The 55487-nt window shown below is 71.2% G+C and carries 53 protein-coding genes, 8 pseudogenes and 1 other annotated feature (1 of these 62 running past the window's edge); of the genes and pseudogenes, 30 read left to right on the forward strand and 31 right to left on the reverse strand.

The genetic code is table 11. The features are described 5' to 3' along the window. From AB0B41_RS01720 to AB0B41_RS01770, 11 genes are all read left to right on the forward strand, one after another. The coding region (locus AB0B41_RS01720; RefSeq protein WP_358197789.1) for a transporter at positions 1-924 on the forward strand (924 nt) is incomplete at its 5' end. After that, positions 921-1370: an OB-fold domain-containing protein gene (locus tag AB0B41_RS01725; protein ID WP_358197792.1), complete on the forward strand. Its 450-nt coding sequence runs from the start codon at positions 921-923 to the stop codon at positions 1368-1370. The genes AB0B41_RS01720 and AB0B41_RS01725, both read left to right, overlap by 4 nt. A gap of 59 nt (positions 1371-1429) precedes the next feature. Next, positions 1430-2635, forward strand: coding sequence for a CoA transferase (locus AB0B41_RS01730; RefSeq protein WP_358197794.1), 1206 nt, complete (start codon positions 1430-1432; stop codon positions 2633-2635). Positions 2636-2780: 145 nt separating this feature from the next. Further along, positions 2781-3611 (forward strand): ABC transporter ATP-binding protein, encoded by an 831-nt coding sequence (locus tag AB0B41_RS01735; RefSeq protein WP_358197796.1) that lies wholly within the window; start codon positions 2781-2783, stop codon positions 3609-3611. Next, complete coding sequence (locus AB0B41_RS01740; protein ID WP_358197798.1) at positions 3604-4488, forward strand: ABC transporter permease; 885 nt, start codon at positions 3604-3606, stop codon at positions 4486-4488. Before AB0B41_RS01735 ends, AB0B41_RS01740 begins: the two co-directional genes overlap by 8 nt. A gap of 27 nt (positions 4489-4515) precedes the next feature. Further along, a complete protein-coding gene (locus tag AB0B41_RS01745) occupies positions 4516-5577 on the forward strand; it encodes an ABC transporter substrate-binding protein (protein ID WP_358197801.1) in 1062 nt (353 codons plus the stop codon). Then, positions 5574-6722: a lipid-transfer protein gene (locus tag AB0B41_RS01750; RefSeq protein WP_358197805.1), complete on the forward strand. Its 1149-nt coding sequence runs from the start codon at positions 5574-5576 to the stop codon at positions 6720-6722. Before AB0B41_RS01745 ends, AB0B41_RS01750 begins: the two co-directional genes overlap by 4 nt. 2 nt (positions 6723-6724) lie before the next feature. Next, positions 6725-7120 (forward strand): OB-fold domain-containing protein, encoded by a 396-nt coding sequence (locus AB0B41_RS01755; RefSeq protein WP_358198185.1) that lies wholly within the window; start codon positions 6725-6727, stop codon positions 7118-7120. A gap of 70 nt (positions 7121-7190) precedes the next feature. Beyond that, positions 7191-9992 carry a BTAD domain-containing putative transcriptional regulator gene (locus tag AB0B41_RS01760; RefSeq protein ID WP_358197807.1) on the forward strand — a complete coding sequence of 934 codons (2802 nt, stop codon included), beginning with the start codon at positions 7191-7193 and terminating at the stop codon, positions 9990-9992. A 60-nt stretch (positions 9993-10052) separates the two neighbouring features. Further along, complete coding sequence (locus tag AB0B41_RS01765; RefSeq protein ID WP_358197809.1) at positions 10053-11258, forward strand: CoA transferase; 1206 nt, start codon at positions 10053-10055, stop codon at positions 11256-11258. Then, the gene (locus AB0B41_RS01770) at positions 11258-12061 is read left to right on the forward strand and encodes an SDR family oxidoreductase (RefSeq protein ID WP_358197811.1); all 804 of its coding nucleotides are present in this window, start codon (positions 11258-11260) and stop codon (positions 12059-12061) included. The genes AB0B41_RS01765 and AB0B41_RS01770 overlap by 1 nt, the downstream gene beginning before the upstream one ends. A 27-nt stretch (positions 12062-12088) precedes the next feature. Here AB0B41_RS01770 and AB0B41_RS01775 read toward each other — a convergent pair. The 3 genes and pseudogenes from AB0B41_RS01775 to AB0B41_RS01785 form a co-directional block, all read right to left on the reverse strand. Next, a pseudogene (locus AB0B41_RS01775) lies at positions 12089-12408 on the reverse strand (transposase). A 283-nt stretch (positions 12409-12691) separates the two neighbouring features. Further along, positions 12692-13183 (reverse strand): annotated as a pseudogene (locus AB0B41_RS01780) (transposase); the annotation flags it as partial. Between the two features lie 260 nt (positions 13184-13443). Beyond that, the gene (locus AB0B41_RS01785) at positions 13444-14262 is read right to left on the reverse strand and encodes a phytanoyl-CoA dioxygenase family protein (protein ID WP_358197813.1); all 819 of its coding nucleotides are present in this window, start codon (positions 14260-14262) and stop codon (positions 13444-13446) included. A 102-nt stretch (positions 14263-14364) separates the two neighbouring features. Here AB0B41_RS01785 and AB0B41_RS01790 point away from each other — a divergent pair, with 102 nt between their 5' ends. The 6 genes from AB0B41_RS01790 to AB0B41_RS01815 are packed head-to-tail and all read left to right on the forward strand — an operon-like array spanning position 14365 to position 21290. Next, positions 14365-15837: an AMP-binding protein gene (locus AB0B41_RS01790; protein WP_358198187.1), complete on the forward strand. Its 1473-nt coding sequence runs from the start codon at positions 14365-14367 to the stop codon at positions 15835-15837. Continuing rightward, positions 15834-17063: a CoA transferase gene (locus AB0B41_RS01795; protein ID WP_358197815.1), complete on the forward strand. Its 1230-nt coding sequence runs from the start codon at positions 15834-15836 to the stop codon at positions 17061-17063. Before AB0B41_RS01790 ends, AB0B41_RS01795 begins: the two co-directional genes overlap by 4 nt. 13 nt (positions 17064-17076) lie before the next feature. After that, on the forward strand, positions 17077-18003 hold the full coding sequence (locus AB0B41_RS01800) for an enoyl-CoA hydratase (protein WP_358197818.1): 927 nt from the start codon (positions 17077-17079) through the stop codon (positions 18001-18003). Further along, a complete protein-coding gene (locus AB0B41_RS01805) occupies positions 18003-19085 on the forward strand; it encodes an acyl-CoA dehydrogenase family protein (RefSeq protein ID WP_358197820.1) in 1083 nt (360 codons plus the stop codon). Before AB0B41_RS01800 ends, AB0B41_RS01805 begins: the two co-directional genes overlap by 1 nt. Further along, entirely contained in the window at positions 19082-20296 is a 1215-nt protein-coding gene (locus AB0B41_RS01810; RefSeq protein WP_358197822.1) for an acyl-CoA dehydrogenase family protein, read from the forward strand. Before AB0B41_RS01805 ends, AB0B41_RS01810 begins: the two co-directional genes overlap by 4 nt. Positions 20297-20339: 43 nt before the next feature. Then, positions 20340-21290: a phytanoyl-CoA dioxygenase family protein gene (locus AB0B41_RS01815; RefSeq protein ID WP_358197824.1), complete on the forward strand. Its 951-nt coding sequence runs from the start codon at positions 20340-20342 to the stop codon at positions 21288-21290. Positions 21291-21303: 13 nt separating this feature from the next. Here the strand turns inward: AB0B41_RS01815 and AB0B41_RS01820 are convergent, their stop codons facing one another. Continuing rightward, positions 21304-21879: a TetR family transcriptional regulator gene (locus AB0B41_RS01820; protein WP_358197826.1), complete on the reverse strand. Its 576-nt coding sequence runs from the start codon at positions 21877-21879 to the stop codon at positions 21304-21306. A gap of 96 nt (positions 21880-21975) precedes the next feature. On the opposite strand from AB0B41_RS01820, the gene AB0B41_RS01825 reads away from it, so the two are divergent. The 3 genes from AB0B41_RS01825 (at position 21976) to AB0B41_RS01835 (ending at position 25205) form a co-directional block, all read left to right on the forward strand. Continuing rightward, the gene (locus AB0B41_RS01825; RefSeq protein WP_358197828.1) at positions 21976-22806 is read left to right on the forward strand and encodes a mycofactocin-coupled SDR family oxidoreductase; all 831 of its coding nucleotides are present in this window, start codon (positions 21976-21978) and stop codon (positions 22804-22806) included. Further along, a complete protein-coding gene (locus AB0B41_RS01830; RefSeq protein WP_358197830.1) occupies positions 22806-23663 on the forward strand; it encodes a mycofactocin-coupled SDR family oxidoreductase in 858 nt (285 codons plus the stop codon). Before AB0B41_RS01825 ends, AB0B41_RS01830 begins: the two co-directional genes overlap by 1 nt. Positions 23664-23726: 63 nt before the next feature. Next, positions 23727-25205 carry an AMP-binding protein gene (locus tag AB0B41_RS01835; RefSeq protein WP_358197832.1) on the forward strand — a complete coding sequence of 493 codons (1479 nt, stop codon included), beginning with the start codon at positions 23727-23729 and terminating at the stop codon, positions 25203-25205. Positions 25206-25383: 178 nt separating this feature from the next. Here the strand turns inward: AB0B41_RS01835 and AB0B41_RS01840 are convergent, their stop codons facing one another. The 8 genes from AB0B41_RS01840 to AB0B41_RS01875 form a co-directional block, all read right to left on the reverse strand. Next, positions 25384-26226 carry an MBL fold metallo-hydrolase gene (locus tag AB0B41_RS01840; RefSeq protein ID WP_358197835.1) on the reverse strand — a complete coding sequence of 281 codons (843 nt, stop codon included), beginning with the start codon at positions 26224-26226 and terminating at the stop codon, positions 25384-25386. Positions 26227-26238: 12 nt separating this feature from the next. Continuing rightward, a complete protein-coding gene (locus AB0B41_RS01845; RefSeq protein WP_358197837.1) occupies positions 26239-27027 on the reverse strand; it encodes an enoyl-CoA hydratase/isomerase family protein in 789 nt (262 codons plus the stop codon). A gap of 399 nt (positions 27028-27426) precedes the next feature. Next, positions 27427-28146 carry a flavin reductase family protein gene (locus AB0B41_RS01850; protein WP_358197839.1) on the reverse strand — a complete coding sequence of 240 codons (720 nt, stop codon included), beginning with the start codon at positions 28144-28146 and terminating at the stop codon, positions 27427-27429. Next, the gene (locus tag AB0B41_RS01855; protein ID WP_358197841.1) at positions 28143-28784 is read right to left on the reverse strand and encodes a CGNR zinc finger domain-containing protein; all 642 of its coding nucleotides are present in this window, start codon (positions 28782-28784) and stop codon (positions 28143-28145) included. The genes AB0B41_RS01850 and AB0B41_RS01855 overlap by 4 nt, the downstream gene beginning before the upstream one ends. A gap of 17 nt (positions 28785-28801) precedes the next feature. Then, entirely contained in the window at positions 28802-29242 is a 441-nt protein-coding gene (locus tag AB0B41_RS01860) for a hypothetical protein (protein WP_358197843.1), read from the reverse strand. Continuing rightward, positions 29239-30618, reverse strand: a complete 1380-nt coding sequence (locus AB0B41_RS01865) for an aromatic acid/H+ symport family MFS transporter (RefSeq protein ID WP_358197845.1) — start codon at positions 30616-30618, stop codon at positions 29239-29241. Before AB0B41_RS01865 ends, AB0B41_RS01860 begins: the two co-directional genes overlap by 4 nt. A 1-nt stretch (position 30619) precedes the next feature. Next, entirely contained in the window at positions 30620-31369 is a 750-nt protein-coding gene (locus tag AB0B41_RS01870; RefSeq protein ID WP_358197847.1) for an alpha/beta hydrolase, read from the reverse strand. Positions 31370-31453: 84 nt separating this feature from the next. Further along, entirely contained in the window at positions 31454-32305 is an 852-nt protein-coding gene (locus AB0B41_RS01875) for an MBL fold metallo-hydrolase (RefSeq protein WP_358197849.1), read from the reverse strand. Positions 32306-32499: 194 nt separating this feature from the next. Here AB0B41_RS01875 and AB0B41_RS01880 point away from each other — a divergent pair, with 194 nt between their 5' ends. Further along, a complete protein-coding gene (locus AB0B41_RS01880) occupies positions 32500-34251 on the forward strand; it encodes a CocE/NonD family hydrolase (protein ID WP_358197851.1) in 1752 nt (583 codons plus the stop codon). A 404-nt stretch (positions 34252-34655) separates the two neighbouring features. On the opposite strand, the gene AB0B41_RS01885 is transcribed toward AB0B41_RS01880, so the two are convergent. From AB0B41_RS01885 to AB0B41_RS01895, 3 genes are all read right to left on the reverse strand, one after another. Next, entirely contained in the window at positions 34656-35654 is a 999-nt protein-coding gene (locus AB0B41_RS01885; protein WP_358197853.1) for an NADP-dependent oxidoreductase, read from the reverse strand. 91 nt (positions 35655-35745) lie between these two features. After that, positions 35746-36357 (reverse strand): TetR/AcrR family transcriptional regulator, encoded by a 612-nt coding sequence (locus AB0B41_RS01890; RefSeq protein WP_358197855.1) that lies wholly within the window; start codon positions 36355-36357, stop codon positions 35746-35748. A 25-nt stretch (positions 36358-36382) separates the two neighbouring features. Beyond that, on the reverse strand, positions 36383-37195 hold the full coding sequence (locus AB0B41_RS01895; RefSeq protein WP_358197857.1) for an oxidoreductase: 813 nt from the start codon (positions 37193-37195) through the stop codon (positions 36383-36385). Positions 37196-37501: 306 nt separating this feature from the next. On the opposite strand from AB0B41_RS01895, the pseudogene AB0B41_RS01900 reads away from it, so the two are divergent. Next, positions 37502-37678: pseudogene (locus AB0B41_RS01900) on the forward strand (helix-turn-helix domain-containing protein); the annotation flags it as partial. A 253-nt stretch (positions 37679-37931) separates the two neighbouring features. Here AB0B41_RS01900 and AB0B41_RS01905 read toward each other — a convergent pair. Both AB0B41_RS01905 and AB0B41_RS01910 read right to left on the reverse strand, forming a co-directional pair. Beyond that, a complete protein-coding gene (locus AB0B41_RS01905) occupies positions 37932-38219 on the reverse strand; it encodes a hypothetical protein (RefSeq protein WP_358198193.1) in 288 nt (95 codons plus the stop codon). Positions 38220-39078: 859 nt separating this feature from the next. Continuing rightward, positions 39079-40260: a 5,10-methylene-tetrahydrofolate dehydrogenase gene (locus tag AB0B41_RS01910; RefSeq protein ID WP_358197859.1), complete on the reverse strand. Its 1182-nt coding sequence runs from the start codon at positions 40258-40260 to the stop codon at positions 39079-39081. A 734-nt stretch (positions 40261-40994) separates the two neighbouring features. Here AB0B41_RS01910 and AB0B41_RS01915 point away from each other — a divergent pair. The 5 genes from AB0B41_RS01915 to AB0B41_RS01935 all read left to right on the forward strand — a co-directional run bounded on the left by AB0B41_RS01915 (position 40995) and on the right by AB0B41_RS01935 (position 44595). Beyond that, positions 40995-41318, forward strand: a complete 324-nt coding sequence (locus tag AB0B41_RS01915) for a DJ-1/PfpI family protein (protein WP_358197861.1) — start codon at positions 40995-40997, stop codon at positions 41316-41318. Beyond that, a complete protein-coding gene (locus tag AB0B41_RS01920) occupies positions 41306-41995 on the forward strand; it encodes a PIG-L family deacetylase (protein WP_358197863.1) in 690 nt (229 codons plus the stop codon). Before AB0B41_RS01915 ends, AB0B41_RS01920 begins: the two co-directional genes overlap by 13 nt. A gap of 353 nt (positions 41996-42348) precedes the next feature. After that, entirely contained in the window at positions 42349-43116 is a 768-nt protein-coding gene (locus AB0B41_RS01925; RefSeq protein WP_358197865.1) for a DUF2267 domain-containing protein, read from the forward strand. A gap of 774 nt (positions 43117-43890) precedes the next feature. Next, positions 43891-44202, forward strand: a complete 312-nt coding sequence (locus AB0B41_RS01930) for a hypothetical protein (protein WP_358197867.1) — start codon at positions 43891-43893, stop codon at positions 44200-44202. An 18-nt stretch (positions 44203-44220) separates the two neighbouring features. Next, positions 44221-44595 (forward strand): DUF2267 domain-containing protein, encoded by a 375-nt coding sequence (locus tag AB0B41_RS01935; protein WP_358197869.1) that lies wholly within the window; start codon positions 44221-44223, stop codon positions 44593-44595. Here AB0B41_RS01935 and AB0B41_RS01940 read toward each other — a convergent pair. The 12 genes and pseudogenes from AB0B41_RS01940 to AB0B41_RS01995 form a co-directional block, all read right to left on the reverse strand. Then, a pseudogene (locus AB0B41_RS01940) lies at positions 44592-45539 on the reverse strand (IS5 family transposase). The gene AB0B41_RS01935 and the pseudogene AB0B41_RS01940 overlap by 4 nt on opposite strands. Further along, positions 45514-46772 (reverse strand): annotated as a pseudogene (locus tag AB0B41_RS01945) (IS3 family transposase). The pseudogenes AB0B41_RS01940 and AB0B41_RS01945 overlap by 26 nt, the downstream one beginning before the upstream one ends. Continuing rightward, positions 46358-46490: a sequence feature (AL1L pseudoknot), on the reverse strand. It overlaps the preceding pseudogene by 133 nt. 201 nt (positions 46773-46973) lie before the next feature. Next, positions 46974-47933, reverse strand: coding sequence for an AraC family transcriptional regulator (locus tag AB0B41_RS01950; RefSeq protein ID WP_358197871.1), 960 nt, complete (start codon positions 47931-47933; stop codon positions 46974-46976). Then, complete coding sequence (locus AB0B41_RS01955) at positions 47933-48385, reverse strand: DUF1931 family protein (RefSeq protein ID WP_358197873.1); 453 nt, start codon at positions 48383-48385, stop codon at positions 47933-47935. Before AB0B41_RS01955 ends, AB0B41_RS01950 begins: the two co-directional genes overlap by 1 nt. Positions 48386-48400: 15 nt before the next feature. Continuing rightward, positions 48401-48551: pseudogene (locus AB0B41_RS01960) on the reverse strand (pyridine nucleotide-disulfide oxidoreductase); the annotation flags it as partial. Between the two features lie 328 nt (positions 48552-48879). After that, entirely contained in the window at positions 48880-49152 is a 273-nt protein-coding gene (locus tag AB0B41_RS01965; protein WP_358197875.1) for a UBP-type zinc finger domain-containing protein, read from the reverse strand. Next, the gene (locus tag AB0B41_RS01970) at positions 49149-49562 is read right to left on the reverse strand and encodes a hypothetical protein (RefSeq protein WP_358197877.1); all 414 of its coding nucleotides are present in this window, start codon (positions 49560-49562) and stop codon (positions 49149-49151) included. The genes AB0B41_RS01965 and AB0B41_RS01970 overlap by 4 nt, the downstream gene beginning before the upstream one ends. Beyond that, the gene (locus tag AB0B41_RS01975; protein WP_358197879.1) at positions 49559-50119 is read right to left on the reverse strand and encodes a thioredoxin domain-containing protein; all 561 of its coding nucleotides are present in this window, start codon (positions 50117-50119) and stop codon (positions 49559-49561) included. The genes AB0B41_RS01970 and AB0B41_RS01975 overlap by 4 nt, the downstream gene beginning before the upstream one ends. 3 nt (positions 50120-50122) lie before the next feature. Further along, the gene (locus AB0B41_RS01980; RefSeq protein ID WP_358197881.1) at positions 50123-50713 is read right to left on the reverse strand and encodes a DNA starvation/stationary phase protection protein; all 591 of its coding nucleotides are present in this window, start codon (positions 50711-50713) and stop codon (positions 50123-50125) included. A gap of 176 nt (positions 50714-50889) precedes the next feature. Continuing rightward, positions 50890-51016, reverse strand: a pseudogene (locus tag AB0B41_RS01985) (DJ-1/PfpI family protein); the annotation flags it as partial. 171 nt (positions 51017-51187) lie between these two features. After that, positions 51188-51427, reverse strand: a complete 240-nt coding sequence (locus tag AB0B41_RS01990) for a hypothetical protein (protein WP_358198195.1) — start codon at positions 51425-51427, stop codon at positions 51188-51190. 98 nt (positions 51428-51525) lie between these two features. Beyond that, positions 51526-51921 (reverse strand): annotated as a pseudogene (locus AB0B41_RS01995) (DUF2905 family protein); the annotation flags it as partial. On the opposite strand from AB0B41_RS01995, the gene AB0B41_RS02000 reads away from it, so the two are divergent. Continuing rightward, the gene (locus AB0B41_RS02000) at positions 51816-52265 is read left to right on the forward strand and encodes a GreA/GreB family elongation factor (RefSeq protein ID WP_358197883.1); all 450 of its coding nucleotides are present in this window, start codon (positions 51816-51818) and stop codon (positions 52263-52265) included. The pseudogene AB0B41_RS01995 and the gene AB0B41_RS02000 sit on opposite strands and share 106 nt — an antisense overlap. A 114-nt stretch (positions 52266-52379) precedes the next feature. After that, positions 52380-53552 carry a low temperature requirement protein A gene (locus AB0B41_RS02005; protein WP_358197885.1) on the forward strand — a complete coding sequence of 391 codons (1173 nt, stop codon included), beginning with the start codon at positions 52380-52382 and terminating at the stop codon, positions 53550-53552. A 101-nt stretch (positions 53553-53653) separates the two neighbouring features. Here the strand turns inward: AB0B41_RS02005 and AB0B41_RS02010 are convergent, their stop codons facing one another. Together AB0B41_RS02010 and AB0B41_RS02015 are read right to left on the reverse strand one after the other, a co-directional pair. After that, on the reverse strand, positions 53654-53857 hold the full coding sequence (locus tag AB0B41_RS02010) for a hypothetical protein (protein ID WP_358197887.1): 204 nt from the start codon (positions 53855-53857) through the stop codon (positions 53654-53656). Between the two features lie 404 nt (positions 53858-54261). Continuing rightward, positions 54262-54591, reverse strand: a complete 330-nt coding sequence (locus AB0B41_RS02015) for a hypothetical protein (RefSeq protein WP_358197889.1) — start codon at positions 54589-54591, stop codon at positions 54262-54264. Between the two features lie 239 nt (positions 54592-54830). On the opposite strand from AB0B41_RS02015, the gene AB0B41_RS02020 reads away from it, so the two are divergent. Continuing rightward, on the forward strand, positions 54831-55487 hold the 5' portion of the coding sequence (locus AB0B41_RS02020) for an aldo/keto reductase (protein WP_358197891.1). It continues 195 nt past the right edge of the window; the window shows 657 of its 852 coding nt (coding positions 1-657); it begins with the start codon at positions 54831-54833; the stop codon falls past the right edge of the window.

A 55487-nucleotide genomic window follows, 5' to 3' on the forward strand; every position in this document is an offset into this window, starting at 1 on the left:
GTCGCCATCGCCGCCGCGGCGATCGCGGCGGGTCTGGCGGACTGCGTCGTCGCCTACCGCGGCTGCCGGCAGGGCGAGGTCGGCCGGTTCGGTCGGGGCGTCGGCTACGGCGGCGCGGGCGGGCCGGAGATCTCCGGCTACGAGCTCGGCGGGGCGGCGATGGGGCCCTACGGGGCCTTCGCCGCGCCGCACAAGTACGCGCTGCGGGCCCAGCGGATGCTCGACGAGCACGGGATCGGCCAGGCCACCATGCGGGCGGTCGCGATGGCGGCCTACCACCATGCCCAAGCCAACCCCGCGGCCGTCATGCGCGGGCGCACGCTCTCGGCCGAGCAGTACGACGAGTCGCGCTGGATCGCCGAGCCCTACCACCTCTACGACTGCTGCCAGGAGTCCGACGCCGCTGCGGCGATCCTGCTGGTCTCGGCGGAACGGGCGCGCTCGCTGCGGCAGGACCCGGTCTATGTGCTGGCCGCAGGCCAGTCCGGCGAGTACCGGTCCGGCGCCGGCGGTGAGAACACCCCGAGCCTGGCGACCGCGGGCTACTCGTCCCTGGCGAAGCGGCTCTACGCCGACGCCGGAGTCACCGTCGCGGACGTCGACGCCTTCCAGGTCTACGACAACTTCACGGCCGGTGTGGTCATGGGACTGGTGGAGATGGGCGTCTGTAGCTACGCCGACGCGGACGACGTGCTGACCGTCGAGAACCTGGTGGCGCCGGACGGGGTCGCCCCGCTCAACACCAGCGGCGGCAACTTCGCCGAGGCCTACATCCTCGGGATGGGCCACCACCTGGAGGCGGTGCGCCAGCTGCGCGGGACCTCGGCCAACCAGGTTCCCGGGGCCGCCGTGAGCGCGGCGATGGGCGGCCCGATGACGTCGCTGACCAGCGGCGTCCTCTACGGCACGGAGGCGGTCCTGTGACGATCCCCGACCTGGGGGCCGACGCCCTGCCGCAGGTCCTCGGCAAGCCGGTCCCGCTGCCGTCGGGCCTGGACCGGCCGTTCCACGAGGGGCTGGTCGCCCACCGCCTCGTGGTGCAGCGCTGCGCGTGCGGGACGTGGCAGTGGCCGCCCGAGGTCATCTGCCATCGCTGCCACGGCTTCGACCCGGCCTGGGTCGAGACCGAGCCCGAGGGCGTCCTCTACACGTGGACGCGGGTGTGGCACCCCGCCCGCGAGGAGCTCCGCGACGCGGTCCCCTACGTGGTCGCGGTGGTGGAGCTGCCCGCCGCGGGCGGCATCCGGCTCGTCGGCAACCTCCTGCTCGACGACGTCGGCGCGGCCGAGATCCGCACGGGCACGCCGGTGCGCGGCGTCTTCGCCGACCAGGCGGGCTACACCCTGCTCCAGTGGTGCCCCCGCGACTAACGAGCGACGTAACGCGCACCACCGACCATCTGTGGCGTGCCGAGGAGAGGCGAGAAGCGGTGAGCGACACACGCACCGGCCCGCTGGCCGGGATCAGGGTGGTCGAGCTGGCGCAGTGGGTCTTCGTGCCCAGCGCCGCGGCGATCCTGGCCGATCTGGGTGCCGACGTGGTGCGCATCGAGCACCCCGTGCACGGCGACCCGTACAACGCGCTGACCACCGCGGGCGCGAAGAACGGGGCGAGCGCACAGTCCGCCCGCTCGGCCCAGGCCAACCGGGGCAAGCGCAGCATCGGGATCGACCTGCGCAAGCCTGGCGGTCGCGAGCTGGCCTACACGCTCGTCCGCGAGGCGGACGCCTTCCTCACCAGCTTCCGCGCCGACGCGCTGGGCCGGCTGGGCATGTCGGAGGCCCACCTGAAGGCTCTGAACCCGCGCCTGGTCTACGCCCGCGGGGACGCGTTCGGACCGGAAGGCCCCGACAGCGCCCTGCCCGGCTACGACATCACGGCCTTCTGGGCGCGTGGCGGCGTCGGTGCACTCGTCACCGACCCCGACGCGAGCCAGGTCGCCCGCCAGCCCCCGTCCTTCGGCGACCGGATCGCCTCCGTCGGCCTGGCCTGCGGGGTCATGGCCTCGCTGCTCGGCCGTGAGCGCGGTCTGGCGCCGGAACCGGTCAGCTCCTCGCTGATGGCCGCGGCCGCCTGGGTCACGGCCAGCGAGATCATCAGCCACGACCCCTCCGCGGGGCCGGGGGCGCGGGTCGCGGTGCCGCCGCTGACGGGGTCCTACCGATGCGCGGGCGGCGGTTGGATCATGCTGAACCTGATGCAGTCGGACCGCTACTGGGATGACTTCTGCAAGCACCTCGGCGCGCCCGAGCTCCGGCTCGACGAGCGGTTCGGCGACGGCCCCAGCCGGGACGCCCACGCCGCGGAGCTGCGGACCGCACTCGAGGCGGTGTTCGCCCGCCGTACCCGCGACGAGTGGTCCGCCGCGTTCGCGACCTTCGACGGGCCGTGGGCGCCGGTCCAGGACGTCACGGAGCTGGCGGACGACCCGCAGATCGTGGCCAACGGCTTCGTCCGCCCCGTCCCGGAGATCGACGGCATGCGGCTCGTCCGCGCCCCCTTCACCGTGGGGGAGGTGGCCGACACCCTGCCCCGCGGCCCCGAGCTGGGCGAGCACACCGAGACGGTGCTGCTCGACGCGGGCGTGGAGTGGGACGAGATCGAGAAGCTGAAGGACGCGGGCGTCATCACCTGACCGCCCGCCTTGTCGAAGAGCCCCGCCTGCCGGCGGGGCTCTTCGTCGTTCATGCCGCCTGAGCAGCCATAACGCCCCCGTAACGACGATCCGGTCGGATGAGGGAGCACCACGATGGAGCGGTGCGGAGCTGGAGGTGGCATCGGTGATCCGGAATCCTCTTCCCGTCGCGGACCGGGCCCCGGCTGCGGCGCGGCCGGTGAAGATCGCGGTGGCCGGGGTCGAGAAGCGGTTCGACGCCAGGAAGCGCGTCGTGCACGCCCTGGGCCCGCTCGACCTGGAGATCGGGTCGGGTGAGTTCGTGTGCCTGGTCGGCCCCTCGGGCTGTGGCAAGTCGACGCTGCTGCGACTGCTGGCGGGCCTGGCCCGGCCCAGCGCGGGCGACGTCCGGATCGGGGTCCGGGACCCCGAGCGCCCGCTCACCGCCATGGTCTTCCAGGACTACAGCATCTACCCCTGGAAGACGGTGCGGCAGAACGTCGAGTACCCGCTCCTGGTGAACGGTCTGTCCAAGGCCGAACGCCGGGCCCGGGCCGACCAGTGGCTCGACCGGACGGGCCTGGCCGCGTTCGCGGACAGCCACCCGGCGCAGCTCTCCGGCGGGATGAAGCAGCGGGTGTCGATCGCGCGGGCCTTCGCCATGGAGCCGGAGATCCTGCTGATGGACGAGCCGTTCGCGGCCCTCGACGCGCAGATGCGCTTCGTCCTGCAGGACGAGCTGCTGCAGCTCTGGCAGGAGCACCGGCGGACCGTCCTGTTCATCACCCACAACCTCGACGAGGCGCTGCTGCTCGGTGACCGGGTGGCCGTGATGAGCGCCCGGCCCGGCCGGGTGATCGCGGACCTGGAGGTCCCGTTCGCCCGGCCGCGCACCGGGGAGATCCGCGGGTCCGCGGAGTTCGCAGCGCTGGAGCAGCAGCTGTGGCACCTGCTGCGTGACGAGGTCGAGGCGACCCGGGGAGCGAGCGATGTCTGAGCTGATGGACCGGCCCGCGAACGGGCTGGCCGAGGGCGACTGGAGCTCGGTGGTGGCCCGGACCCCCGGTCCGGCCGACCTGGACCCGGCCCGCCACGCCGCCCGTCGTCGCCGCCGGGACCACGCCCTGCGGATCGGGGCGCCGCTGCTCCTGCTGCTGGTCTGGCAGCTCGTCTCGATGACCGGGGTCCTGTCCCCGAACCTGTGGCCCTCGCCGGCGAAGGTCTTTGGGGCGTTCCTGGAGATGCTGCGGATCGGCCTGCTGCAGGAGGCGACGCTGGAGAGCATGCACCGGCTGCTCGTCGGGTACGCGGTGGGTGCGGTGGCGGGGTTCGTCGTCGGGCTCGCGCTGGGGGAGATCCGCCCGCTTCGGGTCGCCCTCGTCCCGATCGTCAGCGCCCTCTACACGGTGCCCAAGCTCGCGATCCTGCCCCTGCTCCTGCTGATCTTCGGGCTCGGCGACGCGCCCAAGATCATCCTGATCGCGATGGGCGTGTTCTTCATCCTCGCCATCTCCACGGTCGCGAACGTGATCGGGGTGGCCGAGTCCGACCGCGAGCCCGCGGCCTCCTTCCGCTCCTCATGGCTGCAGACGCAGGTGCACGTGGTGATCCCGGCGATCGTCCCGGGCACGTTCACGGCCCTGCGGATCGCCTGCGGAAACGCCCTGCTCATCCTCGTCGGCATGGAGTTCATCCAGGGCGAGAGCGGGCTGGGCTACCTGATCTGGAACTCCTGGCAGCTGTACCGCGCCGACCGGATGTACGTCGGCATCGTCGTGGTCGCCGTGCTCGGCGCGCTGTTCCAGTCCCTCGTCGGCTGGGTCGGGCAGCGCCTCGCCCCCTGGGCACAGCTCACCGACCGCACCCCCGTCTGACCTCCGAGAGAGGGCACCACCATGACCGTGATCGCCCGTAGGATCCTGACCGGCGCGGGCGCCGTGCTGCTCGCCGCCGTCCTCGCCGCGTGCGGTGGCACCGCGAGCCCCGGAGCCGGCACCGCCGCCGACGGCGGGAGCGGGCTCGACCCGCAGCCGCTGCCGCAGAAGGAGAAGGTCGTCGTCGGCACGTCGGCGCGGCTGGAGACCTTCCTCGCGATGATGTTCGCCCAGGAGAACGGCGAGTTCGCCAAGGAGAACCTCGAGGTCGACATTCAGATCGTGCCGCCCAACGACAGCACGATCCTGCTGACCCAGGGCCAGCTCGACGTCGTCGCCACCGGGACCAGCGCGGTCAACTTCAACGCGATGGCCGCCGGCGCCCCGCTGCGCGGCGTCTTCCCGGGCTCGGTGCCGCTCCCGGAGTCGAAGGAGGGCCTCTGGCTGCGCAAGGAGGTGCTCGGCGCGGACGGGCAGTTCCAGCCGGCGGACCTGAAGGGCAAGAGGATCGCGACCCTCGGCGGGAACGTCGGGGTAAACCAGGCCTACATGTGGAAGATGCTCAAGGAGCAGGACCCGACCTTCCAGCTCTCCGACCTGAAGTTCGAGCGGATCGCGGCCGCCGACATGTCCAGCGCGGTGACCGGCGGGGCCGTCGACGGCGGCGTGATGATCTCCCCGTCCTGGGAGCCCCTGGTCGACGACGGCTGCTGCGTCAACGTCGGCTACAGCCCGCCCTACGGCAGCTCGTTCTACGCGTTCGGCCCCGCGCTGCTCGACGAGCGCCCCGCCGTCGGCCAGGCATTCGTCCGTGCGCTCGCGCGCACACAGAAGGAGTACCTGCAAGGCAACTTCCACGCCGACCCGGCGAAGGCCGCCGAGACGGCGAAGGTGCTGCAGTCCACGGTGGAGCGGGTGCAGCGCGAGCCCGCGCCCACCTTCTCGACGAGCTGGCCGATGCCGACCGAGATGGCCGACATCTCGCAGGACTACCTGTTCCAGGTCGGTGGCATCCTGTCCTATGAGCAGCCGCTGACCAGCGAGCAGATCTACGACATGCGGTTCATCGACAACCTGAACGCCGGATGAGCGGCCTGCGCGACGCCGCCGCGGTCGCCGGCATCGGGTGGACGCCGCTCACGAAGCACTCCGGCGTCACCCCACTCGCCCTCGCGGTGAAGGCGGTGCTCGCCGCCCTCGACGACGCGGGGCTCGACCCCGCCGAGGTCGACGGCATCGGCACCCACCACCTCGGCGACACCGCGCAGGTCCACGAGGTCGCCAAGGCGCTGGGGCTGGGCGGGATCGGCTGGTTCTCCGAGGAGTACGGCGGGGGGAACCGCTTCCCCGCCCTCCTCGGGGCGGCGTCGTTGGCCGTCGCGACCGGTGCGGCGCGGAACGTGGTGCTCTACCGCGCGCTGAACGGACGGTCCGGCGTACGGATGGGCGGCACGAGCCGCCCGATGCCCGGACCCGACCTCCAGTGGCAGCAGCCCTACGGGATCCTCACCCCGGCCCACAACTACGCCTTCGCCGCCCGGATGCACATGGAGCGCTACGGCACCACGCACGCTCAGCTCGGCGCGGTCGCGGTGCAGCAGCGGGCGGCGGCGGCGCTCAACGAGCGGGCCATGATGCGGACCCCGCTGACCCTCGACGACTACCTGGCCGCCCCCGAGATCGTCGACCCGTTCCGGCTCTACGACTACTGCCTGGAGACCGACGCGGCGTGCGCCGTGCTGGTCACCACGACCGAGCGGGCCCGGGACCTGCGCCGGCCACCGGTCGCCGTCCGCGGATGGGCGGCCCGGCTGGGCCCGGACGACCTCACCAAGACCGACCTCACGACGAGCGCGGCGGCCGAGCTCGCGCCGCGGCTGTACTCGAGGGCGGGCGTCGGGCCCGACGAGGTAGACCTCGCCCAGTTCTACGACGCCTTCAGCTTCACCGTGCTGGTCCAGGCCGAGGACTACGGGCTCTGTGCGAAGGGCGAGGGCGGCCCGTTCGTCGAGTCCGGGGCCACCGCCCTCGGCGGTCGGGTCCCGGTGAACACCCACGGCGGCTTCCTGTCGGAGGGGTACGTGCACGGGATCAACCACGTCTGCGAGGCGGTGTCGCAGCTGCGGGGCGAGGCGGGCGCCCGCCAGGTGCCGGGGGCGGAGATCGCGCTGGTCACCGCCCAACCGGGCTTCCTGACGGGCGGGACCTCCGCGGCGATCCTGGCGGCGGCGTGAGCATGTACCCGCCCCAGCAGATCGACGCGGACTCCCAGCCCTTCTGGGGCCACACCCGTCGCCACGAACTCCGCTGCCAACGCTGCACGGCGTGCGGACGGCTGCGGTTCCCCGCGGCCCCGCTCTGTCCGACCTGCCGCGGCGCCGATGCGGAGTGGGAGGCGCTGTCGGGCCGCGGGGTGCTGCGGAGCTGGACGGTGACCCACCGGATCGCCCATCCCGCGTTCGCTGCGCAGGTCCCCTACACCTCGGTGCTGGTGGAGCTCGCCGAGCAGGAGGGCCTGCTCCTCTACGGGATGCTCTCCGAGCCCGGCCCGCTCGTGGCGGGTGCGCCGGTCGAGGCGGTGTTCGTGGACGGCGAGACGGAGTCCATCGTGCGGTGGCGACTCGCTCCGTAACGAGGTCCTTAACGCGGGAGGACCTAGTGTCGTCCGGGTCACACCGTAACGACGCGTGGAGGACGAGCACATGGGAGTGCACGCTCCGGGACGGGACGAGCGGCCGGTCGCCGCGCGACGGATCGGTGACCGGCTCGCGACCGCGCTCGACCGGGCCAGGATCGTCGAGGTGGTCGCCGGGCCGGGGTGGGGCAAGTCCACCCAGCTGCGCGAGTTCGCCCGCGGCCGGGACGCCGAGGTCGTCGAGCTGACCGGCCCGGTGCGGACGACCGACGTCGCCGCGCTCGGACCGGACGGGCCCGGCGGACTCCTGGTCCTCGACGGCGCCGAGCACCTGCTCTGCGTGCCCGGGGTGGTCGAGGCCTTCGCCCGCAGGCTCGCCGCGACGGACCGCCGCGTCCTGGTGGGTACCCGGCGGCACCTGCGGGTGCTGTCCGCCGCCGTGGCCGACGGCACGGCGCACGTCCTCACCGAGCGCGACCTGCGGCTGACCGACGACGAGGTGCACGCCCTCGCCCGGCGGCGTGGCCGGACCGCGGCGGAGGCGGTGTCGATCAGCGCGGCCATGGGCGGGTGGCCCGCGGGGACCGCGCTGCTCGCCCGCTTCCCCACGACCGACGCGACCCCGCAGGACCTGCTCGCCGACTATCTCGACGGCCACGTCCTCGACGGGCTCGGCGCGGCCGAGCGGGACTTCCTGGTCACCGTCTCGGTACTGGACCGGGTCACGTTCGAGGGGGCCGCCGCGCTCGTCGGCGTCACGCGCGCGGAGGTCTGCTGGGCCGCCGTCCGCGCCCGCCACCTGCCCCTGGTCACCGTCACCGACGACGAGCTGCGCATCGCGCGACCGCTGCTGGCCCGCCTGCGTGCGGCGCTGTCGGTCGCGCCGACGCAGGCCCGCGGGCTCCGGCGCCGCTGGGCGAACCACCTGGTCTCGGTGCGGCGCTTCGGCGAGGCCGCCCGTGTGCTGCTCGACCAGGGGGACACCGAGCTCGCCGTCTGTGCGGTCGAGGCCGAGGTGCGGACGATCGACGAGGACCCTGCCCGCTGGGCCGCCCTGTCGGCGCTGCTCGAACGGCTCGACGAGGACCTCGTGCACGAGCGCGCCCTGCTGGTCAGCGGCCGGCTGCGGTGCCTGCACCGCGAGCAGCGCATGGACGAGGCGATCGCGCTGGTCCGCCGGCTGGAGGCCGAGGGCCGGATGGGGGACGTGGCCCGGGCCGATCCCTGCGTCGTCGCGTTCATGGGCTGGACGATGGCGCACCGCCCCCGGGAGGCCGAGTACTTCCTCGACGCCTATGAGGGCGACCAGAACGTCCACCCGGTCCGGTTCATGATCGGCGCCTCGTCCGGGGTCGACGCCGTGTCCCCGCCGGTCCAGGTCACCTGGGGCTCGTTCGACCCGATCGTCGGTTGGGGCCTGGTCTGGCAGGGCCGGCTGGCCGAGGTGGTCACCTCGGCGTTCGCCACGCCGGAGGGCACCCGGGACAACGCCAACCTCGTCCTGGCCTCGCTCTGGGGTGATCGGCCCGAGATGGCCGAGGAGGCGTGGCGGCGGATCCCGCCTGAGCGCCGCGAGCGGCCGCACGCCACCTACGCGCGGGCGGCCATGCACCTCGCCGCGGGCCGCGACGACGAGGCCTTCCGGGTGATCCGGGACGGCCTCCCCGCCGCCCGAGAGTCCGGTGGCGGGATCCGGCACCGCATCCTCGCCGGGTTCGTCCTGCTGCGAAGCGACGCCGTCGACGCCGTCGACGACGCCGCCCTGACCCTCGACGCCTGCCTGCGGGAAGCCGACCAGACCGGCCAACGGGGCCTCGCCGAGTTCGCCGGGATCCTGCTCGCCGCCGCCCGCCTCGCCCAGGGCAGACCCGGCGACGCCGCGGCCGTGCTGGACACGGCCCTGACCTCCCTGCGCCGCGGTCGGCGCCACCTGCTGCTCGGGACCGCGGCGGTGCTGGCGGCGGAGGCGGGCAGCCGGCTCGGTCGTCCCGACGACGGCGGGCTGTCGGTGGCCGCGCTCCGTGCCGAGTCGGGCGACCGGGGCAGCTCCTGGTGGGAGGCACAGGCGTACCGGCTCGCCGCCCGCGGCCGTCCCGCGGTCGCGGTCGCCCCCGTCGAACATGCCCCCGTCACCGCGACGTCGCGGCCAGTGCGGGTGCGGATCCATCCGTTCGGCGACCGGCCCCACCTCACCGTGGACGGGGTGGAGGCCCCCATCCGCAGGCTCAAGCTCATCGAGCTCGCGGCCGACCTGGCCCATCATCCCGAGGGCGCGGAGCGCTCGGTACTGCAGGCCCGCCTGTTCCCGGAGGGGGACCGTGGCCGCAGCGCCAACCACTTCCGGCAGGTGCTGTTCAAGCTCCGCGAGGCCACCGGGCTCGCCCCGGACGCCACCGGCCCCGGGCGCATCGTCCTGCCGCCGGGACAGGTCGAGTCCGACGACCGGGTGTTCGAGGACCTGGTCCGCCGAGCACGGGACGCGAGCCCGGCGGAGGCGCCCACGCTGCTCAAGTCTGCCCTGGACCTGGTCACCGGCCCGTTCCTGCCGGCGAGCGACCTCGAGTGGGTGGCCGACCGCAGGCACTACCTCGACGTCCTTTTCACCGATTCGGTCATGGCTCTGATCCGGGCCGCCACAGCTGCGGGCAAATCCCTCGAGCCCGCCGCGGAACCCGAGGAGATCGTGGACACCTGCAAGCGGCTCATCGCGGTCAACCCCTACGGCGTCGACGCCTACGCCCTGCTCATCCGCACCCACCTCCGTCTCGGCAACCGCGCCGCCGCCGTCGCCTGCTACCGCTCGGCGGTGACCGCACTGTCGGAAATCGGGCTGGAGCCGCCCACCGAACTGGCGGTCCTGGTGCGATAACGCGGGCATAACAGCGGCTCGGGAGGGTGGCGGCACGCCCGACCCGAAGGAGCCGCACCCATGTCCGCACCTCACGACCAGCCGGGGGCGACCCTGGCCGGCATCCGCGTCGTCGAGTTGGCCCAGTACGTGTTCGTGCCGAGCGTGGGCGCGGTGCTCGCCGACCTCGGGGCGGACGTCATCCGCGTCGAGCACCCGACACAGCCCGACCCCTACCGAGGGCTGCGGACGCAGGGTGCGGACAACTCCGACGCGGGCCGGGCCGGGCGCTGGGCCCAGACCAACCGGGGCAAGCGCAGCCTGGGACTCGATCTGAAGAGCGAGACCGGGCGCGCGGTGCTGCACCGACTCGCGGCCGGCGCCGACGTGGTCCTGACGAGCTTCCGGCCCGCGGCGCTGCGCAGGCTCGGCGCCACCGCCAAGGAGCTGACCGCGCTCAACCCGCGCCTCGTGTTCGCCCGTGGGGACGCGTTCGGACCGGCCGGGCCGGACGGCGACACCCCCGGCTACGACATCACCGCGTTCTGGGCCCGCGGCGGCATCGGGGACCTGCTCACCGATCCCGGCGCGCCGACGCTGGCCCGGCAGCCCGCCGCGTTCGGCGACCGGATCGCCGCCGTCGGGCTGGTCGCCGGCGTGCTGGCCGCCCTGCAGCGGCGGGAGCGCACCGGACTCGGCGGGGAGGTCACCACCTCGCTGCTCGACGCCGCGGCCTGGGTCGCCTCCGGGGAGCTCGTGGCCCCGACGACAGCGGCCGCGGCACGCGGCGGGTTCGCGCCGCTGGTGGGTCACTACCGCTGCGCCGACGACCGCTGGATGACGATCAGCGTGCTGCAGGCGGCTCGGCACTGGGCGCCGCTGTGCACCGTGCTCGGCCGCCCTGAATTGACCGACGACCCGCGGTTCGCCACCGACGAGGCCCGCGCGGCACACCCCGGCGAGCTCCGGGGCGTGCTCGAGGATCTGTTCCGCACCCGCACTCAGGCGGAGTGGTGCGCCACCTTCGCCGGGTTCGAGGGATCGTGGGCTCCGGTCCAGACCGTGGCGGAACTCGCCGACGACCCGCAGGTGGCGGCGAACGAGATCCTGCGCCCGCTCGAGGACGGCCCCGGCCGGGTGGTGCGGGCCCCGTTCCGGCTCGACGAGGTCGCGCCGCCCGGCCGCCGGGGTCCGGAACCGGGCGAGCACACTGAGGAGGTCCTGCTCGACGTGGGCTACGACTGGCCCGAGATCGGCGCGCTCAAGGCGGCGGGGGCGGTGACCTGATGTTCGACCTGATCGACAAGGTCGCGGTCGTCGCGGGCGGGGCCACGGGCATCGGCGGACGTACCGCGGAGGTGTTCGCGGCCGCGGGAGCGAAGGTGGTGGTCGGCGACCTCGCCGTGGACGCCGGTCGCGAACGTGCCGCGGCGATCCGGGCGGCGGGCGGGGACGCGCTGTTCGTCCCGGTCGACGTGGGGGACCCGGCTGCCGTCGAGGGGCTGGTGTCCGCGGCCGTCGAGCACTACGGCCGGCTCGACGTGTTGCACAACAACGCAGCCGCCCTGCACCTGTTCCGCCGCGACGTGCCCCTCGCCGACATGGACGTCGACGCGTGGGACGAGATCATGCGGATCAACCTGCGGGGCGTGATGCTCGGGTGCCGGGCGGCGATCCCGCACATGGTCGCGGGAGGCGGCGGGTCGATCATCAACACGGCGTCGAGCCGGGCCTTCACCGGGACCGTCGACTCCGCGGGGTACGGCACGTCCAAGCTCGCCGTCGTCGGGTTGACCCGGTACGTGGCGACCCAGTACGGCAAGCAGGGCGTGCGCTGCAACGCGATCGCGCCCGGCGTGGTCGTGACCGAGCGGGCGGCGGCGCGGATGGGCGACGCCGAGTACGCCGGGATCCTGCGGCACTACCTCACCCCGCGGCTGGGGACCCCGGACGACGTCGCGGCCTGCGCGCTCTGGCTCGCCTCGGACGCGGCCGGCTTCGTGACCGGCCAGGTGATCAACGTGGACGGTGGCCTGGGCGCGCACCAGCCCAACTTCGCCGAGCTGTCGGATCTCGCCGGGCGCGGGTGAGGCACCACGCCCGGCGAGGGGACGCTCCTATGGTTTGTCAAGCCGCGTGGGGTGTTCGAGCTGTCGGTAGAGTTGGCGGGTGATGTAGCGCTTGAGGCAGCGGCGGATCTCGGGGTCGGTCTTGCCTTGGGTGCGGCGGCGTTCGGCGTAGGCGCGGGTGTCGGGGTCGTAGCGCAGCCGTGAGACGGCGATGGTGTGGATGGCGCGGTTGAGCTGGCGGTCTCCGTAGCGGTTGAGCCGGTAGCGCACCGTCTTCCCGCTGCTCGCGGGACGGGTGCGGTGCCGGCGAGCATGGCGAATGCGCCGTCGTCTCGGCAGCGACCCGCATGTGACCAGGCGGCCAGCACGGTGGCGGCGGTGATCGGGCCGACCCCGGGCAAGGGGGAGCAGGTCCGGGCGCCAGGACCGCACGATCGCCCGGATCGCCTTCTCGTGCTCGCCGGCCTCGGTGTCCAGATCGCGGATGCGGCGGGCGAGGCTGCGCAGGGCGGTCATCGCGGTGAACGCGTGGACGTCGTCGGCGGCGGTGTGCGGGCGCAGCTTGGCCGCGGTCGAGATCATCACGACGATGCTCTGCCCGCGGAAACGGTCCCGGACCTGTTCCGGGGCGGTGATCACCAGGGCGCGTAGCTGCCGTTGCGCGTCGGCGCCCGCTTCGACCGCGCCGCGGCGCACGGTCAGCAGCATCTGCAGCGCCGCCCGCTCCGCGCCGGTCTTGGGCTGGGCCAGCCTCGTGCGGGACAGGGCCTCGCGGGCGGCGCGGGCGGCGCGGGCGGCGTCGAGCGGGTCGGACTTGCGCCCACCCCGACGGGCGGGACGTCCGGGCCGATCGAGCTCGACCACCAGCTCCTCGGCCTCGACGAGGTGGCGGGCCAGGCCGGCGCCGTAGCCGCCGGTGCCCTCGATCGCCCAGGCCCGCAGCCCGGCGTGGGTGTCGGCGAACTCGACCAGCTCGGCGTACCCATCGGCGTCCGCGGACACCGTCACCGTCGCCAGCGGAGCACCGGTCGCCGCGGTGACCGCTGCAGCGCTGTAGGTGTCGGTGTGGGTGTCCACGCCGATAACCAGGTCCACGAGCTCGGCCAGCCTGGATTTCTCGGTCGGTTCTGTCAGCATGGACATCTGCGTTCTCCTTGCCGGGAGGGACGTGGAAGGTCCCGGTCCCGGCTCGGAGCCGGCAAGACTGTGACGGGACACGCCAGCTGCTACTGGCGGTCAAGCTCGGAGATCAGGCCAGCTACTCCGACCCGGGACCGGCGCCGACGACAACAGGTGGGCAAGTCCCGTCTAAGACACCCGCAGGGCCAGTCAGACCAAGAGCCACACCTGCTGCCGTCGATCGCCAGCCCACCATCACCGGACCGGCTACGCCAGCCTCGCAGTCAGTCCCGGCCGACCCGGAAGAAGTCGGGGACCTCGGCGAACCGGCTGCCCGGCGCCATCCCGAAGCTCGAGTAGTGCGGGTGCGGGGAGCCGGTGTAGAGCGTGTCGGCGCGGATGTAGCGCATGGTGAACGCCTCCCGGGCCCGCTCGGAGGTGTTCGCCGCGGCACCGTGGACGGTCAGGTCCCAGTGGACCTGCGCGTCGCCGGCCCGCATCGCGTGGCCGGCGGCGACCGCGCGCTCGCCCAGCGCCGGGTAGACCTCGCGGGGGTCGGACCCGAAGAAGCGGCCGAGCGGGCCCTCGCGGTGCGAGCCGTCGAGGTAGCGCAGCGGCCCCATGTCCGGCTCCATGTCGATCAGCGCGATCCAAATCGTGATCCCGCCCTGCCGGTCGAAGGGGAAGAACGGCAGATCCTGGTGGTAGCTCGTCTCGCCGCCCCCCGGGGGCTTGTAGAAGGACGAGTCCTGCACCAGCAGCGCCTCGTCCACCCCCATCAGCCGGACGGCGGCGCCCGCGACCCGCCGCGAGATGGCGAGGTCCCGGAAGAACGGGTGCTTCCAGGCCAGCCCCTCCTGCTTGCGCAGCGAGGACGCGGCCGCGGCGGACACGTCGCGGACGTAGACGGTCCCGCCCGGCTCGGGCGGCGGGCGGAAGTCGAGCTGGGCCAGCGGCACCCGGATGGCCTCGACGGCCTCGGCGCTGAGGAACCCGGGCAGCGAGACCCAGCCGTGCTCGCCGAACGAGCGGACCTGTTCGGCGGTGACGCCGTAGTCCTCGTCGAGCCCGATGTCCTGGGTGAGTTCGAAGGTGACGGTCATGGCCCCGACGGTGCCCCGAACCCGTTATCCGGGCGTTATGCCAGGTGAAGCCCGTCCTAACGCCCCGAGTAACGCCGCTGACCGAGCATCGGTGGCGTGCCGATGGAGACGAAGGAGCGGGACGACGTGGTGCTCGTGGCCTGGGACCTGACGCTCACCCGTGGCGAGGCCGACGCGGAGGTCGCGCGCCTCGCCGCCCGCCTGCGGACGGCGGCGGGCGGACGCCCGGTGGCGGTGCTGGCCAAGAACTCGGGCCGGGCACTCCTGGCCTACTCCGCGGTGATCCAGAGCGGGTCGCCGCTGGTCCCGCTGAACGCGCACCTGCGCCCGGCCGAGATCGCCCACATGCTGAGCGAGTCCGCGGCCGTCCTCCTGCTCGCCGGCCCCGAGCTGGTCGAGGCGGCCCGCGAGGCCGCCGCCGACCTGCCGGTCGACGTGCGCAGCTGGGCGGACTGGGACGCGTGGCTGGCCGGCCCGGGTGAGCCGGAGCGCGCGGAGCACACGGTGGCCGCGCCGATCCTGTTCAGCTCGGGCACCACGGGCCGCCCGAAGCGGACGCTCATGCCGCGGTCGATCTTCCCGCGCGGCGCCACCCTGGCCGGGTACCGGGCCTGGGCGGGGACCAACCGCTTCGTGGGCCACGGCCCGCACCTGGTGTCCGGCCCGCTGTACCACTCCGGGCCCATCCAGGCGACGGCCCTGCTGGCGGTGGGTGTCCCCGTGCACGTGCCACGCCGCTTCGACCCGGTGGCGATTCTCGAGACGATCGAGCGCGAGCGCATCGCCACCAGCCTCATGGTTCCGACGCACTTCGTCCGGCTGCTGCGCGCCCGGGACGAGAGCTCCCGCACCTTCGACGTGGGCTCGATCCGGTTGATCACCCAGACCGGCGCGGGCTGCCCCGAGGACGTCAAGCGCCAGATGATCGACTGGTGGGGCCCGGTGTTCTTCGAGACCTACGGCGGCACGGAGTCCGGTGGGGTCTGCGGCATCACCTCGCCGGAGTGGCTGGAGCGGCCGAACTCCGTCGGCCGAGCGCTGCCCGGCTATCGCGCACTCGCCGTGGACTCCTCCGGCGTCGAGCTCCCCGCGGGCGCCGAGGGGAAGCTGTACTTCGAGAACTCGAAGGGCTGGGGGATCGAGTACGAGGACGCCCCGGAGCTCACCGCCGCGGCGAACCTGCGCCCGGGCGTCTTCACCCTCGGCGAGATCGGTCGCGTCGACGCAGACGGGTACGTCTACCTCACCGATCGGGACAGCGACAAGATCGTCACGGGCGGGGTGAACATCTACCCGGCGGAGAGCGAGCGGGTGCTGATCGAGCACCCGGGGGTCGCGGACGTCGCGGTCATCGGGGTCGACCACCCCGAGATGGGGGAGGAGGCCCTCGCCCTGGTCGTCGTGGCGGAGGGGGCCGCACCGACCGAGGAGGAACTGGTGGCGTTCTGTCGGGAACGCCTGTCGTCGGTGAAGACGCCGCGGCGGGTGCGGTTCGTGGACACCGTGGACCGCAGCGTCATGGGCAAGATCAATCGGCGGGCGCTGCGGGCCAGGTACCAGGCGGTGCACCAGTGAGCGGCCCGCTGGAGGGGGTGACGGTCCTCGACCTCACCCGTGCGCTCTCCGGTCCCTACGCGACGCTGCTGCTCGGCGGCATGGGCGCCCGGGTCATCAAGGTGGAGCAGCCCGGATCCGGGGACGTGGCCCGGGGCAACGTGCCCTACCTGGGGCGGGACGGGGTGAACCGGCTCCCGCAGCACGACGACGACCTGTCGATCCCGTTCCTGGAGCGGTGCCGCGGGAAGCTGGGGGTCACCCTGGACTTCAAGCACCCCGACGCGATCGGGGTGTTCGACGACCTCGTATGTGAGGCCGACGTCGTCGTCGAGAACTTCAGCGCGGGCACCGCGGACCGGCTCGGGATCGGCTACGCCCACGCCCGGGAGGTGAACCCGCGCATCGTCTACACCTCGATCTCCGGGTTCGGGGGCGACGCCGCCGACAACGGCAAGGCCTACGACCTCACCATCCAGGCGCTGTCCGGGCTGACCATGGCGAACGGCCACACCGGTGAGGACCCGGTGCGCGTCGGACTCCCGTTGGGGGACATGACCGCGCCGCTGTTCGCGGTCATGGGAACCCTGGCGGCGGTGCTGCGGGCCCGGGAGACCGGACAGGGCCAGCACGTGGACGTGTCCATGCTCGGGGCGCTGACCTCGATGGTCGCCGTCGAGCCCTGGGGTGGGTACGCCGCCACCGGGATGGAGCCGCGGACCGGCAACTTCCTGAACCGGTTGGCCCCCTTCGGGATCTTCCGGGCCTTGGACGGCGAGGTCGCGATCTGCGCGGCGAACGACCGGTTCTTCGCCCGGCTCCCCGCCGCGATGGACATGCCCGAACTGCTGAAGGACCCGCGGTTCGCCCGGCGTGCCCCGCGGGCGGCCAACGCGGACGAGATCCACCGGATCGTCGGGGAGTGGGCCGCGGAGCTGACCGTCGCCGAGATCCACAAGAAGCTGGCCGCCGCGGACATCCCGGTGTCGGAGGTGCGGACGCCCCTGGAGGCGACCGCGGACCCGCAGGTGCTCGCCCGTGGCGAGACCGTGCCGCTCGAGCACCCCGACCACGGCGGCGCGGAGGGGCTCTACGGCAGCGGGATCCCGATCCTCTTCTCCGACACCCCGGCCGGCTTCTCCGGCCCGGCCCCCCACCTGGGCCAGCACAACGACCACGTGTACGGCGAACTCCTCGGGTACGGACCCGAGCGCGTCGCGCGGATGCGCGAACACGGCCTCGTCTAGAAAGGACACCGCGATGGGCGACTACCGCTACATCACCTACACCACCCTCGACGAGGGCCGCGTCGCGCGGATCATGCTGAACCGGCCCGACGCCCGGAACGCGCAGAACCGCGGGATGCTCGTCGAGCTGAACGAGGCGTTCCTCGAGGCCGAGGCCGACGACACCGTCCGCGTGGTCATCCTCGGCGGCGAGGGCCCCATGTTCTCGTCGGGCCACGACCTCGGCACCCCGGTGCGGGTCGAGGAGCGCGAGCCCGGCCCGAACCAGCACATCACCCACCGCACGACCGGCGGGACGATGCTCAAGGCCGAGCAGCGGATGCGTCAGGAGTGGCACTACTTCTTCGAGAACACCCGCCGCTGGCGGAACCTGCGCAAGATCACCATCGCCGAGGTGCACGGCAAGGTGTACTCGGCGGCCCTGATGGTGATGTGGAGCTGTGACCTGATCGTCGCCGCGGAGGGCACCACGTTCGCGGACGTCGTCGGGACGCGGATGGGGATGTGCGGGGTCGAGTACTTCGCCCACCCGTGGGAGTTCGGTGCCCGCAAGACCAAGGAGCTGCTGCTCACCGGAGACTCCATCGACGCCGAGGAGGCGTACGCCCTGGGCATGGTGTCGAAGGTGTGGGCACGCGAGGACCTCGCCGCGAACACCGAGGAGTTCGCGAAGCGGATCGCCAGGACGCCCTCGATGACCGCGCTGCTGGTCAAGGAGTCGGTGAACCAGACCCAGGACAACCAGGGCTTCCACAACGCGTTGCAGGCCTGCTTCACGCTGCACCAGCTCAACCACGCGCACTGGGGCGAGATCCACGGCGAGCAGATCGCGCGCGCCCACGAATCCGACGGCATCCCGAACTGGAAGACCGCCGGCCCGGTGCTGCCGGCGCTGAAGGACCGCGTCTCCGCTGCCAGCGCCGAGCCAGAGAAGGTCTGATGGACCTCGAGCCCACAGACGACCAGGCGCTGCTGCTCGACACCAGCGCCCGGTTCGTCGACGACCGGCTCCCGATCGAGGGGGTGCGCGCGTTCGCCGACGGCGTCCCCCTCGACCCGGGGTACGTGAGTGCCGCAGCCGAGCTCGGCTGGTTCGCGATGTTCGTCGACGAGGAGCTCGGCGGCGGCAGCGTGTCCGGCGTCCCCGTGGAAGACGCGGTCCTGCTCGCGCAGCTGCGTGGTGCGCGCCTGCAGCCCGAGCCCTTCGCCGCCACCAACACCGTCGCCGCGGTGCTGGCCGACACCGCCGACCCTGCCATCCTGGGTGACCTCGCCGCGGGCAAGGCCACGGCCACCCTGGCGGTGGCGGGCGACGCGTTGTGGGACGACGGGCTCACCGCCGCGCGTTCCGGACCGGACCTGCTGCTCACCGGCACCGCCGTCGTGGACGATCCGAGCGCGGCCTGGGGCCTCCTCACCGCCGGGTCGCACGACGGTCCGGTCCAGGTCCTCATGCCGCTCGACGCCCCTCTGCCGAGGACCGCGCTGGCCTGCCTGGACGTGACCCGGCGGCTGACGGCACTCCGGTTCGACGGTGTGCGGGTCCCGGCCGACGCGCTGGTGCCGGACGCCCTGGAGCGCACGCGGACGCTGGCGACCCTGCTGTCGGTGGCGGACTCGGTCGGCGCGCTCGACCGGCTGTTCGGCATGACCCGGCAGTACGCGCTGGACCGCATCGCCTTCGGCCGCCCGATCGGCTCGTTCCAGGCGCTCAAGCACCTGCTCGCCGACGTCAGCCTCGTCGTCGAGTCGGCGAAGGCGGTGCTCGCCGCGGCGACCCGGGCGGTGTCCGCCGACGCGCCCTACGCGGGCGAGGTGGTGAGCATCGCCGCCGTCCACCTCGGCGAGCGCGCGGCCCGCGCCGGCCAGGACTGCCTGCAGGTCCACGGGGGCATCGGGTTCGCGTGGGAGCACGACCTGCACCTCTACCTGCGCCGCATCACGGCGAACGCCGCGTTGTCCGGCACGGTGGACTTCCACCGCGACCGGATCGTCGCCGCCCATTCCGAGGAGCTGACGTGAGCCCGGTCGAGGAGTTCCGCGCCGAGGCGCGGGAGTGGCTGCCCGCGAACCTGGACCGGCGCGGGACGGCCGTCGCCGACCCGCACACCCCCGAGCACGTCGCCGAGCACCGCGCCATCCAGCGCAGGCTCTTCGACGGCGGGTTCGCAGGCATCACCTGGCCGAGCGAGCACGGCGGGCGGGGTCTGACCCCTGCGCACGAGCGCGTGTTCCAGGAGGAAGCGGCAGGCTTCGTCACGCCGGACTTCGGCATCCTGTCGGTCACCACGTTCGGCTCCTGCGTCCCGACGATGATCAGGCACGCCACGCCCGAGTTCCTCGCCCGGCACGTCCCGCGGGTGCTGCGCGGGGAGGAGCTGTGGTGCCAGTTCTTCTCCGAGCCCGCGGCGGGGTCGGACCTCGCGGGTGTCCAGACGCGGGCCACCCGCGTCGACGACGGCTGGCGGCTGGACGGCGCGAAGATCTGGAGCTCGCTGGCCCACCTCGCCGACTGGGGGATGTGTCTGGCTCGCACGAACTGGGACGTGCCCAAGCACAAGGGGCTGACCTGGTTCGGGGTGCCGACCGACGCACCCGGCCTGACGGTACGCCCGATCCGGCAGATCGGCGGGAGCAGCGAGTTCTGCGAGGAGTTCCTCGACGGCGTCGCGGTGCCGGACGCCGAACGGATCGGCGACGTCGACCGCGGCTGGTCGGTCACCTCGACGTTACTGGTGTTCGAGCGCGGGGCCGGCCGCCCCGGGGCCGTCGAGACGCCCGACGCGCCGGGCCCGCTGCCCGCGGACCTGCTTGCCGCGGCGACGGGGCGGCTGGGGGAACGCGAGGTGCGGCGTCGGATCGCCTCCGCCTTCGTCGAGGACTACGTCGTGGCTCAGCTCAAGGCGCGGATCGCGACGTTCTCGCGGCTCGGGAAGGCCGACGCGGGGGTCGCCGCCTACGGCAAGCTCGGCCTGGCCGGGGCCACCGCGGCGCGGGCCCGCACCGCCCTGGAGCTGGGTGGCGCCGCCGCCGTGGCCTGGGATCCGGCCGAGGCCGGCGCGGGCGCGACCGCGCACGCGTTCCTCGAGAGCAAGAAGCCCGCGATCGCGGGTGGCACGGAGCAGATGCAGCGCAACGGGATCGCCGAGCGGGTGCTCGGACTGCCCCGTGAGCGGGCCGTGGATGTCGATCTCCCGTTCGCCGAGGTGCTCAAGCGGGCGCGGGAGTGGTGACCGCGATGATGACGCAGAACTCTGGATCACAAGGTGGTGTGCAGTGGCGTTCCCGATGAAGGAGCTCGACGTCCACAACGGGCTCCTCGACGACCCGAAGGCGATGGCCGCGCAGATGAAGGAGGAGGGTTACCTCTTCTTCCGCGACGTCCTCGACCGGGACGCGGTGGAGCAGGTGCGACAGAAGTACTTCTCCGTACTGATCGAGGACTACGGCGTCGTCGATCCCGGCCAGACGGTGCCGCTGTGGAACGGCAAGGACGTCAGCGGGTTCCCGATCAAGGTCCCCGAGGTCTACGGCTCCGGCACGTACGAGAAGTTCGTCGGCAACCCCCGGATCCACGCCTTCTTCGAGAAGGTCATGGGCGAGCCCATCTCCTGGATCCCCAGCACCGAGTACCGGCTCAACCCGCCGGTGCCCGAGGACCCCGAGGACTGGGTGGCCGGGCGCCACCAGGACGGGTTCTTCAACGACGGCGTCCCTTTCTGGACGGCGTGGTGCCCCTTCGCCGACATCGGCCCCGAGTGCGGCGGGCTCGCCATCGCGCCGGGTGCGAACAAGCGTGGCTACCTGCACGACCGCAACGACCCGCCGAAGTACGGCATCCCGGCCGACGCGATCAAGGAGTCGGAGTGGGCGCGTCCCGAGACCTACCACGCCGGTGACGTGCTGATCTTCGGTGAGGACACCCCGCACTCGGGGCTCGCCAACCGGTCCGGTGTCTTCCGGCTGTCGATGGACATCCGGTTCTCCGCGAAGTCCGACCCGCAGCCGGTCGTCGGCACGCTCTCGGCCGTCGAGACGGGCCGGATCACCATCGACACCGCGGACGGGCCTGTCACACTCCGCGTGGACGACCGCTCCTACCTGCGGCTGAAGGACGGCGCCCAGCTGCCGGTGGCGGAGATGGAGAACTTCCTGCAGGTCGGCGAGAAGATGATGGCGGGCCGTGACGGCGACCGCGCCCTGGTGGTGCGCCCGCAGAAGGGCTGAGCAGCGCCGAGGCTCAGCCCACCCCGGCGAGGACCATTCGCAGGAACCGCTCGTGCAGGGCGGGGAGGTCCTTGTCGGGGTGCGCGATCCAGTACTCGTGCGCGCCCAGCGTCGCGGCGAGCGTCGCGTGCCCGGCGGCGACGGCGACCAACTGTGCCTCTCCGCGTGTCGCAACGAAGGCGGTGGCGATCTCGCGCCATTCCGCGTGCCGCAGGGCGGCCTTCTCCTGGACGGCGGGAACGGTCAGTAGCAGCTTCGCCCGGTGGAGCATCCACCGCCGCTCCTCGGCCGGATGGTGCAGCGCCTTCGGCGCGCAGCGGCACAACGCCTCGCGCCAGTGGTCGGTCGACTCGTCGAGCAGTGCGCGGAACGTTCGGAGCTCGGCGGGCGACTCGACCCACAGCACGTCGGCCTTGCTGGAGAAGTAGCGGAAGAAGGTCCGGCGGCTGACTCCGGCGGCGGCGGCGATGTCGTCCACCGAGGTCTCCTCGAAGCCGCGGGCGACGAAGAGTTCTTGGGCGAGCGCGGCCAGCTCGTGGGCGCTGGTGACCGCGGGCCGACCGCCACGGTCGGGAGTGGTGGTGGACATCGCCCCTCATGGTCGCACGGGACACTCCTCGACTTCTGGCACAGCGTGTCATAACCTGGCTGCAACAGTGCGACGTCGCAGGTGGGAGGCCGTTTCATGGGTCGAGTAGAGGGCAGGGTCGCGTTCATCACGGGTGCGGCGCGCGGGCAGGGACGGGCTCACGCGGTGCGCTTGGCCGAAGAGGGCGCGGACATCATCGCGGTCGACACCACGGCGAAGGTCGACTCGGTGCCCTACCCGCTGGCAACGGCCGAGGACCTCGCGGAGACGGTCCGGCTGGTCGAAGCGCTGGACCGGCGGATCGTCGCGCGGGAGGCGGACGTGCGGGACTACGCCGCGCTGTCGGCCGCGGTAGAGGCCGGGGTAGCCGAGTTCGGCAGGCTGGACATCGTGCTGGCCAATGCGGGCATCTCGAGCCCGGCGTCTACGCTGGAGATGTCCGAGGACACCTGGCAGGACATGATCGACATCAACCTGACCGGGGTGTGGAAGTCGCTCAAGGCGTCCGTGCCGCACATCATCGCGGGCGGCCGCGGCGGCGCGGTGGTGATCACCAGCTCGCTGGCGGCGCTGTACGCCAACAACAACACCGCCCACTACAGCGCGGCGAAGGCGGGCTTGGTGCAGATGGCCAAGGTCATGGCGAAGGAGTGGGCGGAGCACTCGATCCGGGTCAACACCGTGCACCCGACCACGGTGGCCACCGACATGATCCTCAACGACGCCACGTACAAGCTGTTCCGGCCCGACCTGGAGAACCCGACGCGGGCGGACTTCGAGGAGGCCGCGCGCACGCTCAACCGGCTGCCGGTCGCGGCGCTGGAACCGCGGGACATCTCCGAGACGGTCCTGCACCTGGTCGCCGACGACAGTGGTCGCTACATCACCGGGACGACCCAGGTCGTCGACGCGGGAGGACAGCTCTGATGGGACTGCTGGACGGCAAGGTCGCACTGATCACCGGCGGCTCGCGCGGGCAGGGCCGCGCTCACGCGGTCACCTGCGCCCGTGAGGGCGCGGACGTGATCATCGTCGACATCACGAAGCCCACGACCGATGTGCCCTACACCCTGGCCACGGCGGAGGACCACGCCGAGACGGTGCGTCAGGTCGAGGCGCTGGACCGGCGGATCATCGCCGCCGACGCGGACGTGCGCGACCAGGCCGCGTTGGACGCCGCTGTCGCGCGGGGCGTCGCCGAGTTCGGCCACATCGACATCCTCATCGCCAACGCCGGCATCTGGACGCAGGCTCCGTTCTGGGAGCTCACCGACCAGCAGTGGGACGAGATGATCGGGGTGAACCTGACGGGCGTGTGGAAGTCGGCCAAGGCCGTCGCGCCGCACATGATCGAGCGCAAGAGCGGCTCGATCGTGATCACCTCCTCGGCCAACGGGATCGAGCCGGGTCAGAACTACGCGCACTACGTCTCGGCGAAGCACGGCGTGATCGGGCTGATGAAGAACATCGCGCTGGAGTTGGCGCCGTACGGGATCCGCTGCAACTCGATCAACCCGGGCGCGATCCGTACCCCGATGACGGACCACCAGGGTGCGTGGGACATGTTCGCCGGGCACGAGGGCGGCACCGAGGCGGAGATGATCGAGGGCGGCTACCACTACGCGCTGCTGCGCAACACCACCTGGCTGGAGCCGCAGGCGATCGCGGACACCGCGCTGTACCTCAACTCCCACCTCGCCGCGAACGTCACCGGCGTCACGATCCCGGTGGACGCGGGACACCTACTGATTCCGGGTGTGAACGCGAACCCCGTGCGCGAGTAACGGTCCGGGTGCGCTCTCACCGGCAGACTGACCCGAGTACAGACGGTCGAAAGCGGGAGTGCGATGAACCCGAGCGTGTTGCTGGAGATGGTGGCCGACGCGGCCGGTGACCGACCGGCGGTCGGCGACCTGAGCTATGCGGACCTGCAGGCTCGGGTCGAGGCCGTGGCCGGAGGGCTCGCCGCACTCGGCGTCGAGCACCTCGCGTTCGTCGACGAGTACTCCGCCACCGTTCCGATTCTGTTCTACGCCGCCCAGCGGGCAGGCATCCCGTTCGTGCCCTTGAATTTCCGCCTGGCCGACGACGCGCTGAGGGAGTCTCTGGCTCGGATCGCGCCCGCCGTTGTCGTGGTGGGCACGACGCAACGGGAGCGATGCGCCGGGATCGAGGGCGTCACCGTTCTCGGCGCGGACGACCTGCCGACGGGAGACGCGCCGGGGACGGAGGGGGCGATCAGCGTGCTGCTGTTCACCTCCGGAACCAGCGGTACCCCCAAGGCAGCCGTCCTGCGACCCCACCACCTGTCCTCGTACGTGTTGTCCACGGTGGAATTTCTCGGGGCGGGGGAGGACGAGACGCAGCTGGTGGCGGTCCCCCCGTACCACATCGCGGGTATCTCCACCGTCCTGACCAGCCTCTACGCCGGGCGCCGAATCGTGGTGCTCTCCTCGTTCACCGCCGAGGGCTGGGTCGAGCGGGCGCGCACCGAGTCGGTCACCCACGCGATGGTCGTGCCGACGATGCTCGGCCGGATACTTGACGTTCTCGAGGATCGAGGCGAGTCCCTGCCATCGCTGCGTCACCTGTCCTACGGCGGCGGGCGGATGCCGGCTCCGGTCGTCGAGCGCGCGCTGCGGCTGCTGCCGCACGTCGATCTGGTCAACGCGTACGGGCTCACCGAGACCAGCTCCACCATCGCCGTACTGAGCCCACAGGACCACCGCGACGCCGTGGGCTCGACCGACCCCGTCGTGCGCGCCCGGCTCGGCTCCGTCGGCAGACCCCTACCCACCGTGGAGATCGAGATCCGAGACGATGGCGGCCGCGTTCTACCTCCGGGCGAGCCGGGGGAGATCATGGTCCGTGGTGAGCAGGTAGCCGGTGAGTACCTGTCGCACACGGCGACCGACGCGGACGGCTGGTTCCCCACGCGAGACCGCGGCTACCTCGACGCGGACGGTTACCTGTTCCTCGACGGCCGTGCCGACGACGTCATCGTCCGCGGTGGCGAGAACCTTTCACCGGGCGAGATCGAGGACGTTCTCCTGGCACACCCCGCGGTCGCCGAGGTGATCGTGTTCGGTGTCCCGGACTCCGAGTGGGGCGAGGTCCCGTTGGCGGCGATCGTCCCTTCCTCGCCCGTCGCCGACGAAGCGGCGCTCGAGGCCGAGCTCCGGACCTTCGTCCGTGCGCGGCTGCGGTCGGTCAAGACACCGGCGCGCATCCACGTGCGCGACGCACTCCCACACACCGACACGGGAAAGCCCCTCCGCCGCCTGCTGCGGCAGGAGATCACTGCGGTGTCGGGTAGTGCTCGCTGACGACCGCCCGAGCGCGATCCGGAGAGCTAGAGCTTGGCAGGAGGAGGCGTGGAAGAGGCCGAGAGAGGCGAATCGTGTTCGTCCGACACTGAACTTCTCGATGAGGCCACCCGGCTGAGGCTCGCCGTGGGTCGTCTGCAGCGACGGATCCGCATCAGAGTTCCAGGACGAGCACCGTTCAGCCGACGGCCGAACGCGCCGAGCCCCATGCCGCGCCGACGTTGACCCGGTTCGGGTGCCGCTCGAGCATCGCCCGATACAGATGCTCTGTCGAGCTCGCCTTGGACGCCAGTTCGTCGAAGTCGAGTATGTAGCGACGGGTCTGATCGAGGATCGCTGGGTCATCGGGGAGCTCCGGGCGCTTGTGCCCCGCGACGACCGCCGTCGGTTCCAAGGCTTCCAAGACCTCGAGTGCCCTCAACCAGTTTCGGCGTCCCTCTGCCGGTGACTCGGCCAGATAGAGGTGGACGTCGTTGTAGGCGGCATCCCCCGCCACGACCAGTCCGGTGGACGGCACGTGGAGTGCGGTGGTGTCGTCGGTGTCGGTGTGACCGAGGGGGACGACCCTCAGTGTCTGGCCCTCCAGCTCGAACTCATCGTCGTCGAGCGGCTCGGGCAGGACGATGTGGTCGGGAATCCGGCCCGGGAAACGGGACCTCCAGAACGACTCGAGGAACTCGGGCGTGCATTGTCGCTGCGCGTGCTCGATCACCGGTCGGGTGCCGACTGCACGCGCGTGTGGGAACCGTTCGAGCAGGGTCCCCAATCCGAACCAGTGGTCGCCGTGGCCGTGCGTGACGTAGACGGTGGTGAGGTTGCGGTTCGCGGCGGCGACCCAGTCGCCGAGCCGTTGTGCCTGCTCGACAGTCAGCAGGGGGTCGACGAGCACAGCGTCGCGCTCTCCGAAGATCAGGGTCGAGGAGATCGGCGACCACCAACGGCGATCGAGGCCGGGTGGTAGGTCCGGCACAGCTGTCGGGATCTGCGGGGCGACGTGGACGGCGTACTGGAGTTCGGTCATGGTGGCTGCTCTTCACCGTCCTCGAAACGGCATCGCCGGGCGCGGCGCGCCGCTGCGGAGCGCGTGCACTGCAGCCGGGATAGCCATACGGGTGTCGTCGGTCGCCCACAGTGGCAGCGCGATGTCGAATATGATCTCGTCCGTCGTCGCGCGCCCTCCACTCTCCCAGGCCCGTAACAATGCCTTGTGCGCAGCATGTGCCCTCGTCGGCCCCTTGGCCACCTTCTCGGCGAACGTGCGAGCGGCGAGCTCGAGGTCGCCGTCGGGTACGACACGGTTCACGACGCCGAAGCGCTCCATCTCGGCAGCCGGCACCTGCTCGGAGGTGAGCGCCCACTCCATCGCGCGCGCCCGACCTGCTCGCTCCGCCACGCGGTAGATGCCGCCGAGCAGCGTCACGATCGCGATCGACTGCTCCGGATGCCCGAAACTGGCGCTCTCCCCGGCGAAGACGACGTCGGCCCGCACCGCGAGCTCCAGTCCGCCGCCGGAGCACCGCCCCTGGACGGCGGCGACGGTCGGCACGGGAAGTTGCTCGAACCGGTTGAACGTGCGCATGAAGTCCGAGAAGTGGGAGCGGAGCTCCCGTTCGGTCCACCCGGGCCACGGCTCGATGTCCCCGCCGTAGCTGAAGTTCTCACCCTCGGCGCGGAGCAGGACCGCCCGCACCTCCTCGGTCTCGATCTCGTCGAGGGCGGCGCTCAGGGCGGCGACGGCTTCGACACCGATCCGGTTCTGCGGTGGATTGTCCAGGACGACAGTTGCGATGCCGTCGGCGACAGTGCAGGTCACGTGGGTCATCAGACCTCCAGACGTGATCGGGGGGCAGCTGCCCGAGCTCGGCCGTCGACGACCCCGATCCGGTCGCCGTGCGCCGCGGCGGCGCGGTCCAGGTACGCGGTGGGGGTCAACGGCTCTAACGACATGGTGTCGAGCGCTGATGCGGTGTCGGCCATGACGGACATCGCGGTGCTCCGTTCGAACGCGGTGAGGATCGTACCTGGGTGACGCGGTCGACCACACCGCGACCGGCGACCAGCATCGGCGCGGCCGCGTTGGTCGTGCCCTCGTCGATGGGCCTCCGGCCACCACCACGCACGTGTGGCATCCACAGCGGCCACCGGGCCGGCTCGAGGGAACCGCGGTCGATCGCGACTGTCGGACGGCACTGGCGAGCCCGGTCGCCGGAGCCACCGAGGGTCACGGGGCGGCTGGGCGGGTCGAGCCGGATGGTGACCAGAGAGGGGTGTTGATCGGGGAGAACGCGCTGTCGAGCCCGTCGAGCCGGCGCATCCGTGCGCCGTCCAGCGCAGCCAACGTCTCGTCGGGTAGTGGAGTGGTGAAGACGTTCTCGATGTGTGTGTACTCGGCGGCGAGCCGGCCGAGCGGGGACAGCGCCGCGGTGTCGATGCGGCCGTTCTCCAGATACAGGTCGTCTCGGATGTGGAACCGCACGATCTCGCCCCAGACGACGTTCTCGGTGGCGCTCACCGGGATGATCCGGTTGACCCGGCACTCGTAGGAGATCGGTGAGGCCGCGATCCGCGGCGCCGAGATCACGTCGCAGGGAGCCTTCTCCAGGCCCAGCAGCTCGAACTCGTCCTCGTGCGGTTCGAACTCGTAGGCCGAACGGTGCACGGCATCGGACTGGGGGGTCGTCGCGATGTTGACGGCGAACTCGCCGGTGTCGCGGATGTTGCCGAAGGTGTCCTTCAAGGTCAGGCCGTCCGACCGTGGCTGCAGCGAGATGGAGATCATCGGCGGGCGCCGACCCACGGCGGTGAAGAAGGAGATGGGCGCGATGTTCGCGATCCCGCTGGGTGAGACGCTGCTCACCCAGGCGATCGGGCGGGGCAGGATGGACCCGATGAGCAGCTTGTAGGCGGCCGCCTCGGGCAGGTCGCCGGTGTCGATGATCATGGTTGTGGTCTCTCCTCCTCGTGGAGGCCGTGGGTGGCCTCGGTACGGGTCCGGGCCCGATGGGCGCGCACGTTGGCGCGGTTCCCGCACACCTTGACGTCGTGCCACACGGCGCTGTTGTTGGGCGAGCGGTCGTAGAAGACCACGTCGCACTCGTGGCTCTTGCAGGTCTTCAGCCGTCGTAGCTCTCCGGTGAGCTGCGCCCGGTAGCAGATCAGCAGGAGCGCCGTGGCGAAGTGCTGCCAGCCGACGCCGGCGGGTCGGACGTCGACGTGGCCGCCTGACACCGACAGTCGCAGCTGTTCGGAGGACCCTTCGTGCTCAGCCCCGGACGTCGGGTCGTAGAGCCCCGCGAAGAGGCGAGCACGGAGGGAGAGCAGGCTGCGACGGTCGTAGTCCGTCAGCGGGGGAAGGTCCCCGGCCCATCCGGACGGGTCGACGGACGACCAGAGCTCCACGACAGCGTCCGCCCACTCCTGCGCGGAGGCGAGCGTGGCCAACAGGTCCGGCGGCGCCGCCGAGCCTTCCTGGATCGTGTTCAGGAGATCCTGTACCAGTCCGAGCTCGCCAGGCGCACCGGAGAGCCTGTAGCGAGCCGTCGCAGGCCAATCCAGGAACGGCGCGGTCCGACGAGTCATCGGCGTTACTCCTTCGCTCAGTCTCCGGCGCGGAAGTGCCCGGCCTCGAGCTTGCCCGCGGTGCGGCGGTTCATCTCGGCCGAGAACTCCAGGATCGCACCGAGAGGACGGTGGCTGATCGAGACGTGCTGGATCAGGCCCTCGTCGTTGCGGGTCAGCACGGTCACGCCGCTGAACTCGACGCCCGAGGCGCCCACCGCCTCCCACTCCATGTACGTGCGCGCGCCGTTCGTCGCCTCGTGGGTGAACGTCAGCGACCGGTAGTATCGGCTGGCTGTTCCCATACAGGTCTGCACGTCGGCCCGCCCCCGTACCGGGACGAGTAGCGCGGCCGCCTCGAGAACGACGTCCTCGGCCAGCTTCTCGCCGAAGGCCTGGTCCTGCTTCGCCTCGAAGGCGCCGGTCCAGTCCTGCTCATCGACCTCGGCGGTCTTGATGTTCGGGGTGCTGTCGGTCATCGTGACTCCTTCTCGGTCGCGGTGGGTTGCGTGAGCGCCAGGAGGGCGAACCCGGCTGCGGCGATCAGGACGGGCAGCGCGAAGCTGAGGAAGATCGCTCCGATACCCCATCCGGCTCCGATCATGAGGCCGCCGACGAGGCCGGCGGCGATCGCGCCGAGCTTGCCCGCCGAGTGCATCCAGGCCACGCCGGTGCCGCGGGCATGGGTGGGAAAGGCGGAGGCGGCGAAGGCGTTCATGCCGGCGTTGGCACCGCCGTTGAGCAGTCCCCAGACGAAGCCGAGGACGAGGAGCGCGGCCAGCGGCCAGGCGCCGAACGCGACGACGGCGATCGAGACCGCCGTCAGCGCGAGGCTGAGGACCAGGGTGCGGTGGTTCCCGATACGGCTCATGGCGTAGCCGATCAGCAGCGAGCCGATCGCTCCACCCCAGCCCAGCAGTCCGATGACCTGCCCGGATTCCGATGCGTCCATACCCATCGTTGCCATGATCAACGGCAGGTAGCCGATCAGGACGTAGGTGATCGTGCAGTTGGCCAGATAGGCGTACCAGACGACGATGCTGGTGAGAATGACCTTGCGCGACAACACCGTGCGTACGCCGCCCCTTCCCGCCGCCTCCGACTCCTCCGGGTCGCGGACCTGCGGCGTGAGGGTGATCTGCCGCGTCACGCCCATCGAGCGAGCGATCGTCTCGGCGGTCCGCTCGGCCCGGGCGAGTCGGTTTGGCCTCTGCATCTGCAGGGCGACCGACTCCGGCAGGATCGACAGGGTCAGCGGGACGAGGGCCAGGCCGGCCATCCCCCCGATCAGGAGCAGCACCTGCCAGCCGAAGGACGGGACGATGAACGCGGCGAGGTAGCCGACGACCGCCTGGCCGAGGGGAAACCCGCAGAAGACGACGGTGACGAGGAAGGCCTTCCGCCTGAGCGGCATGAACTCGGACACGAGCGCGATGGCGGAGGGGAACACCGCACCGAGCCCGAGGCACGCGATCGAGCGGAGCACGCCGAGCGTGGTGATGTCCGTCGCGAAGGCAGCCGCTGTCATCGCACCCCCGAAGAGGATGACGCTGACGATCAAGGTCGGTTTGCGGCCGAAGCGGTCGGCGCACGGCCCCGCGATGAGGGCGCCGAGGGCCAGTGTGACGTACCCGGCGGTCACGACCGTCGTGATCTGTCCGGCCGGGGTGCCCCAATCGGCGACGAGGTGGGGATACACGAAGCCCCAAGCACCGATGTCGATGCCGTCGAGGAGGACGCAGAGGAAGCCGATGACGATGTACCCGATCCGGCGCCCGCCCAGCGGGCCGGACGCGATGAGCTCGGTGACCGTGAGGGACTGGCCGGCGGTCGGGCTTGCAGGTCGGCTCGTCACGCTAGACCTCCAGCCGGTCGACCGAAGCCACGACCTCACGCAGGGTGGAGGCCACCTCTGCCGGTGCCTCCATGTGCGGGAAGTGCCCGGAATGGTCGATGACTCGCAGCTGGGCGTCGGGGAAGCGAGGCAGCACGCCGGCGTCGAGGAGCTCCTGGGTGACGAAGGGGTCGTCGGCCCCCTTCAGGATCCAGACGGGGCCGCGGTAGGTAGACGGGTGGGCGCCCGCGGGGTGGCCGCCGTTCCACGCCTCGAACGCCTGCGCGACCGTCTCCGGGCGCGGCGCGGAGCCGGATGCGACGAGCATGTCGAGGGCACGTTCGTCCAGTGCCACCGACACGCTCAATCTGGCCTGGCGTTGCGCTTCGGCATTTCCGCCCAGCGACCGGAACACCTCGGCCTCGTCTCCCTCGAGGTGCGTTCCGGCGAGCGGCACCGGGGTGATCAGCACCAGGGCCACCACCCAGTCGGGCCGCGCCGCTGCGGCGAGCTCGCCGACCTGGGCGCCCATGCTCTGTCCGACGAGCACGACCGGGCCGTCGGCGCGATCGAGCTCGGCGACCACGGCGTCGGACATGCCTGCGAGGGTGACGGAGTGCGAGTCGGCCAGGGCGCCGCAGCCGGGCAGGTCGAGAGCGACGGTGGAGAGGTCGGGTTCCAGGTCGGCCCTCACGTCCCGCCACGCGGTGTGGTCGTCCAGGAAGCCGTGGACGAACAGGATCGTCGGGGACGCCGATCTGCTGTCGGACATGTGATAACTCCTTTGTCACCAGCGATGCAGGAAACGAGCACGATCAGAGTGAGGCGGCTTGGGACGTGGACGGATGAGTACGGGTCAGCTCCTCGGGCGCAGCTGCCCGACCGCGCCGTACCAGACCGGGCCCGGGTTCATGCGGAGTGGGTAGCGACGCAGCATCTCGGCGTAGTACTCCTCGGGATCGCTCACGGTCGCGAGCAGGTGGCGTGCGTCCTCGAGGTAGGCACGGGTCTGGCTGATCGTGGCGGGATCGTCGGGGGCCCCGGGAGCCTTGTGACCGGCGACGACGTAGGTCGGGGACAGCGCCTCGAGCTTGTCGAGTGCGGCCAACCAGGAGTCGAACCCGCTCTCGGTCGCCTCGAGGATGTACTGGTGGACCCCGTTGTAGACCGCGTCGCCGGCCGCGAGCAGACCGATGCTCGGGATCCAGAGGGCCGTGGTGTCGTCGGTGTCGGTGTGACCCAGTTCGATCGGGACCAACTGGTGGCCCTCGAGCTGGAACCCGTCCTCGGGGACCTTCTCGGCGATGATCGGCGACGGTGGCACCAGCCCTGGGAAGACCCTGTCCCACAGGGCCTCACGGTTCGTCGTCGCCTCTCTCTGCATGCCCTCGAGCACCCTCGACGTGGCATAGACCGTGACGTCCGGGAAGGTTGACAACAGCTCGTTCACCCCGAGCCAGTGGTCTCCGTGAGCATGGGTGACGTAGACGTGGCGCAGTCGCCGGCCCGAGGCGAGGATCCAGTTCCGGACCCGCTCGATCTGGCCGTAGGTGTAGGGCGCGTCGATCAGGACGGCGTCCTCGGCGCCGATGACGAGCGTGAGTGCGAGCGGCGAGGACACGATGCCCTCTCCTGTCGGCAGCGTCTGTCCGCCTGCCCTCGGCACTCCGTCCAGTACCAGCACCTCGTAGGCCAGTGTCGTGGTCACCGTGTGTCCTCCTCCTCCTCGGCGCTGAAGTGGCGGTAAGAGTTGCATCCCTGGTGCCTCTTACGCAAGCATGTGCATCGAGCTGGCCGGAACTGCGTGTGCGGAGGGCGCTCCTCTCGCTCGGGACGAGGGCGCGGTCGGGGTGCGGCAGAGGCCCCCGCTCCGTCGACGACCGGCACGAGGCAGGAGGATCAGTGGATCTCGCAACGATGCGCGGGCCCTACGACGTCACGCGGGAGTGGGACGTCACGATGCGGACCAGGGACGGGAAGACCCTGTTCGCGGACATCTACCGGCCGATCGGCGCGACGGCCGCGCCGACGCTCGTGCGCCGCACGCCGTACGGCAAGCACCTGAACGACCTGGCCGAGGAGTTCAACGAAGCGCACTACTACGCGTCCCACGGGTACCTCACGGTCGTGCAGAACACCCGGGGGCGGTTCGGCTCCGAGGGAGCCTGGTACCCGTTCGCCTACGAGGCCCGGGACGGCTACGACACGATCGAATGGGCGGCGGGCCTGCCGGGATCGAACGGCCGGGTGGGCACCTTCGGTCAGTCCTACGGCGCGATCATCCAGTACCTGGCCGCCACCCAGAGACCACCTCACCTGATCACGGCCGTCCCGGTGTCCGCGTACCTGGCCTCCTACGAGAACTACTGGTACAACCACGGCGCACTCGAGCTGTCGTGGACGCTGAGCTACTTCATGAACATGGCCGAGGACGTCCTCGCGAAGCTGGGCGACCACGAGCGCCTGGCGGCGCTGGAGAAGCTGAAGGCCGATCCGACACAACGGTTCTCGCCGTTGACCGACGACGCGCTGCGTCACCTACCGCTACGCGACTGGATCGAGCGCTTCGGTGCGGGCGCTCCCTTTCTCGCCGACATCCTCCACCACCAGACCGACGGCCAGTACTGGTGGGCGGTGGACCTGCGTCGTCAACTGCACAACATCGACGTGCCCATGTTGCACGTCGGCTCCTGGTACGACATCGCCAACCTGGACACCCCGCAGTACTTCACCGGGCTGCTCGACCACGCGATGTCCGAGCGCGCCCGGGACGAGCAGGCGCTGTTCATGGGCCCGTGGGCTCACCTGTTGCCGTACAACCAGCCCACCTCACGAGGCTCGGGCGACATCGACTTCGGGCCGGAGGCGGACTTCCCGATCCTGGAGGTCCAACGGCAGTGGTTCGACCACTTCGTCCGAGACGGCCGCGAGGGCTTGCCCAGGCCTCGGGTCACTCTGTTCATGACCGGGCTGGGGCAATGGCGGGACGAGACGGCCTGGCCGCCGCCGAACTCGCGACCGACCGCCTACCACCTGCGTGCGGCCGGCCCCGCCAACTCGAGCTCCGGAGCAGGGAGATTGAGCGGCGAGCGACCCGGGACCGAGAACCCGGACGTCTACGTCTACGACCCCGAGGATCCGGTGCCCACCGCCGGCGGCCGCTATGTCGGCGGCGGCGTCGCCGACCAGCGCGCCAACCAGTCCCGCTCGGACGTGCTCGTCTACACCGGCGACACGCTGACCGAGGCCCTTGAGGTCGCCGGGCCCGTGACACTCCGGTTGTTCGCCGCCACCGACTGCCCGGACACCGACTTCGTGGCGTTCCTCAGCGACGTGCACCCCGACGGCTTCGTGCAGAACCTCGCCGAAGGACTCGTCCGGATGCGGTATCGGGACGCCTACGACGAGCCCTCGGCCGTCGAGCCGGGCACCGTGCACGAGCTGACGATCGAACTGGGAAACGTCACGCACGCGTTCCTCCCCGGCCACCGCGTCCGCCTGCACGTCACCTCGAGCGACTTCCCGCGGTGGGACCGCAACCCGAACACCTGCGAACCCTTGGACAGCGCACTGGCGATGCGGAAGGCGACACAGACCGTCTACCACGAGCAGAGCCGCCCGTCCGCCCTCATGCTGCCTGTCCTCACGAGGTAGATGGGCCGGGCGACCGCCTCCGCCCTATCGTCTCGTGGCCGGTCGTGGTTCGGCCGACGCCGAGCGCGGGAGAACGACGCCCCGGCTGGGCGAGAGAGGTGATCGTTCGGGCGCCCGGCGAGCGAGGAGCGGGTGACCGGAAGTGGCACGGCATGCGGTCCGGGGACTCGCCGCCCCGCCACACGGCCACGTCACTGCTCCTGATCGGCCGCGCAGATCGCATCGATCGGGACGTCGAGTCCCGGGCCGTGAGCGGGGCAACCAGCTCGGCGGCCGAGACCCGACGGTCCTCGGCAGCCAGGTGATAGTCGCCCGAGCCCGGGTCGAAGAACTGGGTCGCGGCCACGTCGATCGCGATCGCGGCAGCGACCTCTACGGTGGCCGCGGGGTCCTCGCGGCCGTGGTCACGGGATCGTGACGACGACCTTGCCCTTGGCCCGGCCGGAGTCGACGTAGTCGAGTGCGGCGTCGGTGTCGTCGAAGGCGAAGATTCTGTCGACGACGGGGTGGATCGCGCCGGCGTCGACCAGGGCGGTGATCTCCTGTAGCTGGTCGCCGTTCGCCCGCATGAACAGGAACGAGTAGCGCACCCGCCTCTTGCGGGCTGCGCGGCGGACCTTGCGGCTGAGCAGGGCCATCACCGGGGCTAGCAGCGGTGTGCCGAGTTGTCTGGCGAAGGCCGGGTCCGGTGGGCCGGCGATGCCGATGGCCAGGCCGCCGGGTCGCAGGACCCGCAGGGACTTGTCGAGGTTCTCGCCGCCGAGCGGGTCCAGGACGACGTCGACATCGCGCAGCAGCTGGGCGAAGTCGTCCTTTCTGTAGTCGACGACGAGGTCCGCGCCGAGGTCGCGAACCCAGTCGACGTTGGGCGTGCTGGTGGTGGTGGCGACGTAGGCGCCGAGGTGTTTGGCCAGCTGGATCGCGATCGTCCCGACGCCGCCGGAGCCCGCGTGGATGAGGACCTTCTGTCCGGGCCGGAGGTTCGCCTTCTCGACCAGGGCCTGCCATGCGGTGAGCGCGACCAGCGGCAGCGAAGCCGCTTCGGCCATGGTCAGGCCCGCCGGCTTGAGCGCCAGGTCGCCCTCGTCGATCGCGATCAGCTCGGCGAAGGTGCCGATGCGCTTTGTGTCCGGCCGCGCGTAGACCTCGTCGCCCGGCGCGAACTTCTGCACCCTGGGTCCGACCCGTTCGACGACGCCGGCGAGGTCGTTGCCGAGGACGAAGGGCGGCTTGTAGGGAAGGAAGAGCGTGAACTCCCCGGCCAAGATCTTGGTGTCGAGCGGGTTCACACCCGCGGCCAGGATCCGAACCAGAACGTCGCGGTCGCCGATCTCCGGGTCGGGCAGCTTCCCTTCCCGCAACGTGCTGTCCTTGCCGTACTTGTCGACGAGGAAGGCCCTCATGTCAGGTCCCTTACCGTGCGTTGAGGTGCGTTGAGGTGCGTTGAGGTGCGTTGAGGTGCGTTGAGGGGTGTCGCCCCGGGGGAATGGGGGGTCACCGGTGTGCCACGTCGGCGGAGGTGCCCCCGACGCTCGGGTCGCGAAGAGTGGCCAGCGCATTCTGCACGCCCTGTTCGAGGAGGTCGTCGGAGAGCTGCGGGTCGGTCACCGCGCGGGCCATCTGCAAGGTCCCGACCATCCCGGCGAACGCCGCGAGGACCCGGCCGCGAGCCGAGGACGGGTCTGTGTATCCGAGCCGGGCTCCGATGGCGTCGATGACCTCGAGCATCCCGTCGGTGAAGGCGTGGCGGACCGCGTCGTCGCAGCGGCCGATCTCGTTGAGCAGGGCTGCGGACGGGCAGCCGTCGCCCGGGTGATCGCGATGCTGGACCGACAGGTACGCCCGGACGAGCTGCTCGACGCCGGAGTCGGGAGGCAGGGCGGCGATGGCCTCGCGTTGTGTGTCGAGCTGGTCGGCGACCACACTGGCGACCAGGTCGTCCTTCGACGCGAAGTGCGCGTAGAACGCGCCGTTGGTCAGCCCGGCGTCGGCCATGAGCGTGGCGATCCCGGAGCCGGTCACGCCGTCGGACTTGAGCCGGCGCCCGGATGTCTCCACGATGCGCCGCCGCGTCCGCTGCTTGTGTTCCTTCCCGTACCGCGCCATCGCGACTCCTTCTCTTCGGTCGTCGTCAACCCGCCATCTTGTTCAGCTTGCGGATCTGCCCGTCGAAGAGCCGGGCGGGCGCGATCCTGCGTAGCGTGCTGACCCGGCCTGCTCGCGTGCCGGCGGTGTAGCGCAGTTTCGGTTTCGGGTCGGTCGCCGCGGCGACGATGGTCCTCGCCACGACGGTGGGGGCGTCGCCGCCCTTCACGGCATCGCCTATGACCTCGTCGAACACGGCACGCCGCGGTGCGTAGACCGGTTGGGGGTCCTCGGCGATCACAGCGTTCGACTCGAACCCGGTGCTGGTGTAGGCGGGCTCGACGAGCACGACGCGGACGCCGTGTTCGCGCACCTCGTGGTCGAGCGATTCGGAGAACCCCTCGACGGCGTGCTTCGAGGCGACATAGGCCGCCATGAACGGCTGAGGTACGAGCCCCAAGACCGAGGAGACGTTGATGATCCGGCCGACGCCTTGGGCCCGCAGTAGCGGCAGGACGGCCTTGCTCATGCGGATGACGCCGAGGACGTTGACGTCCAGGACCCGCCGGTGCTGCTCGACCGACATCTCCTCGACCGCGCCCGCCGCTCCGATCCCGGCGTTGTTGACCAGTACGTCGATCCGGCCGAACCTCGCGGTCACCTGCTCGACCAGGGCGTGCACCGAGTCGTCCCGTGACACGTCGAGGTCGAGGAATGTGATGCCGGCCGGTGGGGTGAGGCGCGAGGCGTCCCGGCTGGTGCCGACCACCGTGAAGCCGGCCTCGACGAGCGCGAGGGCCGCGGCCTTCCCGATGCCGGTGGAGGCGCCGGTCACCAGGGCCACTGGTTGTGTCGTCATCGTCGCTCCCGATTATCTTACGGACGTAATCTTACGATCGGCAGACAATAGCGCGGGAAGCGTGTGGTGGCAATGGCGGTGCCGGGCCGGTGATCGCCGGCGGCAGGCCGTCGACGCGGTCCCGTGCCCGGTCGGGTGTTGAGCGCACGCTGCTGCAGACACCCGATCAGCGTGGAGGCGCGCAGGTTGCCCGGCGGTCAGACGCGCCGCTCCACGCCCGGCTCCCAAAGCTCGGTGAGGGCCTGTGCCCGGCACCGGTCCGCGGCGTCGGACGCGTCGCCAGGGCGGAGACGCTGTCGGCCGGGCATGCCCATCGTCCGACCGACCTACATCATCGAGTCGGGTCGACCGGGCGCTGCGGCTGCTCCAGGCGATCCGGGACCAGGCGGGCATGCGGCTCTCACCGCCGCCGCGGCGGAGATCGGCTGTGCCGAGTCCACGGCTCACCGTCTTCTCGCTATGCTGGTCTACCACGGCTTCGTCGAGCAGGACGACCAGCGGCGCTACGTGCCGGGCCCCTCGATGCGGGAGCGGATGGGCGCCGGCCTGATCGACAGCCTCATCGCCGCGGCCGCCGCGGTCGAAGGCCCGGCTCGCCGCGGACCCGTAGCTCAGCCGTCGCGCGCCAGGTCGCGGAGCAGGAACTTCTGGATCTTGCCCGTCTCGGTGAGGACCAGCTTCTCGGGCAGCTTCTGCATCGAGATGTCCCGCTGCCGGAGGAAGTCGGTCGTGTCGGTCAGGGTGGGCTGCTCACCCGGCTTCGGGACGACGACGGCGCATGCTTCTCGCCCAGCCGCTCGTCCGGGTAGGGCACCATGGCGACCTGGGCGACGGCGGGATTGGCCCCGACGTAGCCCTCGACCTCCGCGGCGCTGATGTTCACGCCCCCACGGATGATGAGGTCCTTCAACCGGGCGCTGACCAGCAGGTACCCGTCTTCGTCGAGTCTGCCCGGGTCACCGGTGTGGTGGCGGCCGCGATGATCGCCCGTGGCGGCGGTGCGCTCGGCGTTCCAGGGCGTCACCGGGGTGACAGCAGGTGCCGGCCATGATCTCCGACGCGCCGTAGAGCGGCATGAGGACGCCACCGGCGAAGGCCTCGTCGAACTCCAGCGCCAGGGCCCGCGGAATTGGCGCGCCCGCGGAAGCGCAAATAGTCAGGAGCGTCAGGCTCGACGACCTCGGCGTGGGGCATCGCGTGACACCAGTCATGACACGAAATCCCGTTCAGGGATGCTGTCGGAGGGGCTGAAGAGGGTCCTCCCGGCAGCGTTGTCGCTGGTAGGAGGCTTAGGAGGGGAGTGCCGCGCGCTTTACACCCGAGCGGTCGCAGGCTCGATCCCTGCCGCGCCCACCCTCTCCGACCTGGCCGGACGCCTGCGCGACACGCTCAGCGGGAGCGTGTCGTGACATCAACGCTCTTAGTGTCGGTCTCATGGCGAGCAGGAAGGCCGGTCGGACGCGGGCCCGCGGGAGCATCGACGAGCTGCCCAGCGGCGGTCTCCGCGTGCGCGTGTACGCGGGCTGGGACACCGTCACCGGATGCCGCCACTACCTGACGGAGATCATCAAGCCCGGTCCTCGGGCGCGGGCTCAGGCCGAGGCAGCCCGCACCCGGACGTTCAACGAGGTGGACGAGCGCCGGAACCCGCGGACGTCGCCCACGGTCGACCAGCTGCTCGACCGCTACCTCGAGGTGATCGACGTCAGCGCGAGCACGCGCCAGACGCGAGCCGCCACGTCCTTCTTGCCCGGGCTCGGGGGTCGTCGAAGTGGGCGTCATGGGCGCGACTATCCGCGGTCCGCACCGCCTGGGATTCGGCCTCGCAGCGTCGGATTCGGCCGTCGCGTTGCCGTCGCCAGCGTGGATGCTCCCACCTCGTGCTACGAGCCCCTCGGTCGGCCGTCGTTCCATGAGGTGTCGTCGCCGTTCGATGCGGGGTCGTCGCGCCACCCCGTGGGTGTCGGGTGGTAGCCGTAGGCGGCGGCGCGCACGTCGTCCTCGTCCTCGAGGCCGGCGCCGATGGCGCCGCCCACCGTGGCCAACGAGGTGATGATCCACGCGAGCACCGCGTAGTCGGCCAGGCCGACCGGCCGGCCCAGGTTCTGGGACAGCACCGACGAGTCGATGAGGAGCGCGGCCGTAGTGGCGGTTCCGGCGAACAGCACCAGGTAGGACACACTGGCTGCGAGGCCCAGGGTGAGCCCGGTGCCCAGGTTGAAAAGGCGGGCCAGCTCGCGTGGGGTTTCGGCGGACGCCTTCTCCCACAGGTCGTGCGCGATGATCAGCCACCCGACCAGGCCGACCAGGCTGAGCACCATGATCAGCGTGAGCCGCGGGCCGTCCAGGGCGTCGCCCATCTGCCAGATGGTGTTGGTGGTCAAGGCGATCGCGGCCGTGCCGAACGCGCCGACCAGCAGCTTGGACAACCCCAGCAGCGCCCGGCCGGGACGGTTGGCGCGCACCATGCCCGCCAGCAGCCGCAGCGTGCCGGTGATGCGGGAGGACACGAATCCGATTTCGCCGTCGTCGGTCTGGTCGACCACCCGGCGAACGGGGGCGACGCCCTCCACCATCCTTCCGACCCGTTCCTCCCGGGGGCGGGACCGATCATCGACCAGCGCGGTGGCCAGGCCCTCGACCAGACCGAGCACGGCGGCGCGCGCCGCTCGGACCTGTCCGAGGCCGAGCGCGGGGAGCGAGACGACGCCGGCGCGACGGCGCAGCGAGTAGTGCGCGACCAGCGGCAGCCGCGAGACGTGCAGGGGCAGGTCGGTCAGGCAGATCGTGATGTCCCACCCGGCGGTTTCGCGGCGTTCCGCCACGTCGTCGAGCAGCGCGGCGAGGCCGCCGTCCCGGCGGGGGGCGACCGCACCCCAGTTGCTGCGTACCTCCCAGCGCACCCGGCGGTCGACGCGCGAGCTGAGCAGCTCCGCCAGCTCGGCGGAAAGCAGGCCGACGACCCGGGCCGGATGGTCCGGAGGGGTGGCGACGAGCCCGACCACGACGACGCGCTCCCACCCGTCGGCGTTCGGCCCGTGCAGGTGACCCAGATTCTCGCTCATCCTCGCTCCTCGATAGCGGGCACCGGGACGCCAGTGTCCCGGTGAGATCACTCCGCGTCGAGGCGGTCCGCCGATCCGATGGGGCGGGGCTCGTGCAGCTCGCCCTGATGCTCTTGTATTTCCATTTGGTGTTCTCGCTCGCCATCCGCACGACCAGCGCGACGATCTGTGCCACCACCGAACGCCGCCGAACACCGCTGCTCAGCAACCAGGTGGAACGTTCTGGAACCCCACAGGGGTGGTGCTCTCCGATCCGGTCGTGCTGGCCCACCGTGCTCTCGCGACGGTGGCCGATCCACGCCTGCCCGGATCGACGGCCGAGGCAGGAGAGGGTGCCCTTCTTCACCAGTGCGGTGATGACTTGACGCGGCCCGAGAGGTGAGGTCGGGGTGAGCCCCGTGGACCTGACAGGCTGTCGAAGTCATCTCCCGCCGATGCCATCGTGCCCGCATCCATCCCACCTCTCGGAGGAGCGCATGGTTCGTGGGCCGGAGATACGGATCGCGATACTCGCCACCTACGGCGTCGAGCGGGTGGAGCTGGAACAAGCCCGCGGCGCGCTGTACGGGGCCGGGCCACAAGCGACCTGCTGTCGATGCACCCCGGCGAGGTCCAGGCGCGCCAGTTCGGCACCGTTGCGGCGGGAACGATCTCCGTGGACCCGGGCAGGTCGCTGACGTGGAGATCGACGAGTACGAGGCGCTGCTCCTGCCCGGGAGCATGGGTGAATCCAGATGGGGTTGCGCATCAACCGCGACGCGGTCGGCTTCGTCGCCTCCTTCGTGGCCACCGGGAAGCCGGTCACGGCGATCTGCCGCGGTCCGTGGCCGCTCATCGAGGCCGACGTCGTCCGCGGTCACCGGCTCACGGCGTGGCCCAGCCTCTGGACCGACCTGCGCAACGCAGGCGCCCAACCCGTCGACCAGGAGGTCGTCGTCGACGGATGGTTCATCTCCAGCTGCTCTCCCGCGGACCTGGCCGCCTCCTGCCCTCGATGTCGAACAGTTCACCGGCGCCCGGCTGCCGAATTAAGAGGGCGGAACCGATGGTGGACGTAGCCGCGACGGTGTCGCGAAGTTGCGATCCCTGGCGCGCAGCGGCAAGGGCCGCAGCGTCCGATGTCGGCACCACCGGGCCGCCGTTGCGGATGCCCAGCTGCCGACGTCTCGTCGTCGTCGTTGCCCACCCCCACGAGGAGCTGTGCGCGGCCGGTGGCCTGATGCGCGATCTGGTCAATCGTGGCCTGCCGGTATCCGTCCTGGTGGTGACCGACACCGGCGCCGAGTACCTCGGTACGGCCTACCGCACGTTGGGGTTGACGGGCGTCCGCCGGTACCGACTGGGCTTGCCAGGCGGGTGCGTCGAGGCCGCGGAGCACGACGTGATGGCAGCCGTCAGCGAGCTCGTGGGATTCGCCGATCCGGAAGGGTTGTGGTGCCTCACCCCGTGGGAACGAGACGGCCATCCGGACCACGACGCAGTCGGGCGTGCCGCCGCCACAGCCTGCTCGGCGTACCGGCTGCCGCTTCTCCGATACCCGATCGCCTCGGCGGAGCGGCTCCGCTCGTCCGACATGACCCAGGGTCAGGTGCGCCACCTGACGCTGACCGAACCGGTCCGCAGGCGCAAGCACCGCGCCCTGATACGACTACGGGCGCAGAGCCTGACGGCCGACGCGGAGCAGGTGGCCACGACGGAGGAATTCCTCGTGTCCTGTCGCATGGCTCGGGGCTGATCCGAATGCTCGCGCTGCCCCTGACGGCCGCGAGGTGGTCCGCAGCAACCGCTACGGCGCGTGGTCACCGGGTCGGTCGACCACGTGTCGCCGACGTCGACCTCGACTTGTTCTACGGCATCGTCGTGCATACCCACCCGCTCCCCGGACGGCACCTGTACGCCGATCGCGGCCAGATTTCCGGGCTCTCACCGTGCTGCTGGCGGCCGATGTCGACGACTTGCACGAGCCCAGCGAACCCTTCCTTCGCGCCCGGACGATCACCCGGGCGGCATCGAGATCCCGCTCGAGCCCGGGCTGCTCCGGGCCTGGGACTGGATCACCGGCAGGCGCTGACCGAGAAGAGGAGCCGCATGGACCACGAGCAGTTCCTGGCTATGGTCGCCCAGATCGCCCACACCGACCGGGACACCGCCGAGCGCGCGTCCCAGATCGTCCTCACGGTGCTGGGACAGCATCTGACCCGCGGCGAGGCCGCCGATGTGCTGCGGCGTCTCCCGGAGGAGCTGCAGGCGTACGCCTGGTCACCGGGCAGCCCGGAGCGCTTCCTACCGGAGGAGTTCTTGCGCCGCGTCGCCGAGCGGGAGGGCACCGACCCGCTCACCGCCGAGCGGCACGCCCGGGCCGTGTTCACCGCGTTGCGTCAGGCGATCGGCCCCAACGAGTACGCCGACATCCGCGCCCAGCTCGGAAGGCATTACGCCGCGCTGTTAGATGCGGCGACGTCCGTGCCGTGCGTCGAGGCCGTCGTCGACGCGGTGGCCGCGGAAGGCGGCGGCGACCACGACGCCGCACGGACGTTGATCGAGGCGGTGCTCGAAACCCTCGCCGAGCGCATCGCCGGCGGCGACTCCGACGACCTCGCGGCACGCCTGCCCGTGGCCCTGCACCCACCGCTGCACCGCGGCCGCGATGCCGACGGCCTGTCCCGCCGAATGGGACCGGACGAGTTCGTGCGCCGGGTCGCCGGGCGAGCCGGGCTGTCGCTGGACGAGGCCGCACGCCGCATTCCGGCGGTGTTCGCGGTGCTGCGCTCGATCGTCGGCGACGAGTTCTTCGACCTCAGCGTGCAGCTGCCGGACCAGTACCGCCCGTTGCTGGGCGCACCCCGGACCGGCTGACCGAAGTGACACCGTCCTCCCGCGCCTTCAAGCGTGTGATCGTCTCCGTGACGGTCGCGACCGACAACGGGTGCACCGGACCCACCGCGGATGCCGCACTGCCCGCCCTGGGACGAGCTCGACGAGAAGCGGGGGAAGAAGCATCGGGCAATCATCCGACTGTCGCGGACACGTCGCCCGCACAGCGCGATCAGTAGCCACGCGGGCAGCGCCCCTGCCACGGGCCCGTTCCGGCGGCCGCGCGATGACTCACCTGCGAGGCGAAAGGCGTGCCCATCAGCCCGACCCAAGAGGCCGTATCCGGTGTGTCGCCGCCAGCGCACAATCGCGATATGGATCACGGCGACGGTGTGACGGCAGCACAACCGAGTGCTGTGGGCGGCAATCCTGCACGATCGGGTCCGCATGGCGCACAAGTGTCAACGCGCCGATGAGCTCGCTCGAAGGCGCTCCGCAGGGCTTCCGGGAGTCCGACGCGGGCGCACCGAGAAGGTTCGTGCTCGACCCACGCCGGATGCTCCGCCGCTGGTCCGGTCGAGACCCACGACCGAGTGAGCGGACCGCGCCTGTGGTCGCAGGTCAGGTCACGGTGTGCCTCGTCGTGGGTCTCGCGCTGACCGGCTGCGGCGCAGGTCAGATGGCCCAGACGGCAACCCAACAGGCAGCGGCCGACGGCGCGTCCGGCGACGCTGGAGATGACATCGCACTGCGCGACGTCCTGATGCCGTCTTCTCCGAACCCGGCGGCAGCTACACCGTCGGCTCGAGCGTTCCCGTGCTGGCGACGATCATCAACTCTGGTGACGAAGCCGACGAGCTCGTGGCGGTGACGAGCCCGATGGCCGGTCGGGTGCAGGTGTCGCGAACTGTGCGAATCCCTCCGCACGAGAACGTCGTCAGCGATACCGATCCTTCGGCGTCCCAGAGTCCGCTGGTCGCAGGCAAGCTGCAGTTCGTCGTCGTCACCGCCCACGTTCTGCGGCCCGGTCTGGCCACGCCCATGACGTTCCAGTTCCGCAACGCCGGGCAGGCGACCCTGTCCGTGCCGCAGGCTGAGCCTGCGCAACGGACTGGTAGCCCAGGCTGACGCGACCAGAGGGCTGAGATGGACGAGCGGGAGTTCTTCAGGTCCGTGGCCGGACGCTCGGGCCTGTCACGCGAGGAGGCCGCCGACCTCACCAGGGCAACGCTGCAAGCACTGGCGCAGCGGCTGAGCGAGGGCACGGTCCGGGAGCTGGTGTTGCACCTCCCGGACAACCTGGGTGATGAGGTTCGGGGAGCCCGGAGAAAGCCGTCACAGCGTTCCGGGTTGCCCGATGCCGAGGAGCAGATCAGCGAACGCACCGGGTTGCGCCGCGACGAGGTGCATGCCGGTTTCGCGGCTGTGCTCGCCACAATGCGCGAGGCGATGCCGACGGATGTGCTCGACAAGGCCTTGACTCAACTGCCGAGTGAGTTCCGCGATCTCCTCTCGGACTAGGGCGTGTTCTGTAAGTCCTGGCGGAGCCAGAGGATCGTGGCGGAGATGGTGATCTCGGCGCGAAAGTAGGCGGCGCGTTTGGCGTAGCGGGAAGCCAGGTCGCGGAACTGTTCGAGCCGGTTGAAGCAGCGCTCGACGACGTTGCGACCTGCATAGATGGCCGGATCGAAGGCGGGTGGGCGTCCGCCGCGGGCGCTTTTGGCGTGGCGGCGGGCGATCTGGTCGTCGCGTTCGGGGCTGGTGAACCCGATCCAGCGGCGGCGCATCGCCGCCCGCGTGGAGGGGTGGGAGTAGGCCTTGTCCGCCACGACCCGGTCCGGGCGTTTACGCGGGCGGCCGGGCCCGTCGCGGCGCACGGAGATCTCGTCGAGCAGCGGTAACAGTTGTGGATTGTGCCCGACCTGGCCCGGGAGTCAGCAGGGACCGACATCGGCAGCCCGCGGCCGTCGACGGCGAGGTGGATCTTGCTGGTCAGCCCGCCTCCGGATCTGCCGAGGGCTTCGCCCTCGATGGCGAGGTCTTCGATCCAGGAGCTGGTGCAGCCCCCTTTTTCCGGGCCCCCGGCGGCATGCTGGTGAGCCCGGACATGGGTGGAGTCGACGCTGATCGTCCACTCGACCGCGCCGACGGAGTCGTCCTTGGTCACGGCTTGGTCGAGGATCCGGTCCCAGGTTCCGTCTGCGGTCCACCGGCGCAGCCGCTCGTGGGCGGTCTTCCAGGGCCCGTAGCGTTCGGGCAGGTGTCGCCGGCGCTCCGGTGCGCAGCTTCCACAGGATCGCGTTGATCACCTGGCGGTGGTCGCGCCAGCGGCGACCGTTTTCGGCCACCGCGGGCAGCAGCGGCTCGATCCGAGCCCACGCCTTGTCTGTCAGCTCGCCGCGACCGACTGAACCGGCCCGGGACCGTCGGAGGCGGGGTTCAGGCCACCTCGGGTGTCGAGGCAGCCTCGTGTTGGTCACGGTAGCGCTGTTCGAACTCCATGGGCGGGATGTAGTCGAGCGCGGAGTGCAGCCGGGCGGTGTTGTACCAGTGCACCCACTCCGCGGTCGCCTTCTCCACCTCGGCCCGCCCGCTCCACGAGCGGGGGTGACGCTCGATGAGCTCGGTCTTGAACAGCCCGATGGTCGACTCCATCAGCGCATTGTCCAGCGCGTCGCCCACGGTCCCGATCGACCCGACGATCCCGGCCTCGCGCAGGGCCTCGGTGAACGCCAGCGACGTGTATTGCGACCCGGCGTCCGAGTGATGCACGAGCCCGGTCGCGGTGAACTCGGCATTGGCCCGTCTGCGGGTGCACAGGGCCTGCTCGAGCACGGACAGCACCAGCGGCGTCGTCTTCGTCGTGGTCACCCGCCAGCCGAGGATGCGCCGGGAGTAGACGTCGGTGAGCAGCGCGACGTAGCAGAACCCGGCCAACGTCCACGCGTAGGAGAAGTCGGCCACCCACCACCGGTCCGGCCGTGTCGGCGCCGACCAGGCCCGCTGTAGCAGGTCCGGGTGCCGCTCGCCGGTCTCGGTCGCCCGACAAGTAGTGATCGTGGTGTGCGTGCCGCGCACCGCTGCGCCCAGCCCGGCCAGCCGCATCAGCCGGGCCACCCGGTCGCGACCGATCCGCAGTCCGGCGCGGCGGGCGGCGTGCCAGAGCTTGCGGCGGCCGTACACCACGGTTGGCGCGATGCAGGTCGACCAGGGCGTTCGCCGTGTACGCGTCGGCCAGGACGCGTGTCGACACTCGCGCCTGCGCCGTCGCGTAGTAGGTGCTCGGGGCGATCTGCGTGCCGTGCGTGGACAACACCCGGCAGATCGGCTCGACCGGAGAAGCGGCCCCGGTGGGCATCGATGTGATCGACGATCACCGCAGTCGGCGGTCGAGCTCCGCCTGGGCGAAAAACGCGGACGCGGTCTTGAGGATCTCGGTCGGCCCGGCGCAGCTCGGCGTTCTCCGTGCGCAGCCGGACCAGCTCCGCAGCCTCGTCGCTGGTGGTGCCCGGGCGGACGCCGCTGTCGATCTCTTCGCGCTCCACCCAGTTCCGCAGCGTCGCGGGGTTGATCCCCAGCAACTCGCCGACAACCTTGCGGGCGGTCAGCTTCGACTCGCCGTACTCGGCCAGCCGGTCCTGATACATCCGCACCGCCCGGTCCATCGTCTCCGGGTCGTACTTCCTCGGGGCAGGCACCTCACCAGTCTCCTTGCCAGATCAGCGCCTCCGCCAGATCCAGGCCGATTCACGGCCGCGATTGCGCCCGCCAGGCCGCGGCGTCGCCGCTTGGTCCCGGTGCCCGACGGCGGCCAGCTGCGCAGCCGGTGGGAGGACCGCCCCGAGCGGGCCGACGCCCCGTTGCTTCAGGCCCGTCCCGAGCAGGACCGGGCCTGATCGTCAGGCGAAGGCGGGACCACGCAGCGTCTGCCCCGGGGAGCAGCCGAAACGCGCGCCGTAGGCCGCCACGAACGGCTGCGGCCGGAATCCCCACGATCTCGCGACCGCGGTCACCGTGGTCTCTCCAGGCCGGTAGAACTGCAGGTCACGGTGTGCCCGCCCGAGCCGGACCCGGCCGACGTCGTGCCCGGGGCGCACCTCCCGATGCCGCAGCCAACAACCTTCGAGGGCTCGGACGCTCAGCCCGGCATCCTCGGCGAGGCCTGTCAGCGTCAGGGGGCGCTCCGGATGGGCCTCGATGTAGTCGACACATCGGCGCACGGCCCGGGGACCCCACGTGGGTACGCGTTCGTCGAGCGCGTCGCGGTGCGGATGGTCGGCCGCGAGCAGCAGCCGAACCAGCAGAGCGTCCTGCAGCGGCTCGGCGCTCATCGGGTTGTCCAACACCGAGGATGTGTCGGTGGTGGCGTCGGCAACCAGCCGCACCGTGCCCGCCCACGTCCGGCCTGCCGCGGAGCTCACGGTCATCGAGGTGAGCAGTCGCAGGGGGCGGGGCACGGTCCGGCCGAGCAACGCCTCCAGCATGTCCTCCAACGCGGCCGACCCGACGTCGACCAGCAGCACGTCGAAGCGGTCGCCGGTGACCACCGTGGTCTCCGGCCACGGGGAGAAGACGGCGGCACGGCCCGGACCCAGGTCCAGCTCCTTGCCGCGGTGGTCGGCGTGCAGCGGCCCGCGCAGCGGCAGCCCGACCTGGTAGCTCGGCCGATCGGGCAGCCGCAGGTGGATTCCGTCGGTGCCGCGGGTCTCCTCGACGGCCAGCGGGCCACGGGTGACCCGGTGGGTATGGAACGCGAACGGCGCTGTCGGGACGTGATCGAGGTGCAGTGTCTGCGGGAGCTGGGCGTCCACCCGGCCGACGTCGGTCACATGGACGTCGGCGAACCGGGGAGTGGTCATCAGTACACCTGCCGTAAGAGGTCGGTGACGCGGTCCCAGTGTTCCGTGGACGGGTTGACGACCTCGGGGTCAACGGCGCGGAAGGCCCGGGCGAAGGCGATGCTCAGGCCGCCGAACAGCTCCGGCAGCATCTCCTCGGTCTCCTCGGAGAAGGTCATGTCGGCAGGCGGTCGGCGCACGGCCTCTGCCAGGACGGCGCGGATGTCGACCGCCTCGTCCAGCTTGTTGAATTCGCGCATCCGCTCCTGAAGCCCCTTCGTGATCGGCAGGTCCATCGGAGCGATGACGTCCCGATCGTTCCACCTGGCGGAGTTCCGGCCCGCGATGGCGATGTCGTCGACCATCTGGTCGACGAACTCGCGGAACCGCTTCACGTCGCTCTTGTCCACCTTGAGCTGCGCCACCGAGCGGAAGAACCGCTCGAACACCGGAACGCTCGACGGGCCTGCCATCCCCACGCCTCCTCGCTATCCCACCTGCGCCAGGTGCTCGTGCACCGGGCGGACCGCCATCGCTCCTTCGCCGACCGCGGACGTCACCCCGCTTGATCGATCCGCTGCGAACGTCGCCTGCCGCGAACACACCCGGGATAGTCGTCTCCAGCAGCGCGGGCGTCCGCCGCGGTTCCCGATCGGCGTCGTCGCGCCCGGCGGCCAGGGCCGCGTCCTGGCCGGTGCGCATGGAGGAGCCGGGGTCGAGCGCGAGGTGCCTGCCAGCCAGCCGGTGCACGGATCCGCTAGCGCGACGATGGACGCCTCGTCGGGGCGGCCCTCGGTGATCAGCAACTCGCTGCGCGAGGTCGGCCGCCGCGAGCCGTAGCCGCTCAAGATCCGGATCTGTTCCTCGCTCAGCCGAGGGTAGGCGCCGGACAGGTCGGGTGTCTCGCCGGATGGTGCCGTGGCCAGCAGCTCCTCGACATCGGGGGCGACACCAACGGACTCCTGCGTCATACGAACGCCTCGTCCACGTAGCACCACCGCCAGTTCTCGCCGCGTTCCAGCGAGCGGACGATCGGATGGCCGATCACGCCTGCGTGCGCTCGGGCGTGCCGCATTGGGGAGGAGTCACAGCACCCGACGTGCCCGCAGGTCAGGCACAGCCGCAGGTGCAGCCACGGGGTGCCCATGCGCAGGCACTCCTCGCAACCGGGGGTGCGCGGGGTGACGTCCCGGATCCACGCCACGTGCGGATCGGTGACCACCGGGTGGGGGGCGGTCACCGGCGGTCTCCCAGTGCCAGCGCCGCACCGATGCCGACCAGCCAGGAGTCCTTGGCCAGCGCGATGCCGTCCTGCGTGGGCAAGAGCGTGCCGGGCCTGCGCATCCCCGGGGTCCGCGCGTACAGGCCGAGCAGCCCGGCTCCGAACCCGAGCAGCCCGAGGCCTGCCAGTCGCGCCGGGACGAGCGGAATGACCAGCGCGGCCCCGATCAGCACTTCGGCCGCAGCCAGCGACTTGGCGAAGGTGACCGGCTCGACGGCGTCCAGGAACGGGTAGGCCCCGCTGGCGAAACCGTGCAGGTACTTCGCCGTCTCCTCGTCGGGATCCCGCTTGTGCAGGCCCGAGTCCAGGATGTACGTGCCTGCGGTCAGCCGCAACGGCAGCTGCCAGGCGAGGTCGTGCCCCTTCATGACGGCTCCTTCTCTTCGGAGGGTTTCGGTTCGGCGAGGGCGTCGTCCAGCCGGCGCCGTAACTCCGCCACGGGGCCGGCCCCCGCCTGCCGGGCGGCGACTTCCCCGCCGCGCAGCACCAGCAGTGTGGGCACGGCCGGGATTCGGAACCGCTGGCCGAGCGCGGGTGTCCGATCGACGTCGACCTTGACGATTGTGATCACGCCAGCCCGTTCGGTGGCCAGCTGTTCCAGCGCGGGGCTGACCAGGCGGCACGGACCGCACCAGGTCGCCCAGAAATCCACCAGCACCGGGAACGACGCCCGGGACCTCGGCGAGGCCGTCCCGCCGTCCGGCACCGCGTCGCGCAGTAGCGCCCTGGCGATCCTGGTCTCCGCCACGTGGGCGATGTAGCGGCGCAGCGGCCGGGCCCCGTACACGGGGTCGTATCCCGCTCGGGCGATGTGCACCAGGGCCGCCGGACTCACCTCCAGAGTCAGGCCGCGCGCGGCCAGCCTGCGGTGCAGGTCACCGGACCTGCAGAAGCGCCAGCGGTCCGGCCTACCCAAATCGACCACAGGTCAGCCCCTGTCGTCGGACCGGACCAGGGGGGTGTCGACCAGATGCTCGGCGAGGAACCACGCCTGCATCTCCCCGGTCCGGATGACCTCCGAGACGATCAGGTCATTCGTGCCGTCGTCGCCCTCCTGGTCGACCCGCCCCGCCGCATCGTGCGCCTCGGCGAGAATGATCTCGTGGGCCTCCAGGAGCCGGGAGAGCATGTCGGGTACGGCTTCGACACCGTCGGGTGAGCGCGGGATCGAGGTGATCTCGGCGGCGTGCCGCGGATCGCCCACGGCGACGCCGCCGAGCGTCTGCACGCGCTCGGCGAGCGTGTCGATGATCCCGAGCTGCTCGGCGGCGTGCTTGTCCAGCAGCAGGTGCAGGGCGTAGAACGTGGCGCCCCGCACGAGCCAGTGATGCTTCTTGTACAGCGCGTAGAGCACTTGCGTGTCGGCCAGGAGCCGGTTGAGGCGCTGGCACGAGTACAGCCGAGTCGCGGCGGGCAAGGCAATGGGGAAGTGCCGGACCGTGCCGAAGGCCTGCAGTTCGTGGCCGTGCTGGTGCAGCCAGGGTTGCGAAGGGGCCGCGAGCTTCGAGGTCGTGGTCATGAGCCCTCCCGGTGACGTCAGGGACTCCAGTCTCGGCCGTGTCAACCGCGTGGATCCCCGGTCCGACGGGCTGAAATCGACGGATCGGACTCGGCCCGACGGCGCAGCCGCCGCCCACACTCCGCCGCGACCGGTGGGGAAGCCGGGGCTAACGGGACCGACGGTGGCGACCGCGCCTCCTCGTCAAACCACTCTGCGCCCGCGTTGCGTAGATCCGGTCTGCAGGCTCGGCCAGGACGTGAGCCGGTGCCCGGTGACGGCGCCCGCCTCGAGCAGCGTCGACGGCCCGTGGCAGATCGTGCTCGATCGGCGAGTACGCCATCACCGGAATGCCGTGGGCGGAGAGCCACGGCAGCAGGGTGTACTCCGGTCCGCGACGGACGAGGTTGTAGGGGACCTGGTCGGTCTGCGCCTGGTCCCCGCCCAGCACGGCGGTCAACTCGATCAGGTCGTCGACGTCGAGGTTGCTCACCCCTAGTAGCGGATCAGCCCTGCAGCCTGCAGGTCGGCGAAGCCCGCGACGGTTCCGTCGAGCGTGACCCGGCCGTGCCCGTGCAGGAGGTAGAGATCGCTCGATCGTCCCGACAGGTCGACACCGGCAGGCGAACGTGGGCTGAGGTGCCGGATGCGCGCCCGATGCGCCGCGATGACGAGCGGTACGGGCGGGTGGCCGCTGGGCGCGTCGAGCAGCCAATCTCCGGCGACCCACGGCACGCCCGACCGGCAACGCCGCCAGGTCGGAGCCACAGGTAGCGGCCTTGGCAGGCCTGCCCTGCCGCTGGGCACGCAGGTCGTCTGGCCGGGATGGAGATCCGGGTGCTGCCGCTGCTGATCTTGACATCGCCGGGCAGATTGCCCAGCCGCGACAGCGCTCCCGTCCAGGTGAGGAGCCCGCCGAGGAGCAGGACCAGGCCTCCGCCGCCGAGCCACGGACCTCCCTCACCGGTCACGGGGCATCGACCTCTGCACCTCACGTCTCCGCCGCACTCTCCTCCGGTCGCGGCCAGCCGTCCTGGCCCTCCCGGGAGGAACGCACGGTCCGAGTCCGCCCTCGTGGGCCGGGCCCGGCCCGCGCTGCCGCGTGCCAGCGTGGGATATGACAATGACCGCGCACGATGAGCGTCACGCCCTTCTCGAGGAACTGAAGCTGCTGCGGACCCGCCGTCGCGAGCTCCAGGAGAGCCTCGTGGCCGACGACCACCAGCCACACGACTTCGGCGAGCACGGCTCTATCACCGAGCTCCGTGACGAGATCGACTGGATCGAGCGGCGCATTCGCGATCTCGTGCACTACCTCTCGAAGACGGGTCGGCCGGACGGGGACCTGTCCGAGCGGGTCGGCTTGTACAGCGTGGTGACGCTCCGCTACCCGGACGGATCCCGGGAGACCGTGCAGGTCACCCGGTTTCCCGACGAGGACGTCCCGGCGGTCACGCCGGAGAGCCCTCTCGGACGGGCACTGCTCGGGGCCCGGCCGGGGGAGGAGATCGAGTGGACTGCCCCCGAAGGGAGCCTGCGAGCGCGTGTTGAACGGGTGCGCCGGCCCGTGTAGTCGGCCGTCTGCGCGAATCTGGCAGGTGTCGTGCACCGCGATGTGAAGCCCGGCAACGTGCTCACAGCCTCCAGCGGATTAGCTATCCGGGCACCGCGGGGGAATCCCGGCGAAATGAGCGAGGAACGGGCAACACCGTCGTCCGACGAGCAGGCGCCGGACGAGGTGCAGAACCAGTCGGTCGGCACCCTGGAGCTGTTCTTCGACCTGGTCTTCGTCTACGCGATGGCCCAGGTCACGGTCCTGATCCGGGCCGACATCTCCTGGGTGGGTTTCGGTCATGGGCTGCTCGGGCTGGCCGCGGTGTGGTGGGCGTGGGTCTGTTACGCCTGGTTGACCAACACCTCGGCCCACGCGGGGCCGCTTCCTCGGGTGCTGATCTTCCTGGCGATGGCGGCGATGCTGGTCGCCGCTGTCGCGCTGCCGCAGGCGTTCGGCGCCCGCGCGCTGGTCTTCGGGCTCGCGTTCCTGGCCGTCCGCCTGATCCACGTCGTGCTACTGGTTCTCGACGTGCGCGGCGAGGCCGCCGTGGGCGCCGCAGCGTTGCGGCTGGTCCCCACCCTGCTCACCGGGCCGACGCTCGTCGTGGCCGCGGCGTTCCTCGAGTCGCCGGTCCGGGAGCTGCTGTGGATGGCAGCTGCCGTGATCGACTTCTCCGGGCCGCTCCTCGTCGGCACAGACGGTTGGCGGGTCGCGCCGTCATACTTCGTCGAACGGCACGGTCTGGTCGTCATCATCGCGTTGGGTGAGGCGATCGTGGAGGTCGGTGCCGGGGCCGAGCAGAACCTGGCCCGGCCCGGGGTGCTCGTCGGGGTCGTGCTCGCGGTGTTGATCGCGGCCGGGTTGTGGTGGTCCTACTTCGGCTACATTCGCGCCGGTGCAGAGCGCCGGTTGCGGGGCACCGAGGGCCAGGATCGGGTGCGGTTGGCGCGTGACTCCTACAGCTACCTGCACCTGCCGCTGGTGGCCGGGGTCGTGTTCTTCGCGCTTGGGGTGCACGAGGCGGTTGCCGGGGTGGACGGGCCCCTGCAGCTGCTGCCTGCGCTGGCCCTGGCCGGCGGGGTTGCGCTGTTCTTCGCCGCCGATGTCGGCTACCGCTGGCGGGACCACCACCAGCTGGCCACCGACCGGGTGCTCGCTGCGCTGGCCGCGGCCGCGGTCATCCCGCTCGGCATGTTCGCTCCCGCGCTAGCCGCGCTCGCGGCACTGACCGCCGTCTGCGTGGTCCAGACCGGATGGGAGCTCTGGCGGCGACCCGAGATCGGGCCTGTCGGCAGCTCCCACTGAGCAAAGGAGGAAGGTCGATGGCGCAGGTGTTCGCCCTCGAAATCCCGGTGTGGGAGATCGTCCTTGGCGCACTCGTGGTATATCTCGCGCTGGCGAGCCTGTCACCAGTACCACCCGTATGTCGCCTCCAGCACCACCTCCGGGTCGGGGCCGGCCTTGGCAAGCTCCAAGCCCAGCGCGACCGGGTCGTTGTCCATGCGGACCCAGCTCAGCTGCTCGCCGTCGGTGGTCATCCGCACAATCACACTGCGGCGCCGGTGCAGATCGATACCCACGTGCTGGCGACCGTCGTACTCTCCGTTCACAGGGGCCTCCCTCAACGTGTCCTTGGACAGCACTCCCGAGCATCCGCTCGGGACCACGAAGGGCGGAGGCCCCGCCTTTTCATCGCATCAAGCAGCGATCCGGGCGGGACTGACCTGGGCGTCTGCCCGTAACGCCGGTAGATGACGTCGGAGAGTCGACGCTTGAGGATCCGGAGGGCTTCCATCCCACCGTCGCCAGCGGCCTTGCGGCGGGCGAGCATGGGCGTAGTCGTCCTTGCGTCAGATGCGCGCAGCCGGGTATGGCACCTGGCACCTGCCCGAACTCCCGGCACCGCGGCCGCGATGAGGTCGCTGCGCTCGGCCCGATACCGAGTCGGCGACGCCGCACTTACCCGAGGAGCATCGCGGGGCTGCGGAGCCGAGCAGGGTCCGGGCACAGTTACTCATCTTGATCTTTTCCTGTGCGTGGCCGAGGGCCCGTCTGCCGTTCCCTCGTAGTCCCGAAGATCCGCCCCGCTGCTCTTCCACGCCGTCACCCCGGCGTGGGCTCGACCGGTCGCGATGACCGTGATGACGAACCCGGCGGTGGTCGAGTAGCCGATGATCCGGATGGCGCCGCAGTTCCCACCAAGCACCCCCCGGACGAGGCCGAAGCCACCTACTACGCTCGCCCGCCCCCGCCCGAACACCTCGGGCCCGTGCTGGTGCGGCCGGCTCCGGGACGCCACCGGCGGGTCGCCGTCGGTTCGCGTGCCGTGGGGGCCGGTACTCATGAGGTCATCGCTCCCGCGGCCGCGGAGCCCGGGGCGCGGTGCGGGGCGCGGGCCGCGCAACGATGGTCCGACGACGCCGGCCCGCATGCCTCGGCCCACCGGAGCAAAGCCACGTCACCAGGTGGGCCTCGCGAGGTGGAGGCGGGTGTCCGGGGCCTGGACCAGGATGGGTGACCTACCGGCAGCGGGCGCAGAACCATGGCGCAGAACCATGGCGCCGGCGCCGGCCGGAGGTGGAGATGACCGCGAGCACGGGTATCGGCAGGGTGGCGCTGCCGTCCGGCGAGCGCATCGGCGCGCTGGGCCAGGGCACCTGGTACCTCGGGGAGAACCCGGCGACGCGGGCCGCGGAGATCGCAGCCCTGCGCACCGGCCTGGACCTGGGCCTCACCGTGGTCGACACCGCCGAGATGTACGGGCAGGGCGCGTCGGAGATCCTGGTCGGCGAAGCGCTCGCGGGCCGGCGCGACGAGGTGTTCCTCGTCGACAAGGTGCTGCCGAACCACGCCACCGCGGCGGGGACGATCCGGGCGTGCCGGCAGAGCCTCGCCCGGCTCGGCACCGACCGGATCGACCTCTACCTGCTGCACTGGCGAAGTACCGTCCCGCTCGCCGAGACCCTCGCCGGGTTCGCCGAGCTGATCGACGCGGGGGCGATCCGCTACTGGGGGGTGAGCAACTTCGACATCGACGACATGACCGAGCTGGTGAACGAGGCGGGCGGGGCCACCGTCTCCACGGACCAGATCCTCTACAACCTCACCCGCCGCGGCCCGGAGTACGACCTGATCCCCTGGCTGCGCCGCAACCGCCTGCCGGTGATGGCCTACTCGCCGGTGGAGCAGGGCCGCCTCCTCCACGAGCCCACCCTGGCCGCGATCGCCCGCCGGCACGAC

The organism is Pseudonocardia sp. NPDC049154 (assembly GCF_040648315.1).
Lineage (GTDB): Bacteria > Actinomycetota > Actinomycetes > Mycobacteriales > Pseudonocardiaceae > Pseudonocardia.

Excerpts from the sequence above, each read along its gene's own strand:
- AB0B41_RS01740 (WP_358197798.1), top strand. The coding sequence starts at position 3,604 with ATGTCTGAGCTGATGGACCGGCCCGCGAACGGGCTGGCCGAGGGCGAC.
- AB0B41_RS01750 (WP_358197805.1), top strand. The coding sequence starts at position 5,574 with ATGAGCGGCCTGCGCGACGCCGCCGCGGTCGCCGGCATCGGGTGGACG.
- AB0B41_RS01755 (WP_358198185.1), top strand. The coding sequence starts at position 6,725 with ATGTACCCGCCCCAGCAGATCGACGCGGACTCCCAGCCCTTCTGGGGC.
- AB0B41_RS01760 (WP_358197807.1), top strand. The coding sequence starts at position 7,191 with ATGGGAGTGCACGCTCCGGGACGGGACGAGCGGCCGGTCGCCGCGCGA.
- AB0B41_RS01765 (WP_358197809.1), top strand. The coding sequence starts at position 10,053 with ATGTCCGCACCTCACGACCAGCCGGGGGCGACCCTGGCCGGCATCCGC.
- AB0B41_RS01770 (WP_358197811.1), top strand. The coding sequence starts at position 11,258 with ATGTTCGACCTGATCGACAAGGTCGCGGTCGTCGCGGGCGGGGCCACG.
- AB0B41_RS01785 (WP_358197813.1), bottom strand. The coding sequence starts at position 14,262 with ATGACCGTCACCTTCGAACTCACCCAGGACATCGGGCTCGACGAGGAC.
- AB0B41_RS01790 (WP_358198187.1), top strand. The coding sequence starts at position 14,365 with ATGGAGACGAAGGAGCGGGACGACGTGGTGCTCGTGGCCTGGGACCTG.
- AB0B41_RS01800 (WP_358197818.1), top strand. The coding sequence starts at position 17,077 with ATGGGCGACTACCGCTACATCACCTACACCACCCTCGACGAGGGCCGC.
- AB0B41_RS01805 (WP_358197820.1), top strand. The coding sequence starts at position 18,003 with ATGGACCTCGAGCCCACAGACGACCAGGCGCTGCTGCTCGACACCAGC.
- AB0B41_RS01820 (WP_358197826.1), bottom strand. The coding sequence starts at position 21,879 with ATGTCCACCACCACTCCCGACCGTGGCGGTCGGCCCGCGGTCACCAGC.
- AB0B41_RS01825 (WP_358197828.1), top strand. The coding sequence starts at position 21,976 with ATGGGTCGAGTAGAGGGCAGGGTCGCGTTCATCACGGGTGCGGCGCGC.
- AB0B41_RS01830 (WP_358197830.1), top strand. The coding sequence starts at position 22,806 with ATGGGACTGCTGGACGGCAAGGTCGCACTGATCACCGGCGGCTCGCGC.
- AB0B41_RS01835 (WP_358197832.1), top strand. The coding sequence starts at position 23,727 with ATGAACCCGAGCGTGTTGCTGGAGATGGTGGCCGACGCGGCCGGTGAC.
- AB0B41_RS01840 (WP_358197835.1), bottom strand. The coding sequence starts at position 26,226 with ATGACCGAACTCCAGTACGCCGTCCACGTCGCCCCGCAGATCCCGACA.
- AB0B41_RS01845 (WP_358197837.1), bottom strand. The coding sequence starts at position 27,027 with ATGACCCACGTGACCTGCACTGTCGCCGACGGCATCGCAACTGTCGTC.
- AB0B41_RS01850 (WP_358197839.1), bottom strand. The coding sequence starts at position 28,146 with ATGATCATCGACACCGGCGACCTGCCCGAGGCGGCCGCCTACAAGCTG.
- AB0B41_RS01855 (WP_358197841.1), bottom strand. The coding sequence starts at position 28,784 with ATGACTCGTCGGACCGCGCCGTTCCTGGATTGGCCTGCGACGGCTCGC.
- AB0B41_RS01860 (WP_358197843.1), bottom strand. The coding sequence starts at position 29,242 with ATGACCGACAGCACCCCGAACATCAAGACCGCCGAGGTCGATGAGCAG.
- AB0B41_RS01870 (WP_358197847.1), bottom strand. The coding sequence starts at position 31,369 with ATGTCCGACAGCAGATCGGCGTCCCCGACGATCCTGTTCGTCCACGGC.
- AB0B41_RS01885 (WP_358197853.1), bottom strand. The coding sequence starts at position 35,654 with ATGAGGGCCTTCCTCGTCGACAAGTACGGCAAGGACAGCACGTTGCGG.
- AB0B41_RS01890 (WP_358197855.1), bottom strand. The coding sequence starts at position 36,357 with ATGGCGCGGTACGGGAAGGAACACAAGCAGCGGACGCGGCGGCGCATC.
- AB0B41_RS01895 (WP_358197857.1), bottom strand. The coding sequence starts at position 37,195 with ATGACGACACAACCAGTGGCCCTGGTGACCGGCGCCTCCACCGGCATC.
- AB0B41_RS01910 (WP_358197859.1), bottom strand. The coding sequence starts at position 40,260 with ATGAGCGAGAATCTGGGTCACCTGCACGGGCCGAACGCCGACGGGTGG.
- AB0B41_RS01915 (WP_358197861.1), top strand. The coding sequence starts at position 40,995 with ATGGGGTTGCGCATCAACCGCGACGCGGTCGGCTTCGTCGCCTCCTTC.
- AB0B41_RS01920 (WP_358197863.1), top strand. The coding sequence starts at position 41,306 with ATGGTGGACGTAGCCGCGACGGTGTCGCGAAGTTGCGATCCCTGGCGC.
- AB0B41_RS01925 (WP_358197865.1), top strand. The coding sequence starts at position 42,349 with ATGGACCACGAGCAGTTCCTGGCTATGGTCGCCCAGATCGCCCACACC.
- AB0B41_RS01935 (WP_358197869.1), top strand. The coding sequence starts at position 44,221 with ATGGACGAGCGGGAGTTCTTCAGGTCCGTGGCCGGACGCTCGGGCCTG.
- AB0B41_RS01950 (WP_358197871.1), bottom strand. The coding sequence starts at position 47,933 with ATGACCACTCCCCGGTTCGCCGACGTCCATGTGACCGACGTCGGCCGG.
- AB0B41_RS01955 (WP_358197873.1), bottom strand. The coding sequence starts at position 48,385 with ATGGCAGGCCCGTCGAGCGTTCCGGTGTTCGAGCGGTTCTTCCGCTCG.
- AB0B41_RS01970 (WP_358197877.1), bottom strand. The coding sequence starts at position 49,562 with ATGAAGGGGCACGACCTCGCCTGGCAGCTGCCGTTGCGGCTGACCGCA.
- AB0B41_RS01980 (WP_358197881.1), bottom strand. The coding sequence starts at position 50,713 with ATGACCACGACCTCGAAGCTCGCGGCCCCTTCGCAACCCTGGCTGCAC.
- AB0B41_RS02000 (WP_358197883.1), top strand. The coding sequence starts at position 51,816 with ATGACCGCGCACGATGAGCGTCACGCCCTTCTCGAGGAACTGAAGCTG.
- AB0B41_RS02005 (WP_358197885.1), top strand. The coding sequence starts at position 52,380 with ATGAGCGAGGAACGGGCAACACCGTCGTCCGACGAGCAGGCGCCGGAC.
- AB0B41_RS02015 (WP_358197889.1), bottom strand. The coding sequence starts at position 54,591 with ATGAGTACCGGCCCCCACGGCACGCGAACCGACGGCGACCCGCCGGTG.